We start from the raw sequence: 54,500 nt of genomic DNA on the forward strand, positions 1-54,500 counted from the left end.
CGAACACAGAAGTTAAGCTTCTTCACGCCGAAAGTAGTTGGTGGGAAACTACCCGCGAGGATAGGAAGCTGCCACGCTGTTCATCATTATGGAGGATTAGCTCAGCTGGGAGAGCATCTGCCTTACAAGCAGGAGGTCACAGGTTCGATCCCTGTATCCTCCATCCATGAGTCGTTAGCTCAGCTGGTAGAGCATCTGACTTTTAATCAGAGGGTCGACGGTTCGAACCCGTCACGACTCATTTGCAACAAAGATACACACACCATGCGGGTGTGGCGGAATTGGCAGACGCGCTAGATTTAGGTTCTAGTGTCCTATGGACATGAAGGTTCAAGTCCTTTCACCCGTATACCAATATTGTTGTTGCAATATTGAGAAGTTTCAATTAAAATCGAATAAGCATAATTCATTTTATGCCGACTTAGCTCAGTTGGCAGAGCATCTGTCTTGTAAACAGGGGGTCGGAGGTTCGAATCCTCTAGTCGGCATTAATGCGGAAGTAGTTCAGTGGTAGAACATCACCTTGCCATGGTGGGGGTCGCGGGTTCGAATCCCGTCTTCCGCTTTCATTATAGTAACGCCGGGGTGGCGGAACTGGCAGACGCACAGGACTTAAAATCCTGCGGTAAGTGATTACCGTACCGGTTCGATTCCGGTCCTCGGCACTATAATGAATATGCACCCATAGCGCAATTGGATAGAGTGTCTGACTACGAATCAGAAGGTTGTAGGTTCGACTCCTACTGGGTGCATTGCTTTATTTCGGGAAGTGGCTCAGCTTGGTAGAGCACCTGGTTTGGGACCAGGGGGTCGCAGGTTCGAATCCTGTCTTCCCGATAGCAGCATAATGTTGCAAGTTTCGTTTTTTTTGGCGGTGTAGCTCAGCTGGCTAGAGCGTCCGGTTCATACCCGGGAGGTCGGGGGTTCGATCCCCTTCGCCGCTATTTATTCCGGACCTTTAGCTCAGTTGGTCAGAGCAGGCGGCTCATAACCGCTCGGTCGTAGGTTCGAGTCCTACAGGGTCCATCGCATGGAATAAAGCCTATTTTTTATATTATTATCGCGGGATGGAGCAGTCTGGTAGCTCGTCGGGCTCATAACCCGAAGGTCGTAGGTTCAAACCCTGCTCCCGCAATTGTATTAAATTGCATGGTTCCTTGGTCTAGTTGGTTAGGACGCCTGCCTGTCACGCAGGAGATCGCGGGTTCGATTCCCGCAGGGACCGTTAATATGATATCGCCTTATCATATTAATCTTTAAGAGGCTTTAAATGCGGGTGTAGTTTAGTGGTAAAACCACAGCCTTCCAAGCTGTTGTCGCGAGTTCGATTCTCGTCACCCGCTTTGCCGCTTGTTATGGGCCTATAGCTCAGCTGGTTTAGAGCGCACGCCTGATAAGCGTGAGGTCGATGGTTCAAGTCCATTTAGGCCCACTATGTCTGGAGAAGTACTCAAGTGGCTGAAGAGGCGCCCCTGCTAAGGGTGTAGGTCGTTTACGCGGCGCGAGGGTTCAAATCCCTCCTTCTCCGTTTTTTATGACCCGTTGGTCAAGTGGTTAAGACACCGCCCTTTCACGGCGGTAACATGGGTTCAAATCCCGTACGGGTCATTGATGCTTATGCATCGTTACAGTTTCATAAGTTTTACTTTTTAAGCAATGGAGGATTACCCAAGTCCGGCTTAAGGGAACGGTCTTGAAAACCGTCAGGTCGTGAAAACGGCGCGTGGGTTCGAATCCCACATCCTCCTTAACTAGAAGATTCATAGTTTTATTTTTATTATCGCGGGATGGAGCAGTCTGGTAGCTCGTCGGGCTCATAACCCGAAGGTCGTAGGTTCAAACCCTGCTCCCGCAATTAGCTTCGTTATAATTACTTTTTGGTTCCTTGGTCTAGTTGGTTAGGACGCCTGCCTGTCACGCAGGAGATCGCGGGTTCGATTCCCGCAGGGACCGTTAATGGCTCGGTAGCTCAGTTGGTAGAGCAATGGATTGAAGCTCCATGTGTCGGCGGTTCGATTCCGTCCCGCGCCATTTTTGGAGGGGTAGCGAAGTCTGGCTAAACGCGGCGGACTGTAAATCCGCTCCTTCGGGTTCGGTGGTTCGAATCCACTCCCCTCCATAGTTTAGGGATATAGTTTAAAGGTAGAACTACGGTCTCCAAAACCGTCAGTGTGGGTTCAATTCCTACTATCCCTGTTTCTACCTTTTTATCATGGCGGTATTGGTGAAGTGGTTAACACATCGGTTTGTGGTACCGACACACGTGGGTTCGATTCCCACATACCGCCCTTCAATGGGTTATAGCCAAGCGGTAAGGCAATGGACTTTGACTCCATCATGCGCTGGTTCGAATCCAGCTAACCCAATTGTTACAATATCAATATGGCGGTATAGCCAAGTGGTAAGGCAGAGGTCTGCAAAACCTTCATCACCGGTTCAAATCCGGTTACCGCCTTTGGGTTATGCCTAAGTATTAATAACATGCCGGTGTGGCGGAATTGGCAGACGCGCAGGATTCAAAATCCTGTTCCCACTAGGGAGTATCGGTTCGACCCCGATCACCGGTATAATGAGGTTTATCTAACCTCAACTTCACAAAGTCGATATAGTCAGTAATATTGTTAAATCAACGTTACTGGCTTTTTTATTGTCCTTCGACCTTTAACCAACCTCACAAAGTGTTGGCACATTTTAGCACATTTTCGATGTTTGGCACATCGCTGGCACACTTTTGGTTTACCCCGTGTGAGAACAGAATTTTTTGTGGTTAATCTTTAGATTCTATTTTTACTATATTTAAATAAAATCTTATAGATCATTTAACGCCTTAATTGCCTTGGAATCTTCCTTCTCACGGTAGTTATTTAGTAAGTGGACATATACCCGTGACGTTATACCAACGTTAGAATGTCCTAGACGTTGAGAAACGTATTCTAAGGTCAATCCTCGTCCAATGAGTATAGAAGCATGTGTATGTCTTAAACCATGGAATCCAATCAAATTCTTAGCTTTGATCTTGTCTGATAGTAGGTAACTACGTAGCTTTTTATTAGCTGCAGTATCGGACGGGACGTAGTGTTGATAATTCATGAACACCAGATTCAGTTTATTCTTGAATCCTTGTTTGAGAAATAATGCTTTTTGTTCTATCTTTAACTTATGTAACTGTGTTGCTAACTCTGGTGATATGGTTATAGATCGAACCGAGCTTTCCGTCTTAGTGGGTAGGAAGCCGGTTCTTTTTTTGTAATCATATGTTTTGTTGATGTCGATGATATTTTTATCTAGATCCACGCAATCCCAGGTCATACCGACTATTTCGGCATAGCGAGCACCAGTTCCAAGGGCGAAGAGTATCTCATATGCTGATACGTTAAATATAGATGCATTGGCAAGTGCCATAGCTTTTAGATGTTGAGTCTCATCATACTGCAGGTATTTGAGCTCCTTAGATTTTCCTTTCTTCTTAGAAGTTATGACAACATTCCTAGTGAAGTTAGAATTTATTAGTTTCTGATCAATGGCATCATTTAAACATGAGTTAATGTATCCATTTAATCTATAAATACTATCTTTCACGTGGGTTAGGGAATAGGTATCAATCATTCGTTGATAGTCCATCCTGGTCATATCTTTTAATAACTTATTTCCAAAGAAAGTTTTGATAAACAAATGAGCATTCTTATACTTGTTATCAGTAGATTCACTATATCTATCGATTTTATAAGTATTCATCCACTCCTTAAAGAATCCTTCGAAAGTAATGTGTTCGGCTTTTTGTAAGTTTGAGTTTCCTTTACGGATCTCTAATCTTGCTGCAGCATTAATTGCATCTACTTTACGTTTGAAGTCTGTTCTTTGAATAGACTGCTTTTTCTTATGCTCATCGTAGTAAAAGATACGGAAACCATATAGTCTAGTTGCTTTATTTTGAAATATTTGAGCCATTTAATATACCTCCTTGATAGTTTTTAGTTGCTACAAACATGTAAATCACCTCCTTTCAGTGAAATAGGGTAAAAATAAATAAGCCTACGAATTTTGAGACTTATTGTAGTATTTAATTTAATACATCTTTTAAATATAAATTACTTCTGTGTAGCGGTAAATTGAAAACCTATGCGATTTAGTTTTCTTTGCCATAGAAATTCAAAGTCAGGATTATACTCTATTGGTAATTTATACCACCTGATTAATGATGTTATTGTTTCATGAACTATTTGTCTCATTATGGCATTCTCAATATGTTCAGGACTTTTTGGCGATTCGTCAGGTGTACCAAACAAAAATAGCGATGCTTCTTTACTCATTTTATCGTATTGCCAACCAATTTTTCCCCTTTGTAACTTTGAATAAACATTATCAATTTTAGGATCAAAATGAGCGCCGCCATCTTGATTGGCCATTATTCTAATTACTTCTTTTCGAGTTATTTGAGTATTTGCAATTGTTATGACATTGCCATTTAGCCAATTATCAAAAGGAATCATTCTTTTGGGATGTTCCTTAGTTGGATGAAAGAGAAAGGTATAGAGGTACTTTTTTTTACTTCTAATTCTAAAGGAAGCTGTAAAGATATTTCCGTAATATACATCATTATCATTTTTATTATTGGAATAGGAATCCATTTTGATGTATTCTTTATCACCAATTTGTTTTAATAAGCTATGTGAAAATTTTGTATCATAGTATAATGATCTTAAAATTACTGATGACCTTTTAATCTTTTTTAATTCCCCATGATCATATCTGTCAGCATCATCGATTAAATCTTCAATATATTCAGTAAGTTGGTCTTTAGCTTCGCTTGGTAATCTATCAATACGTGTTTTGTTTTTATTCTTTTTATTAGAGGTGATAACTATGACTCCTTCCAACGACATATTTCCAATAAGTAATAGTAATGATGTATTTGATATTGCAGATACAGAGGGGATGTATTCGCAATATGATGATAAACCCAATATAACCAAAGAATTATTAGTTCATTTATTGCAAGGGGATCCAGTTGTTGATTTATCTGATGGTGAGTATATTCATTGGCTTCAATTGGACAGTGGTGCATTAAAATATTTAAGAAGTAATAATATTATCTCTTAATAGTAAATTAATCTTTGCTCTGTACATTAGTACAGGGCTTTTTTATTTGTGCAAACCATCAAAGTGCAGTTAAGAATCCAAACATAAATGAAATTCCAAATATAGCAGCAGATGCAATCCAGATAGCCATACCAGCACCCTTATGAGATGGAAATGCATTTTGAATAACTATACCCAAGATAAATGAAACGAACTGTAGCCAGCTAAATGCAGGAATTATAGATACTGCAAATACTACCCAGCCGACTGCTACCAGAGCTATCCAAGCAGATGAATTAGGATTGATTTTCTCCTGATCATCTATGGAGTTATCGTTATTTGTTACTGAAGATGAGTTATTGGAAGATGGATGATTTTGCTCAGCACCACAGTAGGGGCAAAATACAACGTTCTTATCTATCTTTTTACCACATTTGTAGCAGAATACTTTTTCACTTGATTCGTTATTATTGGAATCAGTTTCGACTGGTTCAGGTTTAATACTCTTCTTAAGAATGGTACTAATATTATTCATATCATCGTTTAAGGATTGATCACTGAATGGTACGGACACACTTTGATTATCTGTCGATATTATTTTTAGATACCCGTCTGTTTCGTCAGCATCCTTATAACTAACTGATTTTATTTTGTCTAAAGAAATATCTTGTCTTTTTTCAGGACCGTATTCAATAACTGAATCCATTCCGAATCTTTCAATTATTGCATAGCCATCAGTTAGTGTGATTGATGAATCATATGGCTTTTTAATTTCAACTTTTACCATGTTATTCCCCTTATAACAGTGTATTCAGCTTTTTATGTCATCGGTATCTGGACAATAGAAATTTAATTGTGTACATGGAACTTTCGATCTAGTACTTGTGTGAATGCTATTAGATTGTATCCATATTGGATAGCATCTTCACCCCAGTATTCACGTCCATTGAATCCTTTGATATGTCTCTTTGCAAAACATTCAGCAGAGGCTTCTAATAGAACACGCCGAAGATCAACTGTTCTTTTTTCTTTAGTCATAATAAGACCTCATTTGCATTTGTTAAATTTCAACCGTATAAACGACAACCTTACCAACAATTCGGACGTTGCCAAAATCTTCGTAGCGATAATTAATTGGTCTAAATGAAGAATCATAGGAGTCAGGACTGAAAGTCACTATCCGACTGTTGTCATCGAAGTAGAATCGTTTAACAGACATATCACCACCATCTTGAAAGACGACAATATCGCCATCTCTAAGGTCATCGATTGTATGAAACTTCTTAATTGCTATTAGTGATTTATCAGGCAAAATTCGATTCATAGATTCACCATTAACGTGAGAGACGATTATATCTTGATCACCAGCGTATTTACCCATGATTACATCTGAAAGAGTAATTTGTTGAACGTCATCTTTTGTAAATGGATCAACTTCCATCAGCATCCCTGCAGAAATACCTGTATCAAAGTAATTATATGAATATGAACTTATTGAATCCGGATTGGTAGATAGCTTTTCTTTATGATCGCTACGTTTTCTTGATACATCAAATCCCATGAGCCATGCTTCACTGACATTTAGCGTTTTGGATAGTAAATATATTCTATCTTGATCAGGCGACTGCACACCATTAACATATTGAGACAAAGCACTCTTACCCATTTTTATGTTTAATTTGTGTTGATAGGGTAGTGACTTATTTAATATATCTACTTGTTTTAAATTACGTTCACTCATCAATTGCCTGAGCCTATTAGATGTATTATCTTTCATAATTTAACCACCTTTATAGTGTATATAATAAATCATCATGAACTTTTGTTCAATAAAAAGTTCATGAAATATGAATGTTTTCGTTGACAATATTTAATGAAGATATTATTATTGAGATACAAAGTTCACGGTTCATGAACATAAAGAGGTGATTTTATGAAATATGATTATTCAAGTCTTTCCGGGAAAATTGTTGAGAAGTATGGAACACAATACAATTTTTCAAGGGCAATGGGATTGTCGGAGAGAACAATCTCATTAAAGCTTAATGATCAAGTATCTTGGAAAGATACCGAAATTGTAAAAGCAGTAAACTTACTAAATCTAAATGTATCTGAAATACCAAAGTATTTTTTTAAGCAAAAGGTTCACGAATCATGAACATAAAGAGGTGATTTTATGAAATATGATTATTCAAGTCTTTCCGGGAAAATTGTTGAGAAGTATGGAACACAATACAATTTTTCAAGGGCAATGGGATTGTCGGAGAGAACAATCTCATTAAAGCTTAATGATCAAGTATCTTGGAAAGATACCGAAATTGTAAAAGCAGTAAACTTACTAAATCTAAATGTATCTGAAATACCAAAGTATTTTTTTAAGCAAAAGGTTCACGAATCATGAACGTAAGACGATATTTTATAAGGGATGTGAGATGAATGGAGAAGTTTTTTGATGAATTTAAAAATCCACAACAAAAAAGCTACCTCGGCAAAGGTAGCAAGTTAGTTACATATAGAACTGATCAATACGAATTAAAACAATTGTCGATGAAGCGACATGGAGAAATTCAAATTACTTCTGTCGGTTTATATAGTTGTTCTGTGTAGAGAAAGCACGCATTGCCATTAATGCATTTTCATAAGCTTGTGATTTTGTGAATTGTTCCATTTCAAAAGCTTTTATTGGTATTGAAAGACTATTAATGGATGCAGTAATCGCATTAGAAACGTTTGTTGGTAAATATACATTTTGCATAGCTTTGCTTGCTGCAGTAATTTCGTTTAAGTACTTGGTTGGAAAGTAAAAAGAAGAAGCAATAGCTTTTGCTGAATTGGAAAGAGAATTGAGCGCATCAATATTGTAGTACGTACTAGGCAGATTTAAATGTCTAGTTAATTTATCAATATTCTGATATGGATTTTTGAACTGATCTGATATGGAAGCACACATTGTTTTCACCTCGATTATTTTGAATTAATTAAATTATAACAAGAATTTTTATGTGAAAGGCGTTAGAAAATATGACAGCAAAAAAAATAAAAATACAAGTAGATTTTGAAGATATTGATATTTTGATTAAAAAGCTATCTCAGGCAAATGAATTAGCTTATGAACTGATTTCAAAAGTTAATTCAATCTCAAATTTAAAGAAAGAATCTCATATATCAGTTTTTAAAAAAGGAGGGATAGTTAATGAATCAGGTAGCGGTTTTTAACTTTAAAGGTGTCGGAATCAGAACATTACAAATTAATGATGAACCATGTTTTGTTGGAAATGATGTTGCAAGTATTCTGGGATATTCTCAAACGGCAAAAGCGGTAAGAGATCACGTTGATAAAGATGACAAAGGGGTGTCCGTTTTGGACACCCCTGGTGGAAAGCAAAGTACAACTGTCATCAATGAATCGGGTTTGTACAGTTTGATTCTATCTAGTAAGTTACCGACTGCAAAAGAATTTAAGCATTGGATTACCTCAAAAGTTTTACCTTCGATTCGTAAGAATGGATCATATCTAACTGATCAAAAAGCTTATGACATAACTCACAATCCTGATTCACTTGCTGAATTGTTACTGCAGGCTGGTAATCAGCTAAAAGAGAAAGATATTCAAATATCAGAGATGAAACCAAAAGTACTTTTTGCCAATGCAGTTGAGACTAGCGATACAAGTATTCTGGTTGGTGAGTTAGCAAAGTTACTCAATCAGAATGGCGTAGATATCGGTTCTAAGAGGTTGTTCGCATGGTTGCGTAATCATGGTTACTTGATTGCTGGAAATCATTCAGATAGAAATCTACCTACTCAACGATCAATGGATTTGAAGATATTTGAGATTAAAGAACGTACTTACAACAATCCTGATGGTTCAGTTCGAGTTACTAGAACTCCTAAGGTTACTGGTAAGGGACAGACATACTTTGTTAATAAATTTTTGAAGGAGGCATAACTATGCATTGGAATTATTCAACATTAAGCACCATTAACTGGTCTGTATTGATGATTGGATCAGGAATGTTAGTTACTTATTTATTAATGAAATATAAATCAATAAGAGGAATCATTAAGAATATTACTGATTTCAATATCAAGTGAGGTGTAAATATGCAAGAAATTCAAGACAAGCCTTTTATGGCGGAGGTTCATCTACCTGATGACTTAATCAGATCAATCGTATTGAATGAAGTTCGTGATGCTAAGGTTCAGCCCTTGTATCTGTCATTCAAAGAAGTGGCAAAAATTAGTGGTCTGCATGAAAAAAGATTGCATGCTACTTTGAGATATTTTGAGGAATTATTAGATGCTAGAAAAGGCGGACCGGTATTCTATCCAGTCAATGGTCAAGGGTACAAGATTGATTATCAAACCTTTTGTAAATTCTGCAGGAAGCACACTGAGGCAATTTGGAATTTAGAAATACCGAAATAAAAGGAGAAATTAATATGCATGATCTTATTCAATTACGTGAGACGGTACCAGCTGCTAAGCATGACAAGGAACTAAGACTGTTGTCTGACAGAATACTAAGGGAAATTAGTTATGGCAGCACAAGTTTTAAGAAGAGATTGTCATTCAAGTTGAACGATGAAGAGTTGGCATCATTGGATGCCGCAAATGTTGGTGTATCACTGACAGATGAAGAATCAGAGTCATTTGTTTACTACTTCTTTATAAGTTAGGTGATGTCATGTTCGGAAGATTAGTTATATATGCGATAGGCATTATAGTGCTATATACGTTTTACAAAGATTTAGGGAGGTGATCAATTGAGTGATCCAGAATTAACCAAGCTGATTGATTTAGCAATTGAATTTGAGCACAAAAAAATCCTGGCTAGGATATTTCCTACCAGGAATCACATTCATAACTTTATTGAATCAGCTAATAGACTAAGTGAATTTAAAAAGTCACTGTCATGCAACTGACAATGACCAAATCAAGGCTGAGGACGTGTATACCTCAAACACTAGAACACGTGTTTATTATACTACGTTCTCAGCCATCTATACAACAATTGAAAGCTATGGTGATTGAGATGACTGAAGAATTAAAAAGAGACTTTAAGGGTATATGGATTCCTAGGGAACTTTGGGAAGATGAGAATATGACCAAGATGGAGATGCTGCTATTCGTTGAACTAGACAGCTTATCAAGTTATGAAAAGGGATGTTTTGCTAGTAACAAGTATCTTTCTAAATTCTTACACGTTAGTTCATCACGTATTTCCCAGTTAATATCTAGTTTGGCTGAAAAGAAATATATAAAGGTCAAATTGATATATGCAAAGGACAATCCTAAGCAGGTGATCAAAAGAGAAATTTACCCTATTAATTATCTAAACAGGGTAGTTAATAAATTAAGCGACCCTACTGAGAATACTAAAAACCCCTACTTAGAAAATTGCGAGGATAGTGTACCAGGTTTAGTGAACCATGTTAGTAATAAAGATATTGTCGAGCAAGCTCAACCAGATATCCCTTATCAACAAATAATTGATTATCTCAACGAGAAGACTTCAAAACAATTTAAGAACTCTAAGTCTAATCAAAAATATATCAAATTGAGAATCGATGATGGATTTGATGTTGATGATTTCAAGTCGGTGATTGATAACATGATTGTCGTTTGGCTTAATGATCCGAAGATGAATAAGTATTTGAGACCTAGAACTTTGTTTGCTGATAAGTTTGAGGATTACTTAAATAGCAGGCCTGTGCCTAAATCTAGTCATAGTAATAAGCATAGACATGTTGAACAAGGAACTGATTGGAATAAATACAATTCTGAAGAGGACAACCTGACTGATGCTGAAAAGGAAGCAGAAACATTGAGATTGCAGGAAAGGCTTCGAAGAATGAGAAAAGAAAGAGGAAGTAAGGCGGTTAAACAATGATTAATAGAGCTGTATTGGTTGGCAGATTAACAAGGAATGCTGAATTACGTTATACGTCGTCTGGTCAAGCTGTCACAAGTTTTACGCTTGCTGTTAATAGACAATTTACGAATGCTAAGGGTGAACGTGAAGCTGATTTTATCAACTGTGTAATCTGGCGTAAAGCTGCAGAGAATTTTGCTAATTTCACTAGTAAAGGATCACTTGTTGGTATTGATGGACGTATTCAGACACGTAGTTATGAAAATCAGCAAGGGCAAAGAGTTTATGTGACTGAGGTCGTATCAGAGAAGTTCTCTTTGCTTGAATCAAAAGCTGAAAAGGCTACACGTGAATCTAATTCTAATCAACAAAATTCAAATAATGCACCTGCAGCAAGCAATTCTAAGTCTGATGACGTTTCAGAGCCATATGACTATGATTACGAGCATAAGAATGGAATTAGCAATGGCAATGATCCATTTGCTGATACAAGCAAACCAATTGATATATCGGATGATGATTTGCCATTTTAAATTTAGGGGGAAATAAAAATGATTGACACATTAAGTTTATATGATTTAAACGATATTAAAAATTACGCTGAAGCATATGGTTCTTATACAAATGTTTCAGGACTAGAAGTCTTATTGGGTATTGATACCGGAATGAGATTTACTGAATTAGACAATTTAACTTGGGAGGATGTTGATCTAATAAATTGTAGTGTTCGTATTATTAATAAGATTGGCATTAAGAGAATTCCCTTTAACGAAAGCATAGGATTGAAACTTCAAGATTTGAAAAGTAAGCAGCGTGTTAACTATTCAAAACATGGATATGTACCTGAAACTAATTATGTATTCATAAATAGTAAATTGCAAAAGCCAACATTGATTAGTGTTGAAAGCTTTATTTCTAAATCTTTAGATAATGATGATCTCGTATCTTTTAAGAAACTCAGAGATTCGGTATTACTAAAGGAGGATAGTAATGATTGATAGGCCTGATATAACAGAGAAATTAAGTAAGCTAGTTGAGAAGCGATTAAATTCACAAAATTCTTATTGGGCATCAGAAGTTAATTTTGATAAGAATACCGAGAACGAGCGTCGTGTTGATTTTGTGGGTTTTAAACCATATTCATTTAACGGTGTATTGGAGACAACCTGTGTTGAGCTTGGTACTTTTACATGTTACGAAATTAAATCTTGTATGGGTGATTTTAAATCCGGTCATGGACTGTCATTTTATGGCGATGAAAACTATTTGGTTACAACTCAAGAATTTGCTGATGAGTTACGAAATAAGATGATGTTACCTAAAAGAGTTAACGCAATCCTCTGTCCTGACAAAGGATGGTCAAAGCTATACATGAAGTTTGATTTAAGAAATCCAGAAATTCATAGATCAAGATCAGCAAGTGAAATGTTATGGGATATCGCTCAGTTACATAAGTGATTTTTATGTTTCGACCAGTTAAAAAAATGGAGTGAGAAAAATATGGGAAACGTGAAAATACATTGGTATAAATTTTACTTTTTAAATGAAATATCCCCTGTGGTAATAGCTCTGAGTAATGATATGGAAGAGATTGTTAGGCTACTTCAAAGTGATATGGTTCTCTGGGTTCGTGGGAGTGACCAGTATCCATCTGCTGCAATATGCATGAAGTACGTGGTATATGCGGTTGAAGTTGACGGTGATGAAAAATGAATAGTGAATCGCTAATTTTAGATGCTTGCTGTGGATCAAGAATGTTCTGGTACGACAAAAATAATAAAGACACTTTGTTTATTGATAATCGAAAATTAGAAACAACTTTAAGCGATGGACGTAGATTAATTGTTAATCCAAATAAGTTAGCGGATTTCAGGCATTTACCGTTTGAAAATAAATCCTTTTACATGGTTGTTTTTGATCCGCCGCATCTATTACATGCAGGAGCAAATTCGTGGTTAGCACAGAAGTACGGTGTACTTGATGAAGATACATGGAAGCAAGATTTGAAGTCAGGTTTTGATGAATGTATGAGGGTTCTCAAGACCCATGGAACTTTAATTTTTAAATGGAATACAGAGCAGATATCAATGGCTAAGATTTGGAAAGTATTTGGTCGAGAACCATTGTTTGGAGATAGAAGATCTAAGACAAGATGGTCTGTATTCATGAAGGAGGAAAATAATGACTAAAAATAAAAAATTAATTAATTTTGATTTAACTGAAATTGGTGATGGTGGTGCTTGGAAGAACGAGGCTATGAACTCAGTAGCAACATACCTAGAGGATAACTTTGCCGAAGAAGTTGAATCAAAACACGTCGTTGTTATTTCGTAGGTTATTGTTATGAAGAAATTTGAACTGATAGGAACATATCAAGCCACTAGCAATTGGCCTAAGCGAAGGAACCATATATTTCAAGTTAGTCGTGCCGTTAGAGATTCCATGGCTATCAGCAGACGAAGCATTTACCTAGTTGGATCTAATTCAGTTCAGCTGCTTGATAAAACCACAGAAAACAAAAATGACATGTACGAATACAAGTCATCAGAAGAATTTCATATGATGTTGGAATTAGGGATGTTGATTGAATTGAAAAGTTATTAATCATGAGGTGAAATAGTGAATAAGTTTAGAGTGCAATTACCAGGGAAATTTGTAAATTTGAGATTTGGACAAGATTATTATGCATTAGATAAAAAAAATAAGGAATTGTGTGTCGTTGGAATTGAAGCACCTGATCGAATTGCTAAAAGATATAATTTCGAATTTGATGAGGAACTTGCTAAAGAATATGGAATTGATGAGTTACCTAGAGTTTATGAGGTTGATCAAGATGTTTAATAAAAAGCATATTTGTTATATGTGTGGTGAGAAGGCAGACTTCAGAATGAGTAATGGTAAGGATATTTGTAATAAGTGTTATATGTTCTATATGAGTATTGGATATTTTGATTCTGAGAGGGGAAAATAGTGGGATTAAATAACTGGAAAGACTATAAATCAAAGAAAAAGCGAATTATAAAGAAGAATCGTATAAAAAGTACTTTGTGGATTGGTAATGCTAGAGGTCCTTCTAAAAAGCAAATGATGGAAGAAATGGCAAAGAGAGATAATTTTAGATGAAATATATTTCTGAAATATCTAATATCGTGATTATTGTTTTACTATTGTCAACTCTTATTGCTGACATTAAATTGTATTTCAAAATGAAAAAGTCCATTGCATTGGATAAGATGTATCTAGACTGCTATGAAGAATATGTAGAGGTTAATTCTAAAATATTACACGAATTATCTAAGTAAGAAGTATTGCAAAAGGGATATTTGGGAGGACAGTATTTTGGACGAAGAAATAATCAAAAGAATCGTAAAGAAAACATTGGATGAGGAAAGTCGAAAGAACAAGAAGTCATCTAATGAGTTGAGGGACTGGAAATTACATAATACTAAACTGCTGCTTGAAAACTACCACATTTTGAACAGCCACGTGCATGATATTAATTCAACGGTGGATAACTATCTTAGTAGTATATTTGATCCTGATGATCTTAGATTGAAGTCAGTCATCAAGTACAAGTTAAAGACTAGAGAAATGATGCATTACATCAATGCTCAGTTGATTGCTTATGAAATCTACTGTGATAAAGATGGGGATGCTGCTAAAAGAAGGTTCGAAGTTTTGAAAATGTACTATATTGACCCTTTTTCAAAACACAAACCAACCATTACAGATATTGCTAATATTCAGCATTCGTCTGAAAGAACCGTTAAACGGGATCTTGAGACATCCAGAGAGGAGTTCTCAACGTTTTTATTTGGTATTGCAGGTATTGGATCACTAAGTTCAAAATGACCCTTTCTTGTCCTTTTTGTGCAGTTAGCTAGGTGTTAATATAGTAGTGTAAAATAAAAGTTTGTTTCAAGGGATGTCAATTTATGGCATCCCTTTTGTTATATCGTGAGAGCCGGGAGTTAGTTGATCAATGTGGTGTTAGTCATTGTAATTCCTCCTCTAAATTATATTTGCTGCTAATTGTTTACTTCTTTCAGGTTCGACTCCTGATTCTCACATTGGCACGTTTGATAAATATCCAGAATATGCAGCGGATGTTTAGAACAAAAAGCGATTGTAGTTGTCGGATCTTATAACCGAATCGGAGCATATTTCTTAAACATCATGGGCCATGCAATCATTCACCGAGCTTGCGTTCATAGGTGATATATGGATAGTTGGTAGAGTCAGGCTTATCACACTTGTTTAGCAAGTAATCACGCAATGTGATTCACAGGTTCGAATCCTGTACTATCCTTTTGAGTCCACGTCTGTGGGCTTTTTATTTTGGGAGGAATGGATATGAAACAAGTTCTTAATATTAAGATGGTTAGTGACAGTGAGTTCAAAGTAGATGTTGGCAGTGATGTCAAAGAGAGAGAGTTAGAGTTTGGTATCACTGATGTTATGTACCACCTAGTTATTAAGTATATGGAGTACAAAGATATGAAGATGACTGATAGTAACTTTGATAAGGCAGCCAATGAATATTGTTCAGCGTTGAATAATCAGTTACATATTATGCATGATATTAAGGCTGATAAAGGTAGTGATTAAATGTTCGTAAGAAGGTGCAAGCACGGCGGTTGCCATAACCTAGTGTCAGGTACTGAACTGTTCTGTAATGAGCATGCTGATGAACTACCAGCGTATCAAGAGCGTATGAATAAGATGCATCAACATATCGCAAGTCATACCAAAGATTACAACTCTAATGTTAGATATAAATCTAAGGAGAGGAGCAAACGTGAATCGTTCTATCATTCTGGTCAGTGGAAGAAGTTACGCCTGTTTGTATTAGAACGTGATAATTACTTATGTCAATATTGTTTGAGGTTTGGTCTTGTTAGACCTGCTAAGATAGTTGATCACGTTGTACCTGCTCAAGCAGCGCCTGAACTGATGACTGATATCTCTAACTTGGTTACTTGCTGCAATACTTGTCACAGAGCTAAGACGGAGTGGGAACAACGTTTCTATCACACTGGTTATCAGGATGAAAAGCAAAGGATTAAGGCTGATATCTTGATCAAGAATCTGTCAGAACTACCTAACTTTTCTAAATAGGCCCCCGCCTATTCGTTCTAAGGAGACAGCTCGCATAGTGGTCATGAGATAAAAAGAAACCCCGAAAATTAAAACTTTTACAGAGGAGGTGAGAATATGAACGTCCGAAATGCAGGAAGAAAACGCAATTTGAAGTTAGTTGACCCTAATCATCCAGAGCAAAACCAACGAAAAGAAAAATTAAAGGCAGCACGAAAAGACATCAAAGAAATATCCAACCGACCACCTCGTTATATGATGGATGATGCCAAAGCTTTGTGGAAAAAGTTGGTACCACAATTGAACAAGGTTGGATTAGTTACGACATTGGACCAAACTAATCTTGAATTATTTTGTACACAATATGCTGAATACAAAGAAGCCAATGAGCAGTTGAAAGAGTATGGAAGTGTATATGAAGATTCAAATGGTAATCTCAAAAAGAATCCGGCTGTTAATATTATTGATATTTGTTCTAAGAATATGCGTACATTGGGTATCACGCTGGGAATTGATTTCAATTCTCATTCTCAACTATTGGATAATGAAGATGACTCTGACTTTGACTTAGAGAAAGCTATGAAGGAGTTTGGTGGATAATGGATCTGACAAAAATTAAGAATAGTGAACGTGAAAAAAAGTTACTCGAGGAATATTCCAAGGGTAACTTTTCTGTTATTCGTGATAAATATAATGATGATGGTACTCAATACTGTTTTGATGTATTAGATAAAAAAATTGTGACAGGATATTTATTGAAGTTAGCATGTTACCGGCACATCAGCGATTTAAGAAGAGTGGAAGAAAAAGTTGATAACTTTCCGTTTATATATGATGTAAAAAAGTGTGAACAAGTTTTAAACTTTGCTGCAATATGTCCCAATGTTGATACAGGTAAGCCTGTGGATTTAATGGGCTGGCAGAAGTTCATATTATCGCAGATGTTTGGATGGCGTGGAATTAATGGTAATAAGAGATACAGTTCAGTGATTGTTTCTGTTGCACGTGCACAAGGTAAAACTTATCTTTGTGCAATTATTGCCTGTTATTCTTATTTGATTGAATCTATGGGTAAAAATAATCAGGATCTGATGGTTACTAGTAATATTACTGAGCAAGCTAAAAAAATCTTTGGATACATTTCAACAATGATGAATCAACTTACAAAAGATAATCGTTTATTTGAAGAGTTTGCAAAAAAGACTGATATGGATGTTCAATATAATCGTGTTATTCAACGTAATACTAATAATAGATTACTTCAGTTGTCTGCTGAATCAGGTAAGTTTGATAGTTATCATTTTCTGTTTGCTGTGTATGATGAAGCTGGTGAAACTAATCATAGTGTTGTTAATACCAAAATCACCTCAGGACAAATTAATACAGAGAATTCTCAATTTGTTCAAATTTCAACTGCTTATCCTGATTCAACGGTTCCATTCAAGCAGGAGGAGGACGTTATTATCAGAGCTATGGAACAAGATGAAAAACGTGCTGGTGATCATCAGCTTTGCCTAATTTGGTCACAAGATAAAGAAGATGAAATTGATAAACCTGAAACATGGGTCAAAAGTAATCCTTTACTAGATTTGCCAGATAAAAAAGAGCAACTGATTTCAGGATTACAACGTGAATTAGATGTTAAAAGGGTAAATGGAGAAGAGTTTAGTTTTGCTAATAAGAACTTGAATATTTGGTTAGATCACAAGACTAATTCATATATTGATGGTGATGATTGGGATGCGACTACTGTTTCAGAATTTGATATTAGTAATAGAGATGTATATATAGGTTTTGATGCCAGTCTGACATCTGATAACACGGCGTTGTTCTTTATATTTCCATATGAAGATGGTGATCAAGCAATGTATCATCTTGTACAGCACTCATTTGTTCCTTGGAAATTACTAGGCTCAATAGAAGCCAAAGAAAAGTCTGATGGTATTCAATATCGAAAGATGGCAGATTTGGGATATTGTACGATTACAAATAATGAGCGTGGATTAATAAACTTGGATCAAGTTTATACGTGGTTGCTTACATATATAGATGAGAAGAATCTTAATCCAGTATTCTTTGGATATGATGCTTTGCGTACTAATAATTTCACCCAAACCCTTAATGATAAAACTGATTGGAATATCATGCCTGTTAAGCAGACATCATATGTTTTGACTGAATCAATTAAATTTGTTCAAAATGGTTTTTATCACAGACAGGTTACTCATTTAGATGACGAAATTATGAAAAAAGCTTTGATGAATGCTGAAGTTTCGGATAACAAGGCAGGTATGGAAGTTGGTAAAAGTAGACAGTCATTAAAAATTGATGTTGTTGATGCACTGATTGATGCAATGTATCAAGCTATGTATCATTTCAACGATATGAGAGATAGAAAAGATCCATTATCTAGTTATTCTGATGATGATATTCTCAATTATTTAAATTCAGATGATTTTAGTTTTTAGGAGGTAACATGATTAAAAATACAGTTGAATATTTCACCAAGTTAAAGCACTTGTTACTAATTAATTTAGATACAGTGCTTTTTTTAATTGCTCTGATTCTATTAGATGTGAACAGTTATCATTTTGGATCATTAGTTGGTAATTATGTCGTTGTAGCAACGCTGCTATTAGTTGTATTTGTTATGAATAAACCTAAATAAATTTAGCTTTTTAGAAAAGAGGTGAGTATATGATTTTTAGATCTTTACGACCGTCAAAAGAACCTTATCAAATGTTGAATGATGATTTTGGAATTGGTTATTCAATTAGTAATAATAAAATAGTCTTTGATTCTGATTATGTATCTGCAAGAGCAGCATTAAAGTATTCAGATATTTATGCAGTTGTTAATAAGCTTGCTGAAGACATGGCCAGCGTACATTTTGAAGTTAATAATACTTTTACGAATAAGGTTCTTACTAATCCTAGTTCGACATCTAATCAATTTTCGTTTTGGCGATCAATGTATGTTCAAATGCTTTTATCTGGTAATGCCTATGCACTGATATGGGGTGACAAGTCAGGTAGAAGTGATCACTTAGAGTATTTGAAACCTTCACAAGTTCAAATATTTAGGTCTGGTGATGGTAATCAAATAAGCTATGATGTTACTTTTCCGGAGACTGAAGAGGCAGATATTAAGAACGTCCCCAGTGCTCAAATGATTCACTTAAAGACAATGAGTATTGATGGTGGGTTGATAGGCGTATCACCATTACGTGCCTTAACCAAAGAATTGCAGCTTCAAGATGCAAATAAAGGATTAGCGCTCGGAGCAATGAAAAATGGTCTCAACATTACTGGATTATTGAAGATACAAAAAGGTGGACTTCTTGATGGCCATACCAAAGAAGGTACTAGAAAGGCTTTTGAGAAACAAGCTGAAAATGGACATGTTGTTGTTCTTGATGCCTTGGAAGAATACCAACCACTTGAAGTTAATAAAGATATTTCAAGATTGTTATCATCAACTGATTGGACCAGTAATCAAATTGCCAAAGTTTATGGAGTTCCGCAAGATTATCTTGGAAGTGAAAGTGAGCACAGCAATATTGAGATGATTTCAATCCAGTATGCTCAAACGATTGGTAGATATATACGTGGAGTTGTATCTGAACTGCAGAAAAAGCTCAATGGAAATATCACTTATGATATCAATGCAATAAGTGATATTGATGGCCAACATGTTGAAAATCGTGTTCGTGGATTAGTTAAGGATAGGGTCATTTCAGCAGAGTTAGCTCAAAATATTTTATTGAGAAGTAATTCTGATTTATTAACAGTTGATGATATTAAAAAAACTAAGAATCCGCTACCGCCTATTTCAGTACAAAAAATGAAAGGAGGTGATAAGAATGAGCAAGGTACAGGAACTGAGAGCGATTGAAAATGGCGAATTAAAAATCGAAAAGCGTTCAGATGAGAATTCTGCTGATAAATTATCAGGATATGCAATTGTCTTTGATCAACCTAGTGAAGACTTGGGTGGGTTCATAGAATATGTTGATAGAAGTGCTCTAGATGGGGTCGATTTAAGTGATGTAAAGCTACTATACAATCATAAATTCGACAATATTCTAGCGAGGGTCGATAGTAATACTTTATTGCTAACGATTGATGAGCATGGATTATTCTTTAGTGCAGATATCCCTAACACCACTATTGGCAATGATGTTGCTGAGAATGTTAGAAATGGCAATTTGAAGGGATGTAGTTTTGGCTTCACAATTTCCGGAGATGCCTGGGAGAACATGGATAACGATGTTGCAATCAGACACATTACTAAGGTTGAAAGTCTTTATGAATTGTCGATTACGCCTATGCCTGCATATAAGGAAACATCAGTATCTCAACGATCACTAGATGAATTTAATAAAGAAAAATACGAAAATAAAAACTCTAGTTCAATTGATGAACTGGAGCTTTTTAGACTGGAGAATGATTTGTATGACTAAAGAGGAATTATTAGCAAGAATTGATGAAGCGAAAACCTTTATTCGCAGTAACGAACCACAGGATAAAAAGGACGAAAAATTAAAGGAGATCCGAGCACTTGTTAAGGAATTTAAGATGTCTAAGGATCTTGATGACTTTTCCGGAGATCTAGAAGACGAGGAACGTGATGATGAGAAGAAGTTTCCTCAAAAACGTTCAAAGATTCATCAAGACGATGATCCTGAAAAAGAAATGCGTTCAGCAATTAATACTTATCTACATAGCAAGGGTACAAAACAATCTGATAAATTGAACTTTACTGAGGATAGAGATCTGATTATTCCGAACAAATTGACACGTGATGCTAATCCTGGGATTAGCAAAACTGATGTTAGTGAAACTGTTCCAGAACAAATTATTTATGTTCCTCAAGATGAAGTTAAAACAGTTGTAGATCTTGCAAAATTTGTTACACGTTCGGCTGTTAAAACTGGTTCTGGTAAATACCCAATGCGAAAGAGAGCATCTGCAAAACTTAATAAAGTTTCTGAATTAGAGGATAATCCAGAGCTAGCCAAGCCTAATTTCTTACCAATTAGTTGGAGTGTTGAAACAAGACGTGGTGCAGAAGCAATTTCACAAGAATCTATTGATGATGCAGCAGTCGATTTAATTCCACTATTGAGTGAAGATGCAAATGAACAAAAGGTTAATACTACTAACTTTGATACTGCAACAGTATTAAAAACATTTACAGGAATCACTGTTAAAACATTGGACGATATTAAGAAGGTTGATAATGTTGGATTAGATCAAGCTTATACACGTTCATTAGTTGTAACCGGGAGTTTTTATCAATGGTTAGATACTTTGAAAGATGGAAATGGAAGATATCTGTTACAAGATGATATTCAATCAGCTAGTGGTAAGTCATTGCTAGGGATGCCAGTATTCAAAATTGATGATGATTTATTTGGTGCTAAAGGTGAAGCACATGCCTGGATTGGTGATTTAAAACGTGCTGTATTCTATGCTGATCGTGCTCAAATTGTTGCACGTTGGGTTGAAGATCGTATTTATGGTCAATATTTACAAGTTGGTACTAGATATGACATTGTTAAGGCTGATAATAATGCTGGTTTTTTCTTAACTCTAGACGCCAAAGCAACCTCAAATGATAGTTCGACAGTTAATCCAACTACTGAAACTACAACAGATGGTAAGTAGAAATGACTGATGAATTATTGAGTAGCCTTAAGCTAAGTCTGCGAGTTGATGGTAGTGATGATGACGAGGTTTTAAATCGCAATTTGATTGCTGCAGAATCATATGTAAAAGGTGCAATTGGTGAAACGGGAAGTTTAATGAAGGATTTCTATGAATTACCTGAAACTCAAACGCTTTATGAAACAGCAGTTATTGCTATTGCTAGTTCGTATTACACATATCGTTCCGCAAGTATGACAGGACGTGTTAATAATGTTGATTTGGCTAGTAACTCAATAATTGCCCAATTGCGTGGAAAATATAATCGAATATATCAGGAGCGTATTGAAAATGGTTCGTAATATCAACCCTAGCAGATTGAATACAAGATTACATTTAGGCGTTGCGGCTCCAGTCAGAACTACTCAAGGAACTATGCAGCCAGATTTCAAAGAAACTGAAACTGTTTGGTGTGGAGTTTATACAATGACAGTAAATCAGCAAATATCAACTTTAGGTGCGTCAGATAATTTTGATTTAATTCTGATTATTAGACATCGTGAAAGTGGTCTAAATGGTGCTAAATACGCGCGTTTTAAGGACTCGTTGTATGAGATAACGGGTACTTCTCCAGAGTGGAGCAATACAGCACACTCGTTTGATTTGGTTACCATTAAGAAGGTGGACAGAATTGGAATTTATTGAGGGAATGGAGAAGTTGGATCAAGCATTATCTGATCTTTCTTTGACACCTAATCAAAAAAAGCAAATGACTAAAGCAGGTGCATTAGTTTATAAAGAGTCATTAAGAAACAACATGAATAACAGTTTGCATAAAGGAAAATATTCAAGAGAGACCAAGGTCAAACTCGAAGATGATATAGGAATCAGTTATAAGGCTGAAGATGGAGCTACTTATGTTGGATTCAAATCAACTACAGGCCATAGTGGCTATATTGCCAGAATTTTGAATGATGGATATGCAGCCCATGGTGGTAAAGGAGCAAAAGCTCACAAAACAAGAATTATTAGTGGACTTCATTTTCAGGAAAAATCCTTAGTTGAGTCCAAAAGTATGATTTTAGCCGCTGAAGCTAAAAAATATAGAGAACTAACGGGTGACTAATATGGTTGCAGATAAGATTTTAAATATTTTGTTGAGTAAGTCGGAAGAATTGAAAATTAATTCTTCCAATTTTTTTGCACAAAATATTCCACAGGATTTGATAAGCACTGATAAAACAATGATTTTGATTACTGAAATTCATAGCATATTTACAAACAGAGCTAGTGACGTGAGTACAGCTAAGGATAATATGATAGAAATTCAAATCTTTTATCGAGGCGATACAGAACCTGACAGAACTGAATCGATTATCAATCATGAATTAGAAAAGTATCATTTCTATCAAATTAACTCATACCCGGATGTCGATTCTGACACCGGGTATTTAACTAGAACAATGAAATATGAAAATACGGAGGTAATTTACTAATGGCATTATCAGGATTTCAATCAGCAAGAATCGGTATTTTTGATCCGAATACGGAGAATATTCAAAAAGATAATATATTCAATGTCGATCCTAAAGAGAAAGGTTCAGTTGTAAGTGCTACAATTTCAAACATTTCACCTACAATTACGCCCATTTATGGATCAGACCAGGAGTGGAAAGCAGGTGGAAAAGGTGTTGGAGCAATTTCAGTAGCTTTTATTGCTAATGCTATTCCACTAGCGGTAAGACAAAAAATATTAGGAATGGAAACATTTGATGGTGGTATTGCTGGGATTGGTAAGAAAACACAGTCCCCATACTGTATTTTTGAAATGATTTCTCATGATGCGGTGGATGAATCAATAACAGCACATTTAGCACTTGTTAAAGGAACGTTTCATTTAACATCAGTAGCTCCAAAAACAAATACAAATACAACTGTCTATGATCAAGATCAATTGACATTCACAGCTACTACACGTGATTCAGATGGTTTTGCTTACTTTGAAGCACTGGAGGATGAAAAAGACTTCGATACCAATAAGTGGGAAACAATGATTTATGGTATGCCATTAACAACAATTGATGGTGGAAGTTCATCAGCTTCTAATGTTAATCCAACAGATTCAACTGATAAATAGGAGGAATAGTTAATGTCGAAGGAATATTTCCAGATCAATGCATTTAATCGAAGATTCTCGATTAAAAAAAGTAATAAGAATATGAGATTATCTTACGAATATTACACAAAGATCAGTACCAAGAATAAAGCTTTGAAATCTAGCCTTGATCAGATTGATAAGTTAGAGAAACAAGACTTAGGCGAAAAGGAAGCCACACAAGCTATTATGGATGGATTTTCTTCAGTTTCCCAATCATCGATGGATTTTCAGAATGTTCCATATAACTTTATTAAAGAAATTTTGAAGTTGAATTCAAAACAGGTTTCTATGCTTGATGACATGACTGGTGATGCAACCGCCGTGTTAGCTGGTCAACTTGCTCACGGTGTTACTTCAGACGAGGAAGATATTGACCCAAAAAAGCCACGAAAGAGGAGCAAGTAGATCCATATATCGTTTATAACGATTTCTTGAATTATGAAAAATCAATTATGCAGGAAACAGGTTGGGATTTGGAAACAATAGAATCCCAGCCATTTTTTGTACTTTCAGAAATTCTTAATGATAAACGTGAGCTACATAACCCTAATAATGATGTTGGTCCATTGAGTTTGACTGATTTCATTCAATCTGGAGGTATTTCATCAATCTATGAGAAAGGAGGTAAATAATGGCAAAAGATATGGAGTTAAATACCGGTATTCATATTGATTCTGTTCAAGCTGAGGGATCCATTCAATCCTTGAGGAATCAGGTCAAAGCTCTAACATCAGAATGGAAAATTAATGAACAGGTTCAGCGTGCTAATGGTGAATATCAATCAGCCTATCAGGTTAAAACTGAGGGCCTAGGACGTGCGATTGAAGGACAACGCAATCTTATCAACAGACTGCAATCAGAGATGGGTAATCTTGATAGAACAACTACTGAAGGCAGTCAGAGATTCTCTCAGTATGGTAATCAGGTAAATACTGCTACTCGTAAATTGAATGACATGATTATGCAACAAGATCGTGCTAAAGGTACTTTGAATCTTTATACAACTGGTATAAAGGAACAAAAGCAAGCAATGGAGAGCGCTAAGAATATCTCTGAATCCTTAGTTCAACGATACAAAGCTGAAGGTCAATCTATAAAAGCATCAGCGACTGAAAGAACAGCACTGAAATCACGTATTCAAGAACTAAACTCCTTATATTCTAAGGAATCTGATGAATTGGAACGTGTTAATACCAAGAGTGGTGCCGCTTCTAAGGAATATTCTTTACAAGCCAAACGAGTCAATGAATTAGGTACTGAAGTTGCTAAGAGTAAAACACGTTATAGAGAACTTGGATCAGAGTTAGGTAGCATGGGTACACATTTTACTGGTATTAGACAAGCTGCAGTTAATTCTAGAACAGCAATTGGCAATATGAATAATAGTATCAAGAATAGCATTGGTCATCTTAGAAATATGGCAATGACAGCGGGAATTGCTGGTGTAGCTGTAGGTGCAATGTTTGTAAGTGGTGCTAAAAAGGCTACTGAATTAGAAAATAGTTATAAGCAAATTACTAACCTTGCAGTAACCGGCGGTGAAAAAATGGCCGAATCTACTCGTAATGTTTCTAAGATGCAAGATGATGGTCAAAGGTATGCTATGAAATATGGTAAATCTCAACAAGAGATTGCTGATGGGTACGAGGATCTAATCAAACGTGGTTATGATACTAAGCAAGCATTAGGCGCTATGAAGTCTGAATTGCAAGCGTCAGTAGCGTCTGGTGATGACTTTGCAGATGTTGTAAAGGTTTCATCTCAAACGTTGGAATCATTTGGTATGCGTACCAATTCCACTAAAGGGATGGTAAAAAATACTAAAGTTGCGGTTAATGATTTAGCATATGCAGCTGATATGACGGCGACAGGATTCAGTGATTTAGGTGTTGGTATGTCATATGTCGGATCTACGGCTCATCAAGCTGGGTTCTCATTATCAGAAACAGCAAGTGCAATGGGGCTTCTTTCAAATAATGGCCTCGAAGCGGACAAATCGGGTACTGGACTACGTAAAGCTATAAATAGTTTGATTTCACCAACGAAAGGTGGAACTGAAGCACTTGAAAAGTTGGGTCTAAGTACTAAAGATTTCACTGATAATCAGGGAAATATGAAGTCTATGACTGACATTTTTGGATTATTACATGACAAAGTGCAAGGAATGGGAAAAAATGAAAAAACTGATATTTTCCACGACTTATTCGGGACGACTGGACAACAAGCTGGTTTAATTCTTGCCGAAAATTCTAAGCAATTGGGTGAATTGAATGCTAAGGTTGCTGATTCTGCTAAAAACGATTATGTAAGTAAGTTAGCAGAGAAGAATAGTCAGACAGGTAAAGTTGCATTGGATAGGTTAAAACAATCTGCTGATGCAATTACAATGACGATTTCAAGTACAGCATTACCAGCAATTACTGAAATTGGCGATCGAATGGCCAAGGCAGCCAGTTCAAAGGATTTTGAGAATTCCATTAAAGGGATTGGAACTTGGGTTGGTCATTTAGCAGATAAAACTGCTGACTTTTTTAAGTATCTTGGACAGCATGGCAATGATCTTCAGGGTATTACTAAATCAGTTGGAACTATCGCTAAAGATATTACAATCGGTGCATGGAACACTTTTTCTGGCACCTTAAAAGTAATTGGCAGCATGTTTGGACTTATTCATGACAATGGTAAAAAGGCTGAAGATCCACTAAAACTGATGAATGAATTTGTTTCAGGAATAGCTAAGCATGAAACAGCTATAAAGGTTGTTGGTGGATTAATTGCCGGTATGTGGGCCACTGATAAAATTGGAAGATTTGCAGTTAAGGTCAATGATATTACTGATGCATTCGGTGGATTGAAAAAGAAAATAACTAATTCAGGCATTGAACAAGCTGCTGCAGAAGTTGGAGAAAAATCAGGTACTTCAATGACGGATGGGATTAATTCTAAATTGGACGGAAGTTCAATTGGTAATAATCTAACATCATTGGGGAATACTTGGGGTGGTAAGTTATCCATAGCTATGGGTGCAGCAATTGCAGGTAAGGATATTTTCGATGCATTGACTACCAAAAGCAAAGGTAAGAAAGTTGAAAGTATTGGTGGTTCAATCGGTACTACCATGGGATTTGGAATAGGCGCAGTTATTGGTGGACCTGCAGGTGCTAGTTTGGGAGCAACAATAGGTGATCAGTTGGGAAAGAGTGCCGCTCCTGCATTTCAAAAGTGGTTGTACCATCCAGATGCCACAGCTAAAAAGGGTACTAACGAATATTATGAGCAGATGGTTAAGTCACGCAAGAAACTTGCTGATCAATATAAGAGTGATATGGCTATGCCAGGTGCTTCTGCGTCAGAACGTTCTGTATATACTAAGAAGTATGAACAAGCTAAAAAGGATGTTGAGAAATACGAAAAGTTAGCTAAACGTGTAAAAAAGACTGATTCTGAAGTGGATAAGCCTACTAAGAAAACAACAACCGCTCAAGCAATTACCAAAGTGGCGACAACTAAGGTATCCAAGAAAGATATTCAAAATGTTAAGGATATGATTCCAGTTATCAAGAACTATGAGGATGCCTTATCTGGATTGAAGAAATTTCTTAAAAAGAATAGTCCCGCTGACGAACTATCCAAAATTGATAAAAGCTTAAATGGTTCATCAAAGAATTGGAGTAAATTATCAAAACCTATTAGTGATATTGGCAAATCATTCAAAACACTGGCTTCGTTCAGCAAGTCGATGAATAAAAATGATGCGTTTGCTCAATTTAATAAGGACTTACCGGAACTAGAAAAAACTTTAAAGAAATCACAATTGACTAAGTACCTTGATAGTATGGATAAGGATCTCAAGAAGAATAAGATAACTAGTACTTTGGACAAGTTAACTAAGAGTCTTGAGAAGGATACAAAGAGTTGGAGTAAATTATCAAAACCGGTTAATCAACTTAGCAACTTATTTAAAACACTTACTTCGTTTGGTAAGTCTATGGAGAAGAAAGATCCATTTGCACAATTCAACAAAGATTTACCAAAGTTGGAAACTACTTTGAAGAATACCAAGGTAACTAAATATCTTGATGATATGGCTAAAGATTTAAAGAAGAATAATTTATCATCAGCCTTTGATAAGTTGACCAAGAGCATTCAAAAGGATACTAAAGATTGGACTAAGTTTGCTAAGCCAATAAAGGATATTCAAAAAGCATTCCAGAATTTGAATAAATTCATGAAGCTATATGGCAAATCTGATCCGTTTGCTAATTTAGATAAGGATTTTCAGAATCTTACTAAAACACTCAATAAGCAGAATATTGGTAAATTGCTCAGTTCTCAGATAACAGAAGCCAATAAGGCAACATCGAAAGTTACATTTGATAAAGATTTTAAGAATGATACTGATGGAATTATTGATGCACTCAAGGACTTCAAATCATCGTTCAATAAGAACTGGAAAGATACTTGGAAGAATACGTCTGAAGGTATGAAAGTTGGGCTCTCAACCGCTGCTAGTACATATAGCAGTAAGATGAGTTCTATTTCTAAAAGAGAGACTAGTTTTACAAGTGATTTTCTAAAAAAATGGAAGAGTTGGTTATCTTCAGTCAAAGGCGATTTCAAAACATCATTTAGTTCACTACCTGGACTTGCAAGTAAATCAATGAGTAAGGTCATTTCCGAAATTAACAAAGGCATTGGTGGAGTTAATTCTGTTATCAGTGCGTTTGGTGGTAAATCATTAAATCTTGCTAAATATGCTGTTGGTACAGCAGGTACTCCTGGAGGATTAGCAGTAGTTGGTGAACAAGGTTATGAACTAGCTTATGACAAGAATAGTGGAATTTATCCAGTAGGTATTAAAGGCGAGGAAATTAGATATTTATCTCCTGAAACATCGATTCTACCTCATCATTTATCTGAGCAATTTATGGGAATGGTAGCCAATCTACCTCATCATGCGACTGGTAAAGGCGATACTCAAAAGACATCTGCTGATATGACTGATTACGTATTTGAACACTTAGATGAATTAAAAAAAGACCCAGTACCATTTTTGAAGAAGCCATTCTTTGAGAAGGCCAGTTTCAGTAGTAATGAGTTTGTTAATCGTTTTGGTACATCACTAGCAAATGGGTTTTTAAAAGCAATTGCTGGACCAGTTAAAAAAGAATTAGAGAATATGGATTTCAGTGGTGCTGGTGGTGCTAGACCGGCTAAAGCATATGGCCCAATGATTCGTGCAGCCGCCGCGTTTATGCATCAAACTATAACTGATTTCAATGTGGATATGATTGAAAGAATCATTGCTAATGAAAGTGGCGGTGATCCTAATATCACTAACAATTGGGATGGTAATGCTAAGGCAGGGCATCCATCAACTGGTATTCTTCAGTATATTTTGCCAACATTTCTTAACTACGCTATGCCTGGACACACCAATATACATAACCCGTTGGATCAACTGATTGCATTATTTAATGATGCAACTTGGAGAACTGACATGGGTATGGGATATAACGGTAAATATGGTGAATGGCGTGGTTCAGCTAGTGGACCATCTGGACCAAGGTTCATGGCTGCAGGTGGTTTTTTGACAAAACCAACTAATATTATTGGTGGTGAAGCCGGCCCTGAAGTAATGATTCCCCTGAATAATAAAATGAGAGCTATACAGATACTTCAGCAAGCCAAGGATACTATTGGTGGTAACGATGAATCATCTAATACAAACTTTAATGTTGATACTGCAAGCATTGAGGAAAATCAAAAGCAACAATTATTGATGACGCAGGTTCAAAATAAATTACTTGGTAAATTATATGAAGCATTATCAAGTAATAGTGGTAGTGATACTAGTTCTCTAAATGATGTTGCAAACATTTTTGACAAGATAGGATTACAAAATCGTAGAATGACTAAATTCCAAGTTAAAGGAGGTACATCACTTGCCTAAAAGATTGAATGGTAGATACCGTCAAGATTCATTGCTATTAAAAAATGATGGTGAAGATGAATTTGAAATAAGTAATTATCAAGGACTACATTTTGCTAGATTAACAGTGAGCTCACCTCAACCTCAAACTAATTTCAAAACAAATACAGGCATTGATGGTCAGATTCAACAAGGACCAATTATCTATGCTTCTCGAACGGCAAAAGCTGATTTTTGGATAGAAGTTTCTGATGGTACAGATTTAGAGAGTAGATTTCATGAGTTTTATAATAAGTTCTTTAATAGAGACTTGGTAAGAGTACGTCAAAGCTATGACATTGGTCGTTGTTTTTACGGAATACCTAAGCCTTTTTCTTATACTGATATTGGATTTTACGATAAATCCTTTTCAGTGGAGTTTGAAATACCAAGTGCTTATATGTACTCGGTCGTTAGATCAACAGATTTTCCAATAGACATTAATAAAGAAGATTTGATCACTGATAATCTAAATTTATCCAGTACTAATATTAGTTACACTCATTACGCAGGTAGTTTCAAAATCTATAATCCTTCTGATTTTGATATACAACCGTATGAGCAGAACCACGAGTTAGATATTCTATTTAAAGGATCAGGAACTCCAATTTTAACCAATAATGATACCAGTGATACATTTCAAATGAATCAAAGTATCTCATCAAATGATTCATTAATTCTTAAAGGGGTTCATCCATTTCTTAATGGTGCAGCGTGTGAAATCAATACAAATCATGGTCATATTAATTTGCAAAAGGGATGGAATAGTTTTAACTTAAGTGGTTTTAATGGCACTGTGACTTTTGACTTTCCATTTATCTACTTATGATTAAGTTTGATAGTTACCGAGTCCAAGATAAAGATGGTGTTTATGATGAAACTTTGACTTGTATTGATCGTGACTCTTTAAGTAATTCCATTGAAATGAATAAATCAGATCAGATTGACTTTACTGCTGTGAATGATGAAAGTATTGGTTATCAGCTGTTACAAAATGAAAATTATATTATTTTTGATGGTCAAAAATATCGTATTAAACAGGCGGAAAAGGATGATGAAGCCTATGATTTGAAACGTACAGTGTCAGCTACTCATATTTGGTTCGATTGCCAGTATGTTTATAATTATGACAAGATTAATGGAACCAAGAAGCTTTCGGCAAGTGACTTAATGAGTTTCATTTTTGATCAGAATGAACTTGGAAATCACGGATTTACTTGGAAAGTTCAGGGAAGTACAGAAACTGCAACTTTTACTGATTATGGTGAAAAATCTGGATTGGAATGTATCAATGATTGTATTGAAAAGTTCAATTTAGTAGTTATTGCTAATAATAAGAATATTACGTTAATTCCATTGGGTAAGTGGCAGCATAAGACTGATAAGTCATTTAGATATATACATGACACGCCTACATTTACGGCTAATATTGATACAACTGAAATTCAGAATATTGCACGGGTATATGGTAAGACTAATGCACCTGTGACATCACCAATCGGAACAGCTGTTGGGACAATCAGCTTTATGAATGGAGCGCCTGTTGTAGATGATCCTAATAAACCGACGAATACTGTTCAGACTTTACCTAATGGAACTAAGTGGGTAATGGATAGCAAAGTGGTTGCAAATGGTGAAACTTGGTACCGGGTTTCTACTAATGGTTGGGTAAATGAAAAATACATTGTGTTTGATAAGAATGGAGATATTCAACCGGAGAATCATATTATTATAGAAGTTACTGGACAAGGAACGATAAAAACTTCTACTGATTCCGATAAAGAAAATACAAGTAGTGGCAATTCCTTGCCTATTGGTAATGCTGTTGGAACCGTAAGTTTTGTTGGTGGAGCACCAGCTTTGAGTGATCCACAGAAGCAAGACTCAATAGTTAATCATTTAGATAATGGAACTACTTGGGCCATTAATAATAAGAGGGTTATTAATGATACAACTTATTACGAGGTTGCCACCAACCAGTGGGTTGATGCTAAATATATTAGTTTTGATAAGGATGGTAATGTTAAACCTGAAGATCACACAATAAATCCAGTAACAGGTCAGGGAACGGTAAAAGCTGAAGAAACAGATAGTAATTCTACTAAGGATTCTGATGACAAGACTGACGAATCTAGTGACGATGACTCTGATACTACAAAATCTGATTCTAGTGATTCCAAAGAGTCAAATATTGTTTATGTTTACGATTCGCCTTTCACACCTCAAAATAAAACTGGGAGAACATTATCTCCTAGTTCACAGTGGAGAGTTAGTGCTTCTGTTAGTGATGGTGCTCAAGGAAAATCTTGGTACAAAGTTGGAACTAATGAATGGGTACCACAAGATCAATTAGACTTTAGCGGTAAGACAGATGTATCACCAGGGGATGTAACACCCACTGAATCAATTATTTATGATTCACCCTGGACTCCTCAACATGAAGTTGGTAGGAAATTATCTGATGGTACTCAATGGAAAATCAATGGTGAGATTACCGATGGTGCTAATGGTAAAACTTGGTATCGAGTGGCAACTAACGAATGGGTCTGTGCTGATAACTTTGTATTTACTGGTGATACTGATGTCGAACCAACCGAGGTAAATAAGGGTGATGACGATGCAGCACCTGATGATCATTCAACAGATTACTTTCAGCCATTTATAATTAGAGATGAAAAGTCTATTAGTGAATGGGGTGAACGTCCTGGACCTGCAATAACCAATAATGATATTGAAGATCCGATAGAAATGAGAAAATATGCGTTGTCTCAAATGAAAACTGAACCAACTGTGGATATTACACTCACTTATTCAGGTGATAACGAATTAAATATCGGTGATATGATTTATTGTGATATTCAACCAGAGAATTTCACTACTTGGGTAACAGTTGTAAGTTCTAAATATAATCCTTTAAGTTATTCAAATAGCTATGAGATTAACCTAAATTCAACTCCTCAGACACTTTCTGACTATGAGTTGTCTATTCAAACATCATTAGCAAATGCAAGATATAACGCAGCCATATCTCTATCCAACGGCTCAATTACCAATCCATGGCTAACAACAAAGGTAGGCGAAGTATAATGATTGATATCAAGAGAATGGCTGATCCAAATGATGGAAAATATTTTTATCCACAGACTCATTATTTAGCGGTGCAAGGATTAACAGGATATGTAAACAGTCTGATGGAAAACAAAACAGAATATGCAAGATATGTTAAAGATTTGAAGTCGATCAATACTCCAGGTCTTTTTTATTTTGATTCTACTACAGCAAATAAGCCTGCAAATATTCCTAAGGGAATTCTACAGGCGATTTTTATTGATGAAGATAACGGAATAATCGAGGTACTGACAACCAATTATTACTTCAATGTAGTAAATGGCGTGGTATCAGATATTCAAGAAAGGATGTGATCAATTGAATTTATCTAAAGAAGTAATTGCATCAGAATTCCCCAATTTAAACGTGAATTCTAAGGACGGCAAGAAAGTTGTTCTTACTTTCAAGAATGGGAAGGACGTTGTGATTGCTAAGGAAAATGATGACGGTGGATATGATTCTGAATTATACGAGTTCAGCAATGTTGACGACAAAGTAGTTTGGCCAGATACGCCTGAGTTGCCTAATAACTTGGCAAAGCTGGATTTGGATTCTTGGAATGGCGTTGTTGATTCCAATGCTCGAGACGATTTGAATAACAATCGCAAGCAGATTCAAACTACTGTTAATTCAATGGTTGGATATGTTATTGAGCAGCGTGATTTCTTTACGAAATTCAAGACGTCATTGAGTGATTTCAAATCATTTATTTTGAAGCTGATCAATGTCAGCGTATCGGAATTTATGCATGAGAATGTTGAGACTAAATATTATTCGAAGACTGAAGTGGATGACAAATTAGATTTTATTCAACGTGAAGTGGATAACATCAATCGTGCCATTGACTACAAACCAGCACCCAATGGTGTATTTCCACCTGGATTCACTGGAGAAAAGGATGTCGATGTCAACGATAATATCAGCGATTCAAATGTTAGTAACAAAGTTGAATCACTTAATACTGAGGAAGGAGATTAAACATGGCAGATATTACAACTGAACCAACTAATAACACTAGCCAAGATGATCTGATGCCACCAACTCATGTACCTGTTGGATCGGATTATGAACAATTAAAAATAGATTTGCCACTAGAGCAGCCTTTGATTTTCTATCTTGATGGATCGAAGGCTTTTTATTTGCCGCATGAAATGACTGATGACGAGAGTACTCATACCTTGCCACAATCAGTTGTAGATACTTTGACGAATAAGCGTATTTTCCAAGAGATATCAATTCGTCAAGGTCAATCGGGGATGTTCCATTCGCCAATTTTGATTTTAACGAAGGATGGTCCTTTGGACATGTCTAACTATCTGGTTAGATTCGAGGGACGCGATGCTAGTGAAGCACCCATCTATTCTGATGAAGGATTTAATCGTATTCAAGCCAATCTAGGTAGAATTGATTGGTCACCTGAAGCAGTAATTGCTCAATCTGCAGGATATTACAAGAATGCTCATTTGGTTATTGAATCAACTGATCGAACCAAGATATTTACTACCTTGGACTTTTCAATCAATATCATTGCAAATGATGTTGCATTGCCACGTATTCTTGCATTCTACTCATCTGAATATCAACGCTTGCTATATCACATTAAGGAAATGCAAACATCTGCTGATCATCAACTTAGTTACTTACTAAATATGTATGCTGCAGTCATTGTCGATTCACTTAACAATGTTCAAAAACAAATGGATGCTGTCAAAGCTGATTTGGATAAGAGTCTTAAAGATGGCAATGACAAGATTGATAATTATGTCGTTGATCAGAATAAGAAGCTCGACGCGACGAATGCGGAGATTACAACAGCACAAGGTAAGATGAATGACCTGGAGACGCAAATGCATGGTGACAACTTAGTTACGCTGGATGGACTATATTCGAACGTTCAAATTGGTATCAATACTGGGGAAATCGATCCGCATGTTAATGACGTTATTTTGGATTCTGATGTTTCATCTAAAGTTGATGATTTAACTAATACTTTGACAGAAGGGACAGATGCTGAATGAATGATCTCCAAAGAGTAGCCAACCTTATAGTTAAAATGCCGATTGGTATCAAGTATCGATTAATTAGTGGTGAATACAAAAAGATAAAAATTGATAAAGATAGTTATCAAGATGTTACAGCTGATTTAGTCAGTTATGAGAGCGCTAAGACGTTGATTCAGAAGTCTATTGACGAAATTGATACATCAGACAGTATCAGTGATTCAGTAGTATCTGACAAAATCGATTCACTGACAACTGAATTAACCACTCAAACAGCAGCATCTTAAATAATAGGAGGTAGATAAATATGGCAGAAAACTGGTTAACAAAAGTAGCTAGAATTGCAATTCGAGCTGCACAAGGTTTGACATGGACCGATAAGAACAATGAAGTTCAAGTTGCTAAACCTGAAGGGAAATCGAATTTGATTAATATTCAAAAGATTGTTGATGGAATTGGTAATGGTGGCGGAGACACAGGCGGTGGCGACAATCCTGACCATCCGTCAGCTGGTGCTGATTATTACGCAGGTAGTTTGGCCGATGGTGAAATCACAGAGAGAGAATTATTGTGGCAAGGCAAGTCTGATCCGACTAAGACTACTAACGTTACATTGTTGAAGGATGTCGGAGCTAAATTTAATTCAGGAGGCGATGGTGCTTTTATCCTTGTCCATTTGTTAAAAACGGTCATGACTGCTGGAGTTAAAGGCGCTACGTCAGAGGTTAAATTGAATTATGACGTTAACAATGTTGCTAAAGACGGATATTTCACTACTACATCATGCTATCCGATTTACATTCATGCATCTGATTTAGCAACTCATCAAGAGTTAGTTGTTCCGTTGAATGGTATTGGCGAGAATTTGAGTGGTGTTAATGTCAAAGCACCAGAATTGCATATTAAATATAATGATGATAAGACTATCGACATAACTAGTGTTACAGGATATGACAATGATGGTGCAGAATCTGGTGCAACTGGTGCTAACTATGATGTTGTTTCCGATTTGATTACAACCTTTTCAACTCAAAATGCGATTGCACAATTACCATCATCAATTAACTTTTTTACGGGATTGTCTAATGATGATATTCCATTGTCCGGAGTATCGGAATATTATGAAAATTCAATGGATGGATTAGAAGTATTTTTTGATGATTATATGTATCAACTTGGAGATAATAATCGGGCACTCAGAACATATTTTGACGTTGTCCCTTCTTTTAGAATTCCAAAAGAGCAATTAGTTATTGGAAATACAATAAATGTCCCATTCAATCAATGGAAAACAGGTTCAACAGTCGAATGGTGGGATAAGGAAAATTCTGGTGGTTGGACTGATAGAGGGCATTCATATCCGCAAAAGGGAAAGAAGAACGGACAGTTTTATGTAAAGATTATGGATAAATCTATAAATGTCTATTGTTCAAGGTTCACAATTGATACTTTGGGTAATTTATTTGAATATATTGCTAAGGTTGACAAAGTTACACCATATAAAATATAAAAATTAGGAGGTAGGATATGAAAATTTCATTAGAATTAGATGACAATCGAAGCATCATTGGTATCAATAATACCAATGAAAATGCTGCGGAAGCACAATCCAAATATGATGGCTGGACACTAGTTGAAAGTGATCCAGCCTTTTCTATCGATAATATGTATTTGTGGACAGTTAGAGATTCGGATAATATTCTGGTTCATTCAGCAACAAATATGACGCCAGCAGAGGAATCGCAACAAAATTTCACAGCGTTAACTATGCAAAATTTAGCAACATCTAAGTCAGTCAAAGAAGTCCAATCAGGTGTTACAGCCCTGACTCAAGCACAATTAGCTGATGCTCAAGATAAAGCTGATCTAAAGAACGGAATGACTGAATTAACTAAGCAATTTGCAGCAATGCAATTACAATTAGCAACATCAACTAAAACTACGGAGGCAGAATAATGGTTAATTTATTAAAGATGGAAATAGGTTGGGGAACACTTAAAGCAGAAGATATCGTAGGCTATGTTCCTATTGTTATTTCAAAAGATGATTACAAAGAGATCACTGGAGAAGATTACGTTGCTAGCTAGTCGAGAGACTAGCTTTTTTTATGCATAGAAAGAGGGTGAATTATGCCACCACATTTTTTAATAATTCATACAATCGAAGATGCTGCTAGTGCTATTTCGATTATTGTGGCAATAGGGACAGCACTGGTATGGGTATTTAATAGATTAGTAATCAAGCCATTATCAGATTCTATGAATCGATTATCTGATGAAATCAAGGATTTCAAGTCTGATTCTAAATTTGAGCATGATGAATTTAGGGGACATCTTGAAGAGCTTGACACTAAGATCCATGAGCATGATGAAGATATTATTTCATTGCAAGAGAAGGTCCATACACTATTTAATAAGGGAGATAAATATGAATAAAAAATTATCATTAGATGTTCACTCAACGGTTTGGTGGGTATCAATTGTTTCGTTGATTGGTGTACTAGCTCAACAGGTTGGACATTTGTTTGGTTGGGAGATCACTGGCGAGCAATTGAATCAAATCATGGCAATTGTTAATACGATTTTATCAATTGGCGGTGCGTTAGGGCTTGTTTATGACACGTCTAAGAAAGAGGATACGGAGGATAAGTAATGAAACGTAAATTAGTTTATATTGTAAGTCTGCTGCTGGCAGGCTTATTTTTTTTCGGTAATCAAGTTGATGCAGCTAATACCGATATGGTTGATGTATCTAATCACAATGGGTATATGACTGCATCGAACTTTGTTGATATGCGCAACAATTACGGTGTTAAATCTGTTGTAACTAAAATCAGTGAGGGTACTTATTATCACGACTATACGGCAGCTAATAACATCTCAACTGCTCAAGCAGCAGGATTGTATATTAATGGATATCACTACGCTAAATATAAGACTGAGGCTCAAGCCATTGCGGAAGCTGACTATGCTGGTACCTTGGCTAAACAAGATGGATTGCCGGTAGGTGCGGTATTGGTAGCTGACGTTGAAGATGGATCACAAGAAGGAATCACAAGAAGTCAGATGGATGCTAATAATGCTGCATTTATGAATCAAATTGCTAAATATGGATATCGTAGTGATGTCTATACGATGGGTTCCTGGATCAACAATAAGTTTCATGTTAAAGATGGAACTGGTTGGGTAGCAAGTTATCCTTATAATGCTGCAGGTAAGAATTGGTATTCTGCTAATAATGGTTGGCAGTGGGGAAGTACCTATCAATTCCAGGGTAGCTATGGGAATTTTGATGTATCTCAACTCTATACGAATTTCTATACTGCTGATCAAACAGCACAAGTTGATCCACGTGCATCAATTAGTAATGTTGTTTCAGTTAAGGGAAATGACTATAAAGCATATGCAACATTTAATAGTAGAGGAATGGCCAATATTGGAACAAATGTCATTTCTGGGTCGGATTGGATTTCAGCAAGTATCATCGCTGTGAATGACCGACCTTACTACGTAATTGGCGTTGACACGTTGATTCCACAGGCAAGTACGACCTTCAAGGATAAGCTAGTCATCAACTATCGATCTGATTATGGTGTTAATGCTTATAACTCAAAAGGACAAGTTATCAAAGATTCTAATCAAACGTTCAAAGGTGGTAGTGAGTGGAAGACTTCAGATAAGTTGACCAATGTTCCTAACATTGGATTGTGTTACAAGGTTGCTACCGATATGTATGTTCCTATTCAATATGCTCAGGGATCAGGTTTTAATGGTTAATGATATTTAAATATTCAAATATGCTAAATTGCTAGTATCAAATTTTTGCTCTAGTTGGTATATTAATTAGGCCTTCTATTTCTTATCTTACTCAATATCTATAAAAAACAGTGGTTTTCCATTCTGAAGGCAAAAAAGATCAACATCATTTATTTGGTGTTGATCTTTTTTATTTTACAAATAATTGTTATTATTTGCTAAATTAATTTGTAGAAGTGGTGGCAACATAAGAAAAACTATATTGTCAAATCACTGATATACCGGTAAATAATGACACATATAGATGTAAATATTACTAATAGTTTTTTGTTATTAATTGTGCAAATAGTTGCGTATGATGTTATACTTTTGTTGTACAAAAAAAGAGAAACGACTGTAACGTTTCTCTTTTGTAATTAGTTGTTTGAACAATGATAGCTTATTTTTATTTATTGTGGTGGTTTAACTTGGCAGAGTTAAATCACTATTTTTTTGAATCTAGACCGTTGATTGCTACAGCTAATCCAATTAGATTGATGATTAATTCACCAAATTGAATCAAGAGCTGTAGAGTATCGTGTACGCTTATGGTAATCCTTTCCGATAATGATGATTTATTATTCAATAATAATCACCCCTTATAGTCCAATTTACCATTGCTTCAAACAATAAATATATTATACATTTTCATACGTGAATGATATATACATAGCTTTATGTGAAACTCAGAGCAAACGGGTGTAAGTACTGGTAAACATGACATTAAGGGTATTATTTTTTTTTTAGGAATTAGCTTATTTTTAGTAAGATTATGATTTAACGTCGTTTAATCTTTAAGTTCATCTATTCTTTTATTAACCATTTCTTGTATTTCAATTAAGTCATTAAGGTATTCATCATAATTTGTAGCGTCTGGTTTAGGATCCTTAGAAATAAAGCTTTTAGCTCTAGCCTTGTGTCTCAAATATCCCAGACGAACCTTATTATTCTCGTCCCATTTTTTGTTGGCTTTGATACGTGCTTCAGTTAACTTTTCTGTCATAATTTTCCTCCTAAATTAAATTCCATAATTTTAATATTATGGAAATGGATGTAATTATTATAAGAATGATCAATAATATTTGAAGTATCCTCTTAGTAGTAAATTTCATAATATCAGAGTAAAGGCATGTTATAATTTGGATACACAAAGCAAGAGGCTTTGCCTCTTACCTTAGTGTCATTACTTGAGCCTTGATGTAATATCAAGTATGTGGTCTATGATTTCCAGGATTACTGCAATTAATCCTAATTTGACTAACAACTTATTTTCATCATGGCTTTTTTGGTGCTTGCCTTTCACTCTTGCCATCTCCTCTCTACACTTATTATAATACACTGGTAACAGTGTATAGTCAAGGAAAATATCAATATAAATGCTGTTTTATCAGTATTTGTATATAGTTGAATATAAATTTAAAGAGGTAATCTTATGAATATAAAACAACTTAAAAAGAAGTATCAAGATCTATATGACGCTGCTGATACTGAGTGTTCTAGAATATCTAAGAAACAAAAGAATGGTGATATACCAGTTCATATGGCAGCTGCTGAAATGTTTACTGTTATGGCTCAAAAGAATATGTATTTTGATTTCCTTTCAGATTTAGATGATTTAGAATTGGATAATAAAAAAACACAGAAATCATAAGATTCCTGTGCAATAAATTTATTTAAAAAGTGTGACGTGTTTTTTCCTATTATATGTGAGCTTCTAAAATGGCACACTTTTGGCACATCGAACGGCCTTAGCCATACAGCACCAACGATGGTTTACCCCGATCACCGGTATTACAAGAGTATAACTCTTAAATAGTCGAAATTATAAAAGTCAGAACACTGATATATCAGTGTTCTGACTTTTTGGTTTGTCCTTCAAATGTCGTAAAAAGATATTTTAAGCACTTATTGGGCACCTTTAACCAGTAACAATCGAACAATCAGATTTATTTTCAAGCAAATAAAAAAGCCGCCTGCTGAGAACAGACGACTCGGTATTACATAGTTGTATTTACGGGACCAATCCGTAAGTACACTTAAGTATAACACATTAATAACGTTTTTCATGTATTAAAAAATAAATGTCGATAACTATTGACTTAAAGTTAACTTCAAGTGCTTTAATATTCTGTGTTAGGAAATATAAACTAATTGGAGGAAACTGTATAATATGAAAAAACAAACTGCAGGACAAGAACAACTTGGAGATTTCGCACCACAATTTGCTAAATTAAATGATGATGTTTTATTTGGTCAAGTATGGAGCAAGGAAAATGAACTATCAGCACATGACAGATCAATGATTACTATTGCAAGTATCATTTCTGCTGGAAATTTGGAACAATTAGATGCTCATTTAAGAATTGGTAAGAAGAATGGTATTACAAAGGAAGAGATTGTGGCTGAAATCACGCACTTATCATTCTATGCTGGATGGCCTAAGGCTTGGTCAGCATTTAACCGTGCAAAAGAAATTTGGACAGATTAATATTTATATTATGAGGTGGCTTAACTTATTGTTAAGTTGCCTTTTTTGTTTCTGCAAATAATCAAGTGCATAGGTTATACTGTAAGAGGTATTTTGATTTTGGAGGAACCTTATGCAAAGTAAAATCAGTAAGGGTTGGGAAAAATTATTTTTCTTGATAGTTTTTATTTATTTCTTTATTTTTAGATTCTTAGTAATACCTTCAGGTGATGATTTTTTCTGGGGTGGAGCTCAAGGTAAATATTTAATGAATCATGGTTTTTATGGACCACAAAAAATTTACGGTGGTAGTAGCAATGGTCGCTGGATCGGTAACATTTCAGAGATTTTTACTGTCCATCATTTATTGATTGCTATGCTGGCATATGCAGTCTTCTGGACGTTATTGATCTGGTGTATTTGGAAGCTGACTGGTAAGTCTAAGCTGGCATTGATACTGAGTGGATTATTTATTTTTACATTTCAAGATGGATATATTAGTACAGTCCTAGCTTGGAATGCGGGTTTTGTAAACTATATTCCACCATTGGCTTTAATGTTGCTATTTTTGACGTTTATCAAGGATTTATATGATGGTAATAAAATATACAATCCAATCATTTTAGCGGTGTGTGCGTTCTTTATGAGTCTTATAGGCGGATTATTCGTGGAACATCTGACTCTTTATCAAATATTTATTGGTGTTGTTGCTATTCTGATCGGTAGATATGTTTATCATGCTAAGTTTGAGTGGTTTGAAGGTAGTTACTTGTTGGGAGCAATTGTTTCAGCAGCGATTATGTTTAGTCATCCAGCTTATCATGAGAAATCAACGTATCGTGATACTAATTTTGATATTCATGGAATTATAAACAATTATTTTTATATAACTCATTATTGGTTTAACACGCTGAACTTGATTGTGAACATTGCATTATTGCTAGCAATTATCATTATTGCTACTAATAAGTTGAAACATACAGGAAAGATGAAGTGGGGGATTAATCTTGTTTCAATATTCTTTATTGTTTACTATTTAGTTATTAACTTTTGGCTGGGTCGTCACAACTATGATCAGTTCTTTATGTATCGTAATTTGAGTACTAAAATTACGTTGATAGATGGTGTAATGACGATTGTGTACTGGTTATTCTTGATTTTTTGCACAATATATCTGTTCAAGCCTAAAAAGAATTATATTTTGTATTTCAGCTTATTCACGTATTTTGCACTGATATCACCATTTATTATTATTATTTCACCAATCAATTCACGTGAATTTTTTACAGCATACGTTTTTCTATATGTCGCAACGATGCTGTATGTATTAAGAGCTGCTAGTTACTTTAGTAAGCCAGCAATTAAGCACCTCAAAACCATTTTGGCTGTCGTCTTAGCGCTTTGTGCAGTCAATGTTGGTTATAAGATGGCTGCTAATTATCATGCTAATATGGTTAGAGTACAGGATGAACGATTCCTATCTGGCCAAGCACAGTTGCCTAATCATGTTCCTTATCGTAAATACGTCTTATCGAATGATGCATTATTGCAACAGTCCTCAACTTATTGGAAGGAATTCTTAAATAAGTCGTGGTTACAAAGATTGCTTTAAATTGGAATCCGCTACAAATCTTGTAGCGGATTTTTTTTAATAAGGGGGTTTGTATGAAAAAAATTATTTTAAGTATTTGGCTAACTATGATATCCGTCTTATCTATTGGACTATTACAAACCAATGTCAAAGCTGATGGTGACTATGATATTACGAATTACACAGTTAATATTGATGTGGATCAGAATGGTAATGCTTTAATGACACAAAATGTAACTTATGATTTTTCTGGGGGCTTTCATGGCGTTTATTACAACCAGGCTCTCAAAGGAATTAAAGGGGTTGGAGATCCAGAAATTACGGTTCATGATGGAGATAGTATAACTGATATTCAGCAATCAACGTCTGAATCTAACGATACCTTTTCTGTCGACAAGACAGCGGACAACATGAAATTAAAAGTTTATCATGTTGTTTCAAATAAAAAAATTACTTTTGTTTATAAGTACAAATTATATGGAGTTATTACTAACTATCGTGATATTGCTGAATTGAATTGGAAAATTATCGGTGGTGGTTGGGATCACGATTTGCATAATGTCAAAATAACTATCAATTTGCCAGCAAATAACATTAAATCATTACGTGCTTGGGCGCACGGAAATTTGAATGGCTTTAATAAAGTCGATAAAAACAATGGAAAAGTCATTCTAACTGCTGATACGGTCGACGCAGGTGATTCTGTTGAGAGTCATATTATTTTTCCAACTACTGTGACATCATTGAACTCAAATACAGTTGACAAAAATGCTAAAGATAGAATTCTGGTACAAGAAAAAAAGCTAGCTGAAGAGGCTAACTATAAGAGACAAATGCCAAGTCGTTTGACCAAGTTAATTGTCATGATGATTATTTTCTTAGTGATAATAATTTTTGCTTTAAACTATTATCAATTAGTAAAGTATCCTATCAATAAACATTCCATGCCAACGCCACTACATCATTGGTTTGATGCGCCGAATGTGGCTCCTAGCATGGCAAATATTATTCTGGATAAGGCTAACAGTGGCAATAGCCAGGGGTTCACTGGAGATGTTTTGGTTGAGGTCAACAAGCATAATTTAAAAATTGAAAAAGAGGATAAAACCTTTAGGATCACGGCTCTTAATGTTCCCCAGGATGAACTAATTAAATTTATGATTGAAACTATCGGTGATGGAACTAGTGTTACCATCAAAGAAATCAATACATTTGCTAAGAGGGATAAAAAGGGCAAATTATACAATAAATTTGAAAACTGGAAGAAACGAGCTGCTCGACATAGTAGTCAATATATTGATATTAATAACAAGAATACTATCTCTCGGTTGTTAGGTTCAGCAGTATTCGTGTCGGTGTTGATGGTAGTTACAGTTATATTATCTGTATTATTTGTCAAAGGTTGGATAATGTTAATGTCTATAATCTCTGTTATAACGATTTTAATAACCTGGGCAGGGTATTTACTCATAAGAAGACAAATAAGTTATTATACGGAAGATGGTGAACAAATAGCCAATGAATTGCAGGCCTTCAGACGAATGTTTGAAGATGTGGATGACCTAAATCTTGCTGAAGTCGGAGATTTGATTTTATGGGAACAAATACTTCCGTACGCCGTTGCCTTTGGTATTTCTAAAAAAGTAGTTAAAGCTCTAAAATTAAAATTTGGTACAGAAGCTTTCGAAGCCAATCCAGGCATGATGTATTACTACTGGGGAATTGGCAGAATGAGCAATAGTATGAATCTTGATCATGCCTTTTCAGGAGCATTTTCATCTAGTCATTCCGCTAATTCCAGCGCATCAGGTGGTTCGGGTGGATTTTCAGGAGGAAGCTCCGGTGGATTTGGTGGTGGATCAGGCGGTGGGGCGTTTTAATTGATATTTGACGTCGATTAATTCGCCATATTGTTTGGCAAAAATAGTCTTAAAATTTGATGTGTGATTCATATGTTGAAATAATTTAACGCCTGACCCTAATAAGTCGGGCGTTATTTGTATCTGCAAAGTATCAATTAAGTTTTGCTCAATAAGGGATGAAACAAGTTGACCGCCACCCACGATCCAAATATCTTTGCCAGTTGTTTCTTTTAATTCTTTGACTAATTCAGCAATTGTTTTGTCGGTTTGTTTAACATATTCAGAATTAATTTCTCGATGAGAAAGTACAAATACTTCAGTATTAGGATAAGGGAATTCCTCTGACATTTGCATTAAGTCGTCATAAGTCTGTCTGCCCATAATGATCGTATCGACCTGTTTAAAAAACGGTTGATAACTTTCTTCCATTATTTTTTGATCATTATATTTGAATAACCAATCTAGTGAGTAATCTTTGTCAGCCAGGTAACCATCCAAACTGATGGCTCCATAAAAAATAACTTTTCTCATAATAGTTACACCTCCAAGTTTATAATTATTTTATTCTATCTTTAGCCGAATAGACAACTCAAGTGATAATTCCTTATGTATTATTGCTTGAACTGTAGTATTAAATTGTTGATAAAAATTATAAGAGGGAGTGCATTTATGAGTACACTAACAGATACATTTACGTTGAGTAATGGTATCAAAATTCCCAAGGTTGGATTTGGTACTTGGCAAGTTCCTGAAGGTCAGACGACATATAACGCTGTGACTAATGCTTTGAACGAAGGATACCGTCACATTGATACTGCATTGGCATACGGCAATGAGGAGAGTGCTGGCAAGGCAATTAGGGACTCAAAAATTGACCGCAAGAATATTTTTGTTACATCAAAATAGAGACTGAATTTTTTAAAATTTCAGTCTCTTATTTTTTCTATCCTTAGTCTATGATTCAATTTATAATCATGGATATGGTGAGCCTGCAGGCACACCAGGTATCAATTGTCATCACTCTTATCCGTCCATTAGAAGTTAGTATTAATCATTTTAATCACCAGATACTGAACAGGATATCAAAAATGGTGATATAAAGCAGAAACAATGTGCTTTGGAACGCAATGTTAAACATGATAAAAAGTTATTTGAATATGCAAAGAAATCTGGAGATCAAATCAGAGGAGCTCACTACAAATCGATGATGGGTAACTATCGTTCTAAGATTCGCAGTTTAGTGGATAAACATGATTTTCTTTATCTTGATTACAGCCGCGAGAAGAATGCCACTACACTAAGTAAGTCTGATGGAAAATAAGATTCAATTGAATAATGCTCAAAGACAAGCAAAATCAGATGATTTATCTGATAAATTTGGTAAGGCAGGATTACCTAAGAATTTAGATGAATACCGCAAATTGTCATATAATAAGAATGATTCTAGAGTCGTGAGGGCATATGTTTCGGCTCGTGAAAAAGGTATTATGGAACCTGTCATTACATACAAAGATTTTATTAGTCGGGTAAGTTAATTAGACAATAAGATTGTAGGTATGACAGCAAGTGATGGAACAGGCATTACAGACTATTCTAATCACACGATTGCACGTACCTTTGGTGTCATGCATGATAAAAGTTATAACGATAATAAACGGATTGGCGTATCAGTTGATGATATTACTAATAATTTGCAAAATAATAATATTAAAGTTCTAAAAAAGGCATCAAGAAATTTATTGGTCCAACATCTTATGCCGTTGTTAATAAAGATGGTAGTATCGTCACGATCGTACCAAATAAATAAAGGGGTGATTCGAATGAGGAAAGTACATTTTCAAAGGGGTGATTTAGAATTTATTAAAAAAGAATTTCCTGAAACATTTGAAGAATTAAAACCTATTATTAATTCAGATATAACTAGTATAAATATTTCGTCTGATGAAGAGAGAGAATATTTAGAAACTTCATTAGACAATGCTATGGTAGATGATAAATCTTTAGATGGTATTGAACTTAATAAATTTGGATTGAGAGTTGAATCAATAATCGATTACATACATTCTAATAATGAATAATTAATAATTTTGTCCTGAGCATGACATTAAAAGGTTTATTTTTTCTATGATTATATCAAAGCTTTACCTTGACTAAGGGTGGAAAAATAGACATCCTCATTGAGGATGTCTATGGTTAAAAATCATTCATCGATACTATTTGACAAAGAACCGATTTAATTACTCATTAGGCTTAGTCTGTTTTATACTTTACGGCGTCTGAAGTAAAGAATACTTGTTAATGCTAATAATCCAACAATAGTAACCAAGATACCTGATTGAGTACCTGTTTGTGGTAGGTAAGTTTGTGATTCATCAGTATTGCCTTCATATGGAGGTTTTGGACTTGATGGATCAACGGTATTACCAGTACCTGAACCATTGTTATTGTTGCTATTATTATCTGGATCAAGTGGGTTAGTGATTAATCCACCATCACCTTCGTTACCACCGTTATTTTCATTACCATTACCATCTGTTCCAGGTTTTTCGGTGTTACCACCGCCACCATTACCATCAGTATCTGGGTTCTCAGTGTTACCACCGTCACCGCCACCTGTTGTGGTTTTCGGATCAGAAGTAATTAAATGACCAAGATCAATATCTGAATCAGTGATTTCAAATTCAATTTTAGCATCGTTGAGGTCATAGCCATTTGGAGGTAGTGTTTCTTGGAAATAATATTTACCAGGAACTAAATCATCAACGGTTATATGACCATTTTTGTCTGTCATATAACTTCCGATGATATTTCCATCAGCATCATATAATCCGTAAACAGCACCGGGGACACCGATGTAGTTATCATTTTCCATTTCGTCAGTATCGAATTTTACAAGGGATGCTGAGAAATTACCGTCGACTAATTCTTCATTATCTTTTTCATTCTCAAAGGTAATTAGACTAGGTGTAGGATCTTCTGCAGAAATTTCAAATTCAAATGTTTTATCATTCAGTGTGTATCCATTAGGAGCTTTAACTTCCTTAGCGATGTAATGACCGTAAGGTAAGTCAGATACATGTACGATACCATTTTCATCTGTTGTTACAGTCTTAGGTTCAAATTTAGGGTTTGAAGTACTCTTAATGACAAATGTTGCTCCAGGTAACTTCTCACCAGTTTCCAAATCTATTTTTTGAATAATAATTGATCCTAATTGCTCTCCAACGGGATCATCTTTACCTTCAATTGAAACAGGTGTAGCAGTATTACCAGAAATTCTGAATGGAATCTCTGTGTCGTTCAATTGATAACCGTTTGGAGGAGTAGTCTCTTTGAAGTAATAATCTCCAGGCGTTAGTCCAGAAACATTGATCTGACCATTTTCATCAGTTGTTAAACCAGTTTTGATTGGAGTATCATTGCCGACTTTATACAAGTCATAAACAGCGCCAGCTAAGGTACTTTCGCTATCATCACTGATTTTCGTTAGTTTAACTGCACCGTTGATATTACCAGAACCGGAACCAGAGTTATCTCCAGTTATATCAGATGTAACACTACCGCTGGCTGATTCGCGAACAGTTTCTCCATCAGTACCAGGCTCACCCCAAGTCATTTGCGCTTGATTCTTGAAAACATATTCGCCGTTGGTTGCTAAATCTGCGGGTACTTTTGTTTTCAAAGTTATTGCGTACATTTGATTTGCTGAATCTGGAATATTTAAATGAAAACCATTTTCATTTTCATTTAAAGTATATTCACTGTTAGGAACAAGTTCATCTTTTTGATATTGGTTATTTCCCGTCCAGTGAGCTTTATTAACGACAACTGAACCAGGGATGTAAGTCAAGTTAGGATCTCTTTGTGTGACATCCTCATAAACATTCATGTTGTCCAAATCAAGCGCACGTCGATTGGCAAGAATTGTCCAAACGATAATATGATCACCATTTTCATCAGTTGTCAGTTTACCTGATTTACTAATGTTATTCTCTGATTCAATCACAGTTAAATTACTGGATTGATTACCATTCATCGTTGGAAATTCAACATTATTGTTACCCACGATGGCTGAATCACTGATACCAATACCATTGAGAATATTGATCTCACCAGTATGATCATCAAATTTTTCGACATTTTCGTTGAAAGTAATTGTTACAGTGTTGTCTTTATTAACAACAGCTTGCCCAATAACATTATTTTCTCCATCATAAATATCGAAGGGAACACCAGCACTACTTTTGGCCCGTAATTCATTAGGTAATTCCATTGTTAAAGTATCACCGTCTTTAATTTGAATCCCTGTACCAGTAGTGTCCCAAGTATATTGAACACCGACAGTATTTGAATAAGTATAAGTCTTATCTTGATTTACTATCTGTGCACTAGAAATCAAATCTTCACTAGTATAAGCTGCTGCAGAAACCTTAGTAGAGTTAAAGCACAAAGCCGCCACAAAAATCCCCAATGTCGCAACTACAATAGTAAAAATATTGCGTAAGTTTTTCCCCATATTTTTTCCCCTCTCATAAAATTGTACATTTTAATTATAAAATCATCTGATTCCTAAACACAAGCTGTTATAAAAATTTAATTAAAAAAATTATATTATAAAAGAAATTTTTAAAAATATTTTGTTTTCGAATAAAATCAGCAACTTATAATGCAAACATAGTAATAAAATCATTTGTGTTTGTATTCACGAACGATATATTTATAATAACTAAGCCATTTATGAAAGTGATTAACGGATATTGATGGGGAAAATAGATGCAGATCAGAAAATGATTTGTATCTATTTTTTTGTGTTCGAAATATAAAAAAACATTTTTGAAACCGTGTACAAAGAACTTTAACATGTAGTTTGTATTATGAGAGCGATAATAATGGCTGATCATAAAATGAGTGGATAGAGAGAAGATGTATGTATAAAAAGAAAATATATGGATTGATCGTCTTAATTGGTATCGTATCCTGTTTAATAGGGGTCATCACAAGATTTAATGTCGTTGGTGCGGATGCGAATGATGCAAGTCATTCTAAAATCAAAGCTGGCGCTTCTAATGATCCAGGGGAGTTAAACATTGAAGTTGACGATAAGAATTTAGAAGTCCAGGGTGAAGAGCTTCTAAATAATGCGCCTGAATCAGCAGCTGACGAAGATGGTGATGATGGAGACGATAGTGATGACGGCGATGACGGGGACGATGATTGGGATAATGTGTATAAGCATAAACCAAGTCCACCGCCACTTAGAGCATTGGGAATGGTGTTCAGAGGTGGTTTCATACTACAACCGTTAGAGAACATGTATGTTAGACAATCAAGATCAATTACGATGAAGTCCAAGTTTATCGAATCGATTTGGGATCGTTTATCTGGTGTGTTATTGCTTCGTGATCAAACCCCCAATTATCGTTGGTATTATTCAACTGACAAAGAAAATTGGACAATGATCGCAAAAGAAAGCAAACGTGAAGGTAAGAAAAAAACTTATTTATATAAAGCCAAAAAAGTGGGGACATATTACTATCAAGTTAGAGCATCCTCAGGGGCATTATTGAACTTATTCAGAATACCTTATTATTCAAGAGTATCAGCGGTACATGTTATTCAAAAAGATGTTGATGCTGAAGATTTCAAAGTTACCCTAGATGACGATTATATTTATAATATGGACAATCTTGATAATGTTACTTTTGCTAGAGAAAATGTAACGCCACACAATGCAACTGGTAATGTTACATGGTCAGGTGATAATGAAAAACTGGCAAAAGTGGATAAAATTACAGGCGAAATCGTTGGTAATACGCGAGGCTTATCAGGGGATGTAAGGGTTACTGGCGTATTCACTAATTCTGGTAATGGAATTAAAAGTGATACAAAGGTACTTCGGGTCGGTGGTGGTTTGGATGATCAAACTGTCCAAGCGGGCGAAACAGCTACATTTGAACTATTTGGTGTTAATAAAAAAGAATTACCAGAAAAATATTGGATCGAATGGCATGATAAAACACATAAAGAAGATATAGTTCTGGAAAAGGAACAAAATTTCAAACTGAAAATTGAACCGACCGGATTAAAGGATGATAAGCGAAAAATTTATGCAAAAGTAATTGTTAAAGATCCAATTAAAGACAAGGAACATTCATTCAAAACTAGAGTAGCTAATTTGTGGGTCTTGAGTGCAGGTGAACCAAATATTGAGATCAAGAGTAAAATTGAAAATGAGTCTTACACTGAGAGTAACGGTGCAAGCGAATCCATAGATAAAGTTTTAAAGGGTGATAAATTAACTATAACTAGTGATCTTGAAAATATTTCAAATGGAACGGTTTTGAATTTTGCGGAGTATAAGTTGCCACTCCATACTTCTAATACTAAAAAAGATATTATTTCAGTACAGGGAAGTACAAGTGAGGGTGCGCCATTAAAGAATATTAAATATCATTTCAATGATTCTGACAAAAAACATAAATATTTGCAGATTGAAGATTTAAAATTCGAAGATCAGACTAAAATGCAAATTGTAGTTCAATTCAAAATCAATGGTGTACATCAAAAAGAAACATTTGTAACGCAGCCTACGGTTGAGGGAACTCCTGGAGTAGATCCTGGAGAAGGTAACGATGACGACGAGATGTTTCGTGAGTATTTTAGTAATGAAATTATTGTTCACTTTATTAATAATGAAATAAGTATCACCGCCGGAAATATCTCGTTTGGCGAAATTTCTTCCGTTACAGAAGGGCAACTGCTTAATCGAGTCAATTATAATGACAAGAATAGTGCTGTAGTTGAAATTGACGATCAGCGGCGAAATAAAAAAGAACATCAAATTAAAGTAAAGCAAGAAAGTCAATTTATGGATCAATCCACGAAAACAACTATTCCAGTATCATTACGATATTATAAATCGGATGGCAGTTTCACATCGATAGATAATAATTATTCAGACGTTCCCAAAGAGGATCTTAATATTCACGATAATATTGATTCAGTGTGTTGGAATAAGGACTGTGGCGTGTTGATGCATATAGATGATGCCAACATTCCTGCAGGTTCATATTCGACAGTTCTGACATGGACATCGTTCGATGTTCCGTGAAATTAGCTGCTAGTAGTTAGCTTGATTCCAATAATACTGATTAGTAACAAGGCAATAAATATCCAAGTAATAGGTGAAACTTTGTCACCAAAAATGAAGAAGCCGACTAAAATCGAACCTAGCGCACCAATGCCAGTCCAAATTGGGTAAGCAATGCTTAATGGTAGAGTTTTGGTAGCCTTAGCTAGGAGTACAAAACTAATAACCATTCCAATTATGGTTAAGAGTGTAAAATTTAGTTTGGTGAATCCGTGGCTTAATTTCATCATTGAAGCCCAAATGACTTCAAACAATCCCGCAATAATTAAATAAATCCAATTCATAATAGTACCTCCATTTTTTTACAAAAAAATAAAGTATCCCTAATAATTCCTTCTTTGGCCTAACGGAATTATTAAGAATACTTTTTTAGTGACACCCGGCGGTGTATTGATTTATCATAGAATAATACCACATTAAATATTTTATGGCTAGGGGATCGTTTAAGGATGATTGAAAACATGACACTGGATGAAATTGATCAGGTCGCAAATATTTGGCTTGAGGGTAATTTGGATGCCCATAATTTTATTAGTGCAAAATATTGGAAGAGTAATTTGGAACAGGTTAAGCGTGAGTTTGTTGATGCCGAAGTCTATGTTTATAAAGTTGACGATGCTATTGCTGGATTTATTGGATTGAATGGCAACTACGTATCTGGAGTATTTATTAAACGTGAATATCGCAGTCAGGGAATTGGCAAGCAACTGTTTGATTATGCAAAGGAAAATCACGATGATTTATTAGTAAGTTGTTATGTCAAAAATTTCAAAGCATTAAACTTTTATCGCGTTAATGGATTTTCTATTAAAGCAGAAGGACTTGACAAAGATACGGGTGAATCTGAAGTAACAATGATTTGGATGAAAAAAGACTGAGAAAGTTTTCTCAGTCTTTTTTTAGTCTTGCACTGTAGCAAGTGGGAAACGTTTAACAATAAATGTCAGTAGATATGAGGCTGCTAAGATAACCGCAACGACCATGTATGGATAATGTGTGTTCCAATCCATCAAAGCACCAGACATCAAAGGTCCAATGACATTACCAATACTAGTCAACGACATATTCATACCATTGATCAGACCCTGATTAGATTTACTTGATTTGGTTAACAAAGTTGTAATCGCAGGACGTAATAGGTCAAATGATGAGAAGATAATCAAAGTCGCAACAATAACTGACACATGTGAATGTGCTTGTGTGATCCAGAAAACACAAATGGCACTTAATAGGAAACAATAACTGATCAAACCAACTTCGCCGATCTTATTGATAAGCCAATTGAAGGCAGCAACTTGCAATATTAACGAAATAATACCATTAAGTGTCAATACTAATGCAATCGTTCCCAATCCAAAATCGAAAACTTGGTTTACGTAAATACTGTAGATACTTTCAAATCCTTGAAGTCCAAATGATGAGACTAAGATCATTCCGAAGAGCACAACCATTGGAACAGTTAAAATAGACATAATAGAAGATTTATTTTTGTTGAGTTTGGCCTCTTCCTTTTGTTCAACTTCAATTGTTTCTTTACCTTCTTTAAGAAAAATCTGTGTGAAGATGCAACTGGTGATGGCAAGAACACCAGCAACCCAAAATGGTGTCTTGTAACTGATACCAGCCAGGATGCCACCAAGTCCAGGGCCTAAGATCAGTCCACCACTAAAAGCAGCCGACAACCAGCCAATAACTTTGGCACGTTCCTTTAATGTTGTTAAGTCAGAGCCAAGTGCCATTGAAGTAGGAATAACCATGGCCGCAGAAAGTCCACCAATAATACGTGATAGGTTGAACATTGGTAGTGTTGTTGCAATTGCAAAAATAAATTCTGAGATCATATAAGTAAATAGTCCAAAGACAATGACTGGTTTACGACCAATTTTATCTGACATTCTACCTACGATAGGTGAGGCTACAAATTGTGCAAAAGCAAATAATGAAGTCATGACCCCCATTTGTGATGTTGTATAATGAAACTCATTTTTGATGAATGGTGTAACTGGAATGACTAATCCGATTCCCAAACAAATCAAAAAGTTACTAAATATTAAAATATAAATGGATTTTCTGTTTTTTTCCATGTTAATCCCCCTCTCAAAGCCACGCTAAAAACGCTTAAAAAAAACCACCGCCGTGGTTGGCGATAGTTTTTATTAGTTCAGTTCATCGTAGATGATTATTGTCAAAAAAGCAATATATTGTTTATATTTTCGTAATGATATTAATTATAATAAACAAAAAGGCCATCTCCATTCGAAGTTCCCGGAGATAGCCTATACTGATTCCACCAGAAAGAATTGTACCATTGTGATTATTGATGTAATCAAATATTAAGAAAATTTAAAAAATCCTTATTTAACACCACTTTGAGTTTGTTCAGTAACTTTATCGTTAGTAAAAGTGATAACGATTTTGGCTCCAGAATCACCCTTGATATCAGAGGTATAAGTTAGCTTATTGATAGATGTTCCGTTCACTGAGGAATCGTCATAAGCATTGGGTTGACCCAGTATTTTTTCGATATCGGCAGTACTTTGGTCACTTTCGATTTGAGCATACTTTTGAATATCAATTTTACTATCACGTTTTACTTTCAAGCCCGATATTGTCTTACTTATAGCGTGATTGTTGGCAAATCCAACTGAAACCGATGAACCTGATTCAGCATTGGCGACTTTATCCCAAGTTTGAACATCG

The 54,500-nt window shown here is 35.4% G+C and carries 70 protein-coding genes, 26 tRNA genes and 1 pseudogene (1 of these 97 running past the window's edge); 84 read left to right on the forward strand and 13 right to left on the reverse strand.

Translation table 11 applies throughout. The features are described 5' to 3' along the window. The first annotated feature begins 90 nt into the window (after positions 1-90). From EKM68_RS08280 to EKM68_RS08405, 26 genes are all read left to right on the forward strand, one after another. Positions 91-163: transfer RNA gene (locus tag EKM68_RS08280), tRNA-Val, on the forward strand. Between the two features lie 5 nt (positions 164-168). Next, a tRNA-Lys gene (locus tag EKM68_RS08285) sits at positions 169-241 on the forward strand. A gap of 25 nt (positions 242-266) precedes the next feature. Continuing rightward, positions 267-349: transfer RNA gene (locus EKM68_RS08290), tRNA-Leu, on the forward strand. A gap of 66 nt (positions 350-415) precedes the next feature. After that, positions 416-488 (forward strand) — tRNA-Thr (locus EKM68_RS08295). A gap of 5 nt (positions 489-493) precedes the next feature. After that, positions 494-565 (forward strand) — tRNA-Gly (locus EKM68_RS08300). 14 nt (positions 566-579) lie between these two features. Beyond that, a tRNA-Leu gene (locus EKM68_RS08305) sits at positions 580-665 on the forward strand. Between the two features lie 13 nt (positions 666-678). Further along, positions 679-752 (forward strand) — tRNA-Arg (locus tag EKM68_RS08310). 11 nt (positions 753-763) lie between these two features. Then, positions 764-837 (forward strand) — tRNA-Pro (locus tag EKM68_RS08315). A gap of 33 nt (positions 838-870) precedes the next feature. Next, positions 871-944, forward strand: a tRNA-Met gene (locus EKM68_RS08320). Between the two features lie 8 nt (positions 945-952). Further along, a tRNA-Ile gene (locus EKM68_RS08325) sits at positions 953-1,026 on the forward strand. A gap of 35 nt (positions 1,027-1,061) precedes the next feature. Next, positions 1,062-1,135: transfer RNA gene (locus EKM68_RS08330), tRNA-Met, on the forward strand. 16 nt (positions 1,136-1,151) lie between these two features. After that, positions 1,152-1,225, forward strand: a tRNA-Asp gene (locus tag EKM68_RS08335). 47 nt (positions 1,226-1,272) lie between these two features. Beyond that, a tRNA-Gly gene (locus tag EKM68_RS08340) sits at positions 1,273-1,343 on the forward strand. 14 nt (positions 1,344-1,357) lie between these two features. After that, positions 1,358-1,432, forward strand: a tRNA-Ile gene (locus EKM68_RS08345). Between the two features lie 8 nt (positions 1,433-1,440). Beyond that, positions 1,441-1,528: transfer RNA gene (locus tag EKM68_RS08350), tRNA-Ser, on the forward strand. Positions 1,529-1,536: 8 nt separating this feature from the next. After that, a tRNA-Glu gene (locus EKM68_RS08355) sits at positions 1,537-1,608 on the forward strand. Between the two features lie 50 nt (positions 1,609-1,658). Next, positions 1,659-1,748, forward strand: a tRNA-Ser gene (locus EKM68_RS08360). A 33-nt stretch (positions 1,749-1,781) separates the two neighbouring features. Continuing rightward, positions 1,782-1,855 (forward strand) — tRNA-Met (locus EKM68_RS08365). Positions 1,856-1,879: 24 nt separating this feature from the next. Beyond that, positions 1,880-1,953, forward strand: a tRNA-Asp gene (locus EKM68_RS08370). A 5-nt stretch (positions 1,954-1,958) separates the two neighbouring features. Beyond that, positions 1,959-2,031 (forward strand) — tRNA-Phe (locus tag EKM68_RS08375). A 5-nt stretch (positions 2,032-2,036) separates the two neighbouring features. Next, positions 2,037-2,119, forward strand: a tRNA-Tyr gene (locus tag EKM68_RS08380). Between the two features lie 6 nt (positions 2,120-2,125). After that, a tRNA-Trp gene (locus tag EKM68_RS08385) sits at positions 2,126-2,196 on the forward strand. A 19-nt stretch (positions 2,197-2,215) separates the two neighbouring features. Then, positions 2,216-2,288: transfer RNA gene (locus EKM68_RS08390), tRNA-His, on the forward strand. A 6-nt stretch (positions 2,289-2,294) separates the two neighbouring features. Beyond that, positions 2,295-2,366 (forward strand) — tRNA-Gln (locus EKM68_RS08395). 18 nt (positions 2,367-2,384) lie between these two features. Next, positions 2,385-2,455 (forward strand) — tRNA-Cys (locus EKM68_RS08400). Between the two features lie 28 nt (positions 2,456-2,483). Then, a tRNA-Leu gene (locus EKM68_RS08405) sits at positions 2,484-2,567 on the forward strand. Positions 2,568-2,808: 241 nt separating this feature from the next. Here the strand turns inward: EKM68_RS08405 and EKM68_RS08410 are convergent. Further along, complete coding sequence (locus EKM68_RS08410; RefSeq protein WP_125589711.1) at positions 2,809-3,948, reverse strand: site-specific integrase; 1,140 nt, start codon at positions 3,946-3,948, stop codon at positions 2,809-2,811. Positions 3,949-4,088: 140 nt separating this feature from the next. Continuing rightward, on the reverse strand, positions 4,089-4,877 hold the full coding sequence (locus tag EKM68_RS08415) for a hypothetical protein (protein WP_125589714.1): 789 nt from the start codon (positions 4,875-4,877) through the stop codon (positions 4,089-4,091). On the opposite strand from EKM68_RS08415, the gene EKM68_RS08420 reads away from it, so the two are divergent. Further along, on the forward strand, positions 4,864-5,100 hold the full coding sequence (locus EKM68_RS08420; RefSeq protein ID WP_025024692.1) for a hypothetical protein: 237 nt from the start codon (positions 4,864-4,866) through the stop codon (positions 5,098-5,100). The two genes, EKM68_RS08415 and EKM68_RS08420, sit on opposite strands and share 14 nt — an antisense overlap. 58 nt (positions 5,101-5,158) lie before the next feature. Here EKM68_RS08420 and EKM68_RS08425 read toward each other — a convergent pair whose 3' ends face one another. The 3 genes from EKM68_RS08425 to EKM68_RS08435 form a co-directional block, all read right to left on the reverse strand. Further along, entirely contained in the window at positions 5,159-5,866 is a 708-nt protein-coding gene (locus EKM68_RS08425) for a zinc-ribbon domain-containing protein (protein ID WP_125589717.1), read from the reverse strand. A gap of 62 nt (positions 5,867-5,928) precedes the next feature. Next, positions 5,929-6,117: a hypothetical protein gene (locus tag EKM68_RS08430; RefSeq protein WP_125589719.1), complete on the reverse strand. Its 189-nt coding sequence runs from the start codon at positions 6,115-6,117 to the stop codon at positions 5,929-5,931. A 22-nt stretch (positions 6,118-6,139) separates the two neighbouring features. Continuing rightward, entirely contained in the window at positions 6,140-6,856 is a 717-nt protein-coding gene (locus tag EKM68_RS08435) for a S24 family peptidase (protein WP_125589722.1), read from the reverse strand. A gap of 156 nt (positions 6,857-7,012) precedes the next feature. Here EKM68_RS08435 and EKM68_RS08440 point away from each other — a divergent pair, with 156 nt between their 5' ends. Both EKM68_RS08440 and EKM68_RS08445 read left to right on the forward strand, forming a co-directional pair. After that, positions 7,013-7,237 carry a DUF739 family protein gene (locus EKM68_RS08440; RefSeq protein WP_125589725.1) on the forward strand — a complete coding sequence of 75 codons (225 nt, stop codon included), beginning with the start codon at positions 7,013-7,015 and terminating at the stop codon, positions 7,235-7,237. An 18-nt stretch (positions 7,238-7,255) separates the two neighbouring features. Continuing rightward, a complete protein-coding gene (locus tag EKM68_RS08445) occupies positions 7,256-7,480 on the forward strand; it encodes a DUF739 family protein (protein ID WP_125589725.1) in 225 nt (74 codons plus the stop codon). Between the two features lie 171 nt (positions 7,481-7,651). On the opposite strand, the gene EKM68_RS08450 is transcribed toward EKM68_RS08445, so the two are convergent. After that, positions 7,652-8,029 carry a hypothetical protein gene (locus EKM68_RS08450; protein ID WP_125589728.1) on the reverse strand — a complete coding sequence of 126 codons (378 nt, stop codon included), beginning with the start codon at positions 8,027-8,029 and terminating at the stop codon, positions 7,652-7,654. 71 nt (positions 8,030-8,100) lie between these two features. Between EKM68_RS08450 and EKM68_RS08455 the strand changes: the two genes are divergently transcribed. The 45 genes from EKM68_RS08455 (at position 8,101) to EKM68_RS08655 (ending at position 38,712) form a co-directional block, all read left to right on the forward strand. Beyond that, the gene (locus EKM68_RS08455; protein ID WP_125589730.1) at positions 8,101-8,295 is read left to right on the forward strand and encodes a hypothetical protein; all 195 of its coding nucleotides are present in this window, start codon (positions 8,101-8,103) and stop codon (positions 8,293-8,295) included. Further along, complete coding sequence (locus tag EKM68_RS08460; protein WP_125589733.1) at positions 8,273-9,028, forward strand: phage antirepressor; 756 nt, start codon at positions 8,273-8,275, stop codon at positions 9,026-9,028. The genes EKM68_RS08455 and EKM68_RS08460 overlap by 23 nt, the downstream gene beginning before the upstream one ends. Positions 9,029-9,030: 2 nt before the next feature. Then, entirely contained in the window at positions 9,031-9,174 is a 144-nt protein-coding gene (locus EKM68_RS13560) for a hypothetical protein (RefSeq protein WP_164509397.1), read from the forward strand. Positions 9,175-9,183: 9 nt separating this feature from the next. Further along, a complete protein-coding gene (locus EKM68_RS08465) occupies positions 9,184-9,507 on the forward strand; it encodes a hypothetical protein (protein ID WP_125589735.1) in 324 nt (107 codons plus the stop codon). Positions 9,508-9,521: 14 nt separating this feature from the next. Next, entirely contained in the window at positions 9,522-9,758 is a 237-nt protein-coding gene (locus EKM68_RS08470) for a hypothetical protein (protein WP_125589737.1), read from the forward strand. 87 nt (positions 9,759-9,845) lie between these two features. Continuing rightward, positions 9,846-10,004, forward strand: a complete 159-nt coding sequence (locus EKM68_RS13565) for a hypothetical protein (RefSeq protein ID WP_164509398.1) — start codon at positions 9,846-9,848, stop codon at positions 10,002-10,004. A gap of 110 nt (positions 10,005-10,114) precedes the next feature. Further along, the gene (locus EKM68_RS08475; RefSeq protein WP_164509399.1) at positions 10,115-10,972 is read left to right on the forward strand and encodes a conserved phage C-terminal domain-containing protein; all 858 of its coding nucleotides are present in this window, start codon (positions 10,115-10,117) and stop codon (positions 10,970-10,972) included. Next, positions 10,969-11,487, forward strand: a complete 519-nt coding sequence (ssb, locus tag EKM68_RS08480; protein ID WP_125589741.1) for a single-stranded DNA-binding protein — start codon at positions 10,969-10,971, stop codon at positions 11,485-11,487. The genes EKM68_RS08475 and ssb overlap by 4 nt, the downstream gene beginning before the upstream one ends. A gap of 18 nt (positions 11,488-11,505) precedes the next feature. Then, entirely contained in the window at positions 11,506-11,952 is a 447-nt protein-coding gene (locus EKM68_RS08485) for a tyrosine-type recombinase/integrase (protein WP_125589743.1), read from the forward strand. Beyond that, positions 11,945-12,412 carry a hypothetical protein gene (locus tag EKM68_RS08490; RefSeq protein WP_125589745.1) on the forward strand — a complete coding sequence of 156 codons (468 nt, stop codon included), beginning with the start codon at positions 11,945-11,947 and terminating at the stop codon, positions 12,410-12,412. Before EKM68_RS08485 ends, EKM68_RS08490 begins: the two co-directional genes overlap by 8 nt. Positions 12,413-12,454: 42 nt before the next feature. Continuing rightward, positions 12,455-12,667, forward strand: a complete 213-nt coding sequence (locus EKM68_RS08495) for a hypothetical protein (RefSeq protein ID WP_125589747.1) — start codon at positions 12,455-12,457, stop codon at positions 12,665-12,667. After that, on the forward strand, positions 12,664-13,143 hold the full coding sequence (locus EKM68_RS08500) for a class I SAM-dependent methyltransferase (protein ID WP_125589749.1): 480 nt from the start codon (positions 12,664-12,666) through the stop codon (positions 13,141-13,143). Before EKM68_RS08495 ends, EKM68_RS08500 begins: the two co-directional genes overlap by 4 nt. Next, positions 13,136-13,288, forward strand: coding sequence for a hypothetical protein (locus EKM68_RS13570; protein ID WP_164509400.1), 153 nt, complete (start codon positions 13,136-13,138; stop codon positions 13,286-13,288). The genes EKM68_RS08500 and EKM68_RS13570 overlap by 8 nt, the downstream gene beginning before the upstream one ends. A gap of 9 nt (positions 13,289-13,297) precedes the next feature. Next, complete coding sequence (locus EKM68_RS08505) at positions 13,298-13,558, forward strand: hypothetical protein (protein ID WP_125589750.1); 261 nt, start codon at positions 13,298-13,300, stop codon at positions 13,556-13,558. A gap of 15 nt (positions 13,559-13,573) precedes the next feature. Continuing rightward, the gene (locus EKM68_RS08510) at positions 13,574-13,795 is read left to right on the forward strand and encodes a hypothetical protein (RefSeq protein ID WP_125589752.1); all 222 of its coding nucleotides are present in this window, start codon (positions 13,574-13,576) and stop codon (positions 13,793-13,795) included. A 129-nt stretch (positions 13,796-13,924) separates the two neighbouring features. Then, on the forward strand, positions 13,925-14,077 hold the full coding sequence (locus EKM68_RS13575) for a hypothetical protein (RefSeq protein WP_164509401.1): 153 nt from the start codon (positions 13,925-13,927) through the stop codon (positions 14,075-14,077). A gap of 216 nt (positions 14,078-14,293) precedes the next feature. After that, positions 14,294-14,806 (forward strand): hypothetical protein, encoded by a 513-nt coding sequence (locus EKM68_RS08515; RefSeq protein ID WP_125589754.1) that lies wholly within the window; start codon positions 14,294-14,296, stop codon positions 14,804-14,806. 501 nt (positions 14,807-15,307) lie between these two features. Continuing rightward, on the forward strand, positions 15,308-15,562 hold the full coding sequence (locus tag EKM68_RS08525) for a hypothetical protein (RefSeq protein WP_125589756.1): 255 nt from the start codon (positions 15,308-15,310) through the stop codon (positions 15,560-15,562). Then, positions 15,563-16,072: an HNH endonuclease gene (locus EKM68_RS08530; protein ID WP_125589758.1), complete on the forward strand. Its 510-nt coding sequence runs from the start codon at positions 15,563-15,565 to the stop codon at positions 16,070-16,072. It begins immediately after the preceding gene. A gap of 96 nt (positions 16,073-16,168) precedes the next feature. Then, positions 16,169-16,651: a phage terminase small subunit P27 family gene (locus EKM68_RS08535; RefSeq protein WP_125589760.1), complete on the forward strand. Its 483-nt coding sequence runs from the start codon at positions 16,169-16,171 to the stop codon at positions 16,649-16,651. After that, positions 16,651-18,519, forward strand: coding sequence for a terminase large subunit (locus EKM68_RS08540; protein WP_125589762.1), 1,869 nt, complete (start codon positions 16,651-16,653; stop codon positions 18,517-18,519). The genes EKM68_RS08535 and EKM68_RS08540 overlap by 1 nt, the downstream gene beginning before the upstream one ends. A gap of 8 nt (positions 18,520-18,527) precedes the next feature. Next, positions 18,528-18,719: a hypothetical protein gene (locus tag EKM68_RS08545; RefSeq protein ID WP_025024716.1), complete on the forward strand. Its 192-nt coding sequence runs from the start codon at positions 18,528-18,530 to the stop codon at positions 18,717-18,719. Between the two features lie 29 nt (positions 18,720-18,748). After that, complete coding sequence (locus EKM68_RS08550; RefSeq protein ID WP_125589764.1) at positions 18,749-19,945, forward strand: phage portal protein; 1,197 nt, start codon at positions 18,749-18,751, stop codon at positions 19,943-19,945. Beyond that, positions 19,914-20,513, forward strand: a complete 600-nt coding sequence (locus tag EKM68_RS08555; RefSeq protein WP_125589766.1) for an HK97 family phage prohead protease — start codon at positions 19,914-19,916, stop codon at positions 20,511-20,513. Before EKM68_RS08550 ends, EKM68_RS08555 begins: the two co-directional genes overlap by 32 nt. Continuing rightward, entirely contained in the window at positions 20,506-21,720 is a 1,215-nt protein-coding gene (locus tag EKM68_RS08560) for a phage major capsid protein (protein ID WP_225422986.1), read from the forward strand. The genes EKM68_RS08555 and EKM68_RS08560 overlap by 8 nt, the downstream gene beginning before the upstream one ends. Before the next feature lie 2 nt (positions 21,721-21,722). Continuing rightward, positions 21,723-22,061, forward strand: coding sequence for a head-tail connector protein (locus tag EKM68_RS08565; protein WP_025024720.1), 339 nt, complete (start codon positions 21,723-21,725; stop codon positions 22,059-22,061). Further along, the gene (locus tag EKM68_RS08570) at positions 22,051-22,404 is read left to right on the forward strand and encodes a head-tail adaptor protein (protein WP_125589770.1); all 354 of its coding nucleotides are present in this window, start codon (positions 22,051-22,053) and stop codon (positions 22,402-22,404) included. Before EKM68_RS08565 ends, EKM68_RS08570 begins: the two co-directional genes overlap by 11 nt. After that, positions 22,391-22,825: an HK97 gp10 family phage protein gene (locus EKM68_RS08575; protein ID WP_125589772.1), complete on the forward strand. Its 435-nt coding sequence runs from the start codon at positions 22,391-22,393 to the stop codon at positions 22,823-22,825. The genes EKM68_RS08570 and EKM68_RS08575 overlap by 14 nt, the downstream gene beginning before the upstream one ends. 1 nt (position 22,826) lies before the next feature. Then, positions 22,827-23,195, forward strand: coding sequence for a DUF806 family protein (locus EKM68_RS08580; protein ID WP_034543135.1), 369 nt, complete (start codon positions 22,827-22,829; stop codon positions 23,193-23,195). Continuing rightward, positions 23,195-23,836 carry a phage tail protein gene (locus EKM68_RS08585; RefSeq protein ID WP_125589774.1) on the forward strand — a complete coding sequence of 214 codons (642 nt, stop codon included), beginning with the start codon at positions 23,195-23,197 and terminating at the stop codon, positions 23,834-23,836. Before EKM68_RS08580 ends, EKM68_RS08585 begins: the two co-directional genes overlap by 1 nt. Before the next feature lie 12 nt (positions 23,837-23,848). Beyond that, positions 23,849-24,262 carry a hypothetical protein gene (locus tag EKM68_RS08590; RefSeq protein ID WP_125589776.1) on the forward strand — a complete coding sequence of 138 codons (414 nt, stop codon included), beginning with the start codon at positions 23,849-23,851 and terminating at the stop codon, positions 24,260-24,262. A gap of 68 nt (positions 24,263-24,330) precedes the next feature. Then, on the forward strand, positions 24,331-24,489 hold the full coding sequence (locus EKM68_RS08595; protein ID WP_155832115.1) for a hypothetical protein: 159 nt from the start codon (positions 24,331-24,333) through the stop codon (positions 24,487-24,489). Beyond that, positions 24,489-29,810 (forward strand): phage tail tape measure protein, encoded by a 5,322-nt coding sequence (locus EKM68_RS08600; RefSeq protein WP_125589778.1) that lies wholly within the window; start codon positions 24,489-24,491, stop codon positions 29,808-29,810. The genes EKM68_RS08595 and EKM68_RS08600 overlap by 1 nt, the downstream gene beginning before the upstream one ends. Continuing rightward, positions 29,803-30,657: a phage tail domain-containing protein gene (locus EKM68_RS08605; protein ID WP_125589780.1), complete on the forward strand. Its 855-nt coding sequence runs from the start codon at positions 29,803-29,805 to the stop codon at positions 30,655-30,657. The genes EKM68_RS08600 and EKM68_RS08605 overlap by 8 nt, the downstream gene beginning before the upstream one ends. After that, a complete protein-coding gene (locus tag EKM68_RS08610) occupies positions 30,654-32,915 on the forward strand; it encodes a prophage endopeptidase tail family protein (RefSeq protein ID WP_125589782.1) in 2,262 nt (753 codons plus the stop codon). Before EKM68_RS08605 ends, EKM68_RS08610 begins: the two co-directional genes overlap by 4 nt. Then, positions 32,915-33,250, forward strand: coding sequence for a hypothetical protein (locus EKM68_RS08615; RefSeq protein ID WP_125589784.1), 336 nt, complete (start codon positions 32,915-32,917; stop codon positions 33,248-33,250). Before EKM68_RS08610 ends, EKM68_RS08615 begins: the two co-directional genes overlap by 1 nt. Positions 33,251-33,254: 4 nt before the next feature. Continuing rightward, on the forward strand, positions 33,255-33,914 hold the full coding sequence (locus EKM68_RS08620; protein ID WP_125589786.1) for a hypothetical protein: 660 nt from the start codon (positions 33,255-33,257) through the stop codon (positions 33,912-33,914). 2 nt (positions 33,915-33,916) lie between these two features. Beyond that, the gene (locus EKM68_RS08625; protein ID WP_125589788.1) at positions 33,917-34,954 is read left to right on the forward strand and encodes a hypothetical protein; all 1,038 of its coding nucleotides are present in this window, start codon (positions 33,917-33,919) and stop codon (positions 34,952-34,954) included. Next, on the forward strand, positions 34,951-35,223 hold the full coding sequence (locus EKM68_RS08630) for a hypothetical protein (RefSeq protein WP_125589790.1): 273 nt from the start codon (positions 34,951-34,953) through the stop codon (positions 35,221-35,223). Before EKM68_RS08625 ends, EKM68_RS08630 begins: the two co-directional genes overlap by 4 nt. Before the next feature lie 20 nt (positions 35,224-35,243). Beyond that, positions 35,244-36,446: a hypothetical protein gene (locus tag EKM68_RS08635; RefSeq protein WP_125589792.1), complete on the forward strand. Its 1,203-nt coding sequence runs from the start codon at positions 35,244-35,246 to the stop codon at positions 36,444-36,446. A gap of 17 nt (positions 36,447-36,463) precedes the next feature. Then, positions 36,464-36,892, forward strand: a complete 429-nt coding sequence (locus tag EKM68_RS08640; RefSeq protein ID WP_125589794.1) for a hypothetical protein — start codon at positions 36,464-36,466, stop codon at positions 36,890-36,892. Then, positions 36,892-37,023, forward strand: coding sequence for an XkdX family protein (locus EKM68_RS08645; protein WP_125589796.1), 132 nt, complete (start codon positions 36,892-36,894; stop codon positions 37,021-37,023). The genes EKM68_RS08640 and EKM68_RS08645 overlap by 1 nt, the downstream gene beginning before the upstream one ends. A gap of 42 nt (positions 37,024-37,065) precedes the next feature. After that, positions 37,066-37,371: a hypothetical protein gene (locus EKM68_RS13580; RefSeq protein WP_164509402.1), complete on the forward strand. Its 306-nt coding sequence runs from the start codon at positions 37,066-37,068 to the stop codon at positions 37,369-37,371. Next, complete coding sequence (locus EKM68_RS13585) at positions 37,364-37,588, forward strand: phage holin (RefSeq protein ID WP_164509403.1); 225 nt, start codon at positions 37,364-37,366, stop codon at positions 37,586-37,588. The genes EKM68_RS13580 and EKM68_RS13585 overlap by 8 nt, the downstream gene beginning before the upstream one ends. After that, complete coding sequence (locus tag EKM68_RS08655; protein WP_125589800.1) at positions 37,588-38,712, forward strand: GH25 family lysozyme; 1,125 nt, start codon at positions 37,588-37,590, stop codon at positions 38,710-38,712. Before EKM68_RS13585 ends, EKM68_RS08655 begins: the two co-directional genes overlap by 1 nt. Positions 38,713-39,175: 463 nt before the next feature. Here the strand turns inward: EKM68_RS08655 and EKM68_RS13860 are convergent, their stop codons facing one another. Continuing rightward, positions 39,176-39,316 (reverse strand): putative holin-like toxin, encoded by a 141-nt coding sequence (locus EKM68_RS13860; RefSeq protein ID WP_225422987.1) that lies wholly within the window; start codon positions 39,314-39,316, stop codon positions 39,176-39,178. A 201-nt stretch (positions 39,317-39,517) separates the two neighbouring features. Further along, positions 39,518-39,733: a hypothetical protein gene (locus EKM68_RS08660; RefSeq protein WP_125589801.1), complete on the reverse strand. Its 216-nt coding sequence runs from the start codon at positions 39,731-39,733 to the stop codon at positions 39,518-39,520. Between the two features lie 429 nt (positions 39,734-40,162). On the opposite strand from EKM68_RS08660, the gene EKM68_RS08665 reads away from it, so the two are divergent. The 4 genes from EKM68_RS08665 to EKM68_RS08680 all read left to right on the forward strand — a co-directional run bounded on the left by EKM68_RS08665 (position 40,163) and on the right by EKM68_RS08680 (position 44,668). Beyond that, on the forward strand, positions 40,163-40,381 hold the full coding sequence (locus EKM68_RS08665) for a hypothetical protein (RefSeq protein ID WP_125589803.1): 219 nt from the start codon (positions 40,163-40,165) through the stop codon (positions 40,379-40,381). Positions 40,382-40,900: 519 nt separating this feature from the next. Beyond that, positions 40,901-41,218: a carboxymuconolactone decarboxylase family protein gene (locus tag EKM68_RS08670; protein WP_125589805.1), complete on the forward strand. Its 318-nt coding sequence runs from the start codon at positions 40,901-40,903 to the stop codon at positions 41,216-41,218. A gap of 112 nt (positions 41,219-41,330) precedes the next feature. After that, positions 41,331-42,809 carry a DUF6056 family protein gene (locus EKM68_RS08675; protein ID WP_125589808.1) on the forward strand — a complete coding sequence of 493 codons (1,479 nt, stop codon included), beginning with the start codon at positions 41,331-41,333 and terminating at the stop codon, positions 42,807-42,809. A gap of 53 nt (positions 42,810-42,862) precedes the next feature. Next, positions 42,863-44,668 carry a DUF2207 domain-containing protein gene (locus EKM68_RS08680; protein WP_125589810.1) on the forward strand — a complete coding sequence of 602 codons (1,806 nt, stop codon included), beginning with the start codon at positions 42,863-42,865 and terminating at the stop codon, positions 44,666-44,668. Here the strand turns inward: EKM68_RS08680 and EKM68_RS08685 are convergent. Beyond that, a complete protein-coding gene (locus EKM68_RS08685; protein WP_125589812.1) occupies positions 44,648-45,181 on the reverse strand; it encodes a dihydrofolate reductase family protein in 534 nt (177 codons plus the stop codon). The two genes, EKM68_RS08680 and EKM68_RS08685, sit on opposite strands and share 21 nt — an antisense overlap. 138 nt (positions 45,182-45,319) lie before the next feature. Between EKM68_RS08685 and EKM68_RS08690 the strand changes: the two are divergent. From EKM68_RS08690 to EKM68_RS08705, 4 genes and pseudogenes are all read left to right on the forward strand, one after another. Beyond that, positions 45,320-45,553 (forward strand): annotated as a pseudogene (locus tag EKM68_RS08690) (aldo/keto reductase); the annotation flags it as partial. A gap of 214 nt (positions 45,554-45,767) precedes the next feature. Then, positions 45,768-45,971: a hypothetical protein gene (locus EKM68_RS08695; RefSeq protein ID WP_125589816.1), complete on the forward strand. Its 204-nt coding sequence runs from the start codon at positions 45,768-45,770 to the stop codon at positions 45,969-45,971. Then, entirely contained in the window at positions 45,961-46,185 is a 225-nt protein-coding gene (locus EKM68_RS08700; RefSeq protein ID WP_125589818.1) for a hypothetical protein, read from the forward strand. The genes EKM68_RS08695 and EKM68_RS08700 overlap by 11 nt, the downstream gene beginning before the upstream one ends. A 21-nt stretch (positions 46,186-46,206) precedes the next feature. Then, positions 46,207-46,728, forward strand: a complete 522-nt coding sequence (locus EKM68_RS08705) for a hypothetical protein (protein WP_125589820.1) — start codon at positions 46,207-46,209, stop codon at positions 46,726-46,728. A gap of 182 nt (positions 46,729-46,910) precedes the next feature. Here EKM68_RS08705 and EKM68_RS08710 read toward each other — a convergent pair whose 3' ends face one another. Beyond that, on the reverse strand, positions 46,911-49,166 hold the full coding sequence (locus EKM68_RS08710; RefSeq protein ID WP_125589882.1) for a SpaA isopeptide-forming pilin-related protein: 2,256 nt from the start codon (positions 49,164-49,166) through the stop codon (positions 46,911-46,913). A 411-nt stretch (positions 49,167-49,577) separates the two neighbouring features. On the opposite strand from EKM68_RS08710, the gene EKM68_RS08715 reads away from it, so the two are divergent. Further along, the gene (locus EKM68_RS08715; protein ID WP_125589822.1) at positions 49,578-51,761 is read left to right on the forward strand and encodes a hypothetical protein; all 2,184 of its coding nucleotides are present in this window, start codon (positions 49,578-49,580) and stop codon (positions 51,759-51,761) included. Between the two features lie 2 nt (positions 51,762-51,763). On the opposite strand, the gene EKM68_RS08720 is transcribed toward EKM68_RS08715, so the two are convergent. Then, positions 51,764-52,084, reverse strand: coding sequence for a DMT family transporter (locus tag EKM68_RS08720; protein WP_125589824.1), 321 nt, complete (start codon positions 52,082-52,084; stop codon positions 51,764-51,766). Positions 52,085-52,249: 165 nt separating this feature from the next. Here EKM68_RS08720 and EKM68_RS08725 point away from each other — a divergent pair, with 165 nt between their 5' ends. Continuing rightward, the gene (locus EKM68_RS08725) at positions 52,250-52,678 is read left to right on the forward strand and encodes a GNAT family N-acetyltransferase (RefSeq protein ID WP_125589826.1); all 429 of its coding nucleotides are present in this window, start codon (positions 52,250-52,252) and stop codon (positions 52,676-52,678) included. 21 nt (positions 52,679-52,699) lie between these two features. Here the strand turns inward: EKM68_RS08725 and EKM68_RS08730 are convergent, their stop codons facing one another. Next, on the reverse strand, positions 52,700-53,884 hold the full coding sequence (locus EKM68_RS08730) for an MFS transporter (protein ID WP_125589828.1): 1,185 nt from the start codon (positions 53,882-53,884) through the stop codon (positions 52,700-52,702). Between the two features lie 270 nt (positions 53,885-54,154). Next, positions 54,155-54,500, reverse strand: the 3' portion of a protein-coding gene (locus EKM68_RS08735; RefSeq protein WP_225422988.1) for a DUF3862 domain-containing protein. The gene runs 368 nt beyond the window's last position; only the last 346 of its 714 coding nucleotides appear in the window; its start codon lies beyond the right edge, outside the window; its stop codon occupies positions 54,155-54,157.

Origin of the sequence: Companilactobacillus jidongensis (assembly GCF_003946575.1) — a bacterium.
Taxonomy (GTDB): Bacteria; Bacillota; Bacilli; order Lactobacillales; family Lactobacillaceae; genus Companilactobacillus; species Companilactobacillus jidongensis.

Bases quoted from the DNA above. Each gene is read 5' to 3' on its own strand.
- EKM68_RS08535 (WP_125589760.1), top strand. From the start codon at position 16,169: ATGAACGTCCGAAATGCAGGAAGAAAACGCAATTTGAAGTTAGTTGAC.
- EKM68_RS08570 (WP_125589770.1), top strand. From the start codon at position 22,051: ATGGTTCGTAATATCAACCCTAGCAGATTGAATACAAGATTACATTTA.
- EKM68_RS08465 (WP_125589735.1), top strand. From the start codon at position 9,184: ATGCAAGAAATTCAAGACAAGCCTTTTATGGCGGAGGTTCATCTACCT.
- EKM68_RS08700 (WP_125589818.1), top strand. From the start codon at position 45,961: ATGGAAAATAAGATTCAATTGAATAATGCTCAAAGACAAGCAAAATCA.
- EKM68_RS08490 (WP_125589745.1), top strand. From the start codon at position 11,945: ATGATTGATAGGCCTGATATAACAGAGAAATTAAGTAAGCTAGTTGAG.
- EKM68_RS08550 (WP_125589764.1), top strand. From the start codon at position 18,749: ATGATTTTTAGATCTTTACGACCGTCAAAAGAACCTTATCAAATGTTG.
- EKM68_RS13585 (WP_164509403.1), top strand. From the start codon at position 37,364: ATGAATAAAAAATTATCATTAGATGTTCACTCAACGGTTTGGTGGGTA.
- EKM68_RS08665 (WP_125589803.1), top strand. From the start codon at position 40,163: ATGAATATAAAACAACTTAAAAAGAAGTATCAAGATCTATATGACGCT.
- EKM68_RS08445 (WP_125589725.1), top strand. From the start codon at position 7,256: ATGAAATATGATTATTCAAGTCTTTCCGGGAAAATTGTTGAGAAGTAT.
- EKM68_RS08590 (WP_125589776.1), top strand. From the start codon at position 23,849: ATGTCGAAGGAATATTTCCAGATCAATGCATTTAATCGAAGATTCTCG.
- EKM68_RS13560 (WP_164509397.1), top strand. From the start codon at position 9,031: ATGCATTGGAATTATTCAACATTAAGCACCATTAACTGGTCTGTATTG.
- EKM68_RS08580 (WP_034543135.1), top strand. From the start codon at position 22,827: ATGGTTGCAGATAAGATTTTAAATATTTTGTTGAGTAAGTCGGAAGAA.
- EKM68_RS08660 (WP_125589801.1), bottom strand. From the start codon at position 39,733: ATGACAGAAAAGTTAACTGAAGCACGTATCAAAGCCAACAAAAAATGG.
- EKM68_RS08435 (WP_125589722.1), bottom strand. From the start codon at position 6,856: ATGAAAGATAATACATCTAATAGGCTCAGGCAATTGATGAGTGAACGT.
- EKM68_RS08675 (WP_125589808.1), top strand. From the start codon at position 41,331: ATGCAAAGTAAAATCAGTAAGGGTTGGGAAAAATTATTTTTCTTGATA.
- EKM68_RS08610 (WP_125589782.1), top strand. From the start codon at position 30,654: ATGATTAAGTTTGATAGTTACCGAGTCCAAGATAAAGATGGTGTTTAT.
- EKM68_RS08460 (WP_125589733.1), top strand. From the start codon at position 8,273: ATGAATCAGGTAGCGGTTTTTAACTTTAAAGGTGTCGGAATCAGAACA.
- EKM68_RS08425 (WP_125589717.1), bottom strand. From the start codon at position 5,866: ATGGTAAAAGTTGAAATTAAAAAGCCATATGATTCATCAATCACACTA.
- EKM68_RS08470 (WP_125589737.1), top strand. From the start codon at position 9,522: ATGCATGATCTTATTCAATTACGTGAGACGGTACCAGCTGCTAAGCAT.
- EKM68_RS08630 (WP_125589790.1), top strand. From the start codon at position 34,951: ATGAATGATCTCCAAAGAGTAGCCAACCTTATAGTTAAAATGCCGATT.
- EKM68_RS08440 (WP_125589725.1), top strand. From the start codon at position 7,013: ATGAAATATGATTATTCAAGTCTTTCCGGGAAAATTGTTGAGAAGTAT.
- EKM68_RS08410 (WP_125589711.1), bottom strand. From the start codon at position 3,948: ATGGCTCAAATATTTCAAAATAAAGCAACTAGACTATATGGTTTCCGT.
- EKM68_RS08530 (WP_125589758.1), top strand. From the start codon at position 15,563: ATGTTCGTAAGAAGGTGCAAGCACGGCGGTTGCCATAACCTAGTGTCA.
- EKM68_RS08730 (WP_125589828.1), bottom strand. From the start codon at position 53,884: ATGGAAAAAAACAGAAAATCCATTTATATTTTAATATTTAGTAACTTT.
- EKM68_RS08725 (WP_125589826.1), top strand. From the start codon at position 52,250: ATGATTGAAAACATGACACTGGATGAAATTGATCAGGTCGCAAATATT.
- EKM68_RS08430 (WP_125589719.1), bottom strand. From the start codon at position 6,117: ATGACTAAAGAAAAAAGAACAGTTGATCTTCGGCGTGTTCTATTAGAA.
- EKM68_RS08705 (WP_125589820.1), top strand. From the start codon at position 46,207: ATGACAGCAAGTGATGGAACAGGCATTACAGACTATTCTAATCACACG.
- EKM68_RS08600 (WP_125589778.1), top strand. From the start codon at position 24,489: ATGGCAAAAGATATGGAGTTAAATACCGGTATTCATATTGATTCTGTT.
- EKM68_RS08640 (WP_125589794.1), top strand. From the start codon at position 36,464: ATGAAAATTTCATTAGAATTAGATGACAATCGAAGCATCATTGGTATC.
- EKM68_RS08500 (WP_125589749.1), top strand. From the start codon at position 12,664: ATGAATAGTGAATCGCTAATTTTAGATGCTTGCTGTGGATCAAGAATG.
- EKM68_RS08635 (WP_125589792.1), top strand. From the start codon at position 35,244: ATGGCAGAAAACTGGTTAACAAAAGTAGCTAGAATTGCAATTCGAGCT.
- EKM68_RS13570 (WP_164509400.1), top strand. From the start codon at position 13,136: ATGACTAAAAATAAAAAATTAATTAATTTTGATTTAACTGAAATTGGT.
- EKM68_RS08485 (WP_125589743.1), top strand. From the start codon at position 11,506: ATGATTGACACATTAAGTTTATATGATTTAAACGATATTAAAAATTAC.
- EKM68_RS08655 (WP_125589800.1), top strand. From the start codon at position 37,588: ATGAAACGTAAATTAGTTTATATTGTAAGTCTGCTGCTGGCAGGCTTA.
- EKM68_RS08495 (WP_125589747.1), top strand. From the start codon at position 12,455: ATGGGAAACGTGAAAATACATTGGTATAAATTTTACTTTTTAAATGAA.
- EKM68_RS08505 (WP_125589750.1), top strand. From the start codon at position 13,298: ATGAAGAAATTTGAACTGATAGGAACATATCAAGCCACTAGCAATTGG.
- EKM68_RS08710 (WP_125589882.1), bottom strand. From the start codon at position 49,166: ATGGGGAAAAACTTACGCAATATTTTTACTATTGTAGTTGCGACATTG.
- ssb (WP_125589741.1), top strand. From the start codon at position 10,969: ATGATTAATAGAGCTGTATTGGTTGGCAGATTAACAAGGAATGCTGAA.
- EKM68_RS08555 (WP_125589766.1), top strand. From the start codon at position 19,914: ATGAGCAAGGTACAGGAACTGAGAGCGATTGAAAATGGCGAATTAAAA.
- EKM68_RS08475 (WP_164509399.1), top strand. From the start codon at position 10,115: ATGACTGAAGAATTAAAAAGAGACTTTAAGGGTATATGGATTCCTAGG.
- EKM68_RS08585 (WP_125589774.1), top strand. From the start codon at position 23,195: ATGGCATTATCAGGATTTCAATCAGCAAGAATCGGTATTTTTGATCCG.
- EKM68_RS08545 (WP_025024716.1), top strand. From the start codon at position 18,528: ATGATTAAAAATACAGTTGAATATTTCACCAAGTTAAAGCACTTGTTA.
- EKM68_RS08560 (WP_225422986.1), top strand. From the start codon at position 20,506: ATGACTAAAGAGGAATTATTAGCAAGAATTGATGAAGCGAAAACCTTT.
- EKM68_RS08565 (WP_025024720.1), top strand. From the start codon at position 21,723: ATGACTGATGAATTATTGAGTAGCCTTAAGCTAAGTCTGCGAGTTGAT.
- EKM68_RS13580 (WP_164509402.1), top strand. From the start codon at position 37,066: ATGCCACCACATTTTTTAATAATTCATACAATCGAAGATGCTGCTAGT.
- EKM68_RS08540 (WP_125589762.1), top strand. From the start codon at position 16,651: ATGGATCTGACAAAAATTAAGAATAGTGAACGTGAAAAAAAGTTACTC.
- EKM68_RS08680 (WP_125589810.1), top strand. From the start codon at position 42,863: ATGAAAAAAATTATTTTAAGTATTTGGCTAACTATGATATCCGTCTTA.
- EKM68_RS08720 (WP_125589824.1), bottom strand. From the start codon at position 52,084: ATGAATTGGATTTATTTAATTATTGCGGGATTGTTTGAAGTCATTTGG.
- EKM68_RS08715 (WP_125589822.1), top strand. From the start codon at position 49,578: ATGTATAAAAAGAAAATATATGGATTGATCGTCTTAATTGGTATCGTA.
- EKM68_RS08525 (WP_125589756.1), top strand. From the start codon at position 15,308: ATGAAACAAGTTCTTAATATTAAGATGGTTAGTGACAGTGAGTTCAAA.
- EKM68_RS08685 (WP_125589812.1), bottom strand. From the start codon at position 45,181: ATGAGAAAAGTTATTTTTTATGGAGCCATCAGTTTGGATGGTTACCTG.
- EKM68_RS08455 (WP_125589730.1), top strand. From the start codon at position 8,101: ATGACAGCAAAAAAAATAAAAATACAAGTAGATTTTGAAGATATTGAT.
- EKM68_RS08670 (WP_125589805.1), top strand. From the start codon at position 40,901: ATGAAAAAACAAACTGCAGGACAAGAACAACTTGGAGATTTCGCACCA.
- EKM68_RS08420 (WP_025024692.1), top strand. From the start codon at position 4,864: ATGACTCCTTCCAACGACATATTTCCAATAAGTAATAGTAATGATGTA.
- EKM68_RS08450 (WP_125589728.1), bottom strand. From the start codon at position 8,029: ATGTGTGCTTCCATATCAGATCAGTTCAAAAATCCATATCAGAATATT.
- EKM68_RS08625 (WP_125589788.1), top strand. From the start codon at position 33,917: ATGGCAGATATTACAACTGAACCAACTAATAACACTAGCCAAGATGAT.
- EKM68_RS08615 (WP_125589784.1), top strand. From the start codon at position 32,915: ATGATTGATATCAAGAGAATGGCTGATCCAAATGATGGAAAATATTTT.
- EKM68_RS08645 (WP_125589796.1), top strand. From the start codon at position 36,892: ATGGTTAATTTATTAAAGATGGAAATAGGTTGGGGAACACTTAAAGCA.